General features: G+C 63.0%; 44 protein-coding genes. 30 read left to right on the forward strand and 14 right to left on the reverse strand.

The annotated features are described in order from the left end of the window. Positions 1–305: aldo/keto reductase (locus tag VML93_RS00325; protein WP_325606462.1), on the reverse strand; the 305-nt coding region annotated here is incomplete at its 3' end. 203 nt (positions 306–508) lie between these two features. Here VML93_RS00325 and VML93_RS00330 point away from each other — a divergent pair. The 8 genes from VML93_RS00330 to VML93_RS00365 all read left to right on the forward strand — a co-directional run bounded on the left by VML93_RS00330 (position 509) and on the right by VML93_RS00365 (position 8,221). Further along, positions 509–1,555 carry a 4Fe-4S dicluster domain-containing protein gene (locus tag VML93_RS00330; RefSeq protein WP_325606538.1) on the forward strand — a complete coding sequence of 349 codons (1,047 nt, stop codon included), beginning with the start codon at positions 509–511 and terminating at the stop codon, positions 1,553–1,555. Then, the gene (locus VML93_RS00335) at positions 1,548–2,405 is read left to right on the forward strand and encodes an FAD/NAD(P)-binding protein (RefSeq protein ID WP_325606464.1); all 858 of its coding nucleotides are present in this window, start codon (positions 1,548–1,550) and stop codon (positions 2,403–2,405) included. The genes VML93_RS00330 and VML93_RS00335 overlap by 8 nt, the downstream gene beginning before the upstream one ends. Then, positions 2,406–3,176: an oxidoreductase gene (locus tag VML93_RS00340; protein WP_325606466.1), complete on the forward strand. Its 771-nt coding sequence runs from the start codon at positions 2,406–2,408 to the stop codon at positions 3,174–3,176. Beyond that, a complete protein-coding gene (locus VML93_RS00345) occupies positions 3,173–4,465 on the forward strand; it encodes a Ni/Fe hydrogenase subunit alpha (protein ID WP_325606469.1) in 1,293 nt (430 codons plus the stop codon). Before VML93_RS00340 ends, VML93_RS00345 begins: the two co-directional genes overlap by 4 nt. Beyond that, positions 4,462–4,956: a hydrogenase maturation protease gene (locus tag VML93_RS00350; RefSeq protein WP_325606471.1), complete on the forward strand. Its 495-nt coding sequence runs from the start codon at positions 4,462–4,464 to the stop codon at positions 4,954–4,956. The genes VML93_RS00345 and VML93_RS00350 overlap by 4 nt, the downstream gene beginning before the upstream one ends. Positions 4,957–5,230: 274 nt before the next feature. Then, on the forward strand, positions 5,231–5,665 hold the full coding sequence (locus VML93_RS00355) for an Hsp20/alpha crystallin family protein (protein ID WP_325606540.1): 435 nt from the start codon (positions 5,231–5,233) through the stop codon (positions 5,663–5,665). Positions 5,666–5,753: 88 nt separating this feature from the next. Next, positions 5,754–6,551 (forward strand): universal stress protein, encoded by a 798-nt coding sequence (locus tag VML93_RS00360; protein WP_325606474.1) that lies wholly within the window; start codon positions 5,754–5,756, stop codon positions 6,549–6,551. A gap of 11 nt (positions 6,552–6,562) precedes the next feature. After that, the gene (locus tag VML93_RS00365) at positions 6,563–8,221 is read left to right on the forward strand and encodes an HAD hydrolase family protein (protein ID WP_325606476.1); all 1,659 of its coding nucleotides are present in this window, start codon (positions 6,563–6,565) and stop codon (positions 8,219–8,221) included. A 94-nt stretch (positions 8,222–8,315) separates the two neighbouring features. Here the strand turns inward: VML93_RS00365 and VML93_RS00370 are convergent, their stop codons facing one another. Then, complete coding sequence (locus VML93_RS00370; RefSeq protein WP_325606478.1) at positions 8,316–9,761, reverse strand: wax ester/triacylglycerol synthase family O-acyltransferase; 1,446 nt, start codon at positions 9,759–9,761, stop codon at positions 8,316–8,318. 86 nt (positions 9,762–9,847) lie between these two features. Continuing rightward, entirely contained in the window at positions 9,848–10,111 is a 264-nt protein-coding gene (locus VML93_RS00375; RefSeq protein WP_325606542.1) for a hypothetical protein, read from the reverse strand. Positions 10,112–10,380: 269 nt separating this feature from the next. On the opposite strand from VML93_RS00375, the gene VML93_RS00380 reads away from it, so the two are divergent. The 3 genes from VML93_RS00380 (at position 10,381) to VML93_RS00390 (ending at position 13,119) form a co-directional block, all read left to right on the forward strand. Beyond that, positions 10,381–11,037 (forward strand): SRPBCC family protein, encoded by a 657-nt coding sequence (locus VML93_RS00380; RefSeq protein WP_325606480.1) that lies wholly within the window; start codon positions 10,381–10,383, stop codon positions 11,035–11,037. Positions 11,038–11,107: 70 nt separating this feature from the next. Beyond that, positions 11,108–12,319, forward strand: coding sequence for a site-2 protease family protein (locus tag VML93_RS00385; protein WP_325606482.1), 1,212 nt, complete (start codon positions 11,108–11,110; stop codon positions 12,317–12,319). Further along, complete coding sequence (locus VML93_RS00390) at positions 12,316–13,119, forward strand: universal stress protein (protein ID WP_325606545.1); 804 nt, start codon at positions 12,316–12,318, stop codon at positions 13,117–13,119. The genes VML93_RS00385 and VML93_RS00390 overlap by 4 nt, the downstream gene beginning before the upstream one ends. On the opposite strand, the gene VML93_RS00395 is transcribed toward VML93_RS00390, so the two are convergent. Continuing rightward, positions 13,116–14,003 carry a universal stress protein gene (locus VML93_RS00395; RefSeq protein ID WP_325606483.1) on the reverse strand — a complete coding sequence of 296 codons (888 nt, stop codon included), beginning with the start codon at positions 14,001–14,003 and terminating at the stop codon, positions 13,116–13,118. The genes VML93_RS00390 and VML93_RS00395 overlap by 4 nt on opposite strands. 373 nt (positions 14,004–14,376) lie before the next feature. Then, entirely contained in the window at positions 14,377–14,841 is a 465-nt protein-coding gene (locus tag VML93_RS00400) for a hypothetical protein (RefSeq protein WP_325606485.1), read from the reverse strand. A 244-nt stretch (positions 14,842–15,085) separates the two neighbouring features. On the opposite strand from VML93_RS00400, the gene VML93_RS00405 reads away from it, so the two are divergent. Together VML93_RS00405 and VML93_RS00410 are read left to right on the forward strand one after the other, a co-directional pair. After that, positions 15,086–15,715, forward strand: coding sequence for a cation-transporting P-type ATPase (locus tag VML93_RS00405; RefSeq protein WP_325606487.1), 630 nt, complete (start codon positions 15,086–15,088; stop codon positions 15,713–15,715). 71 nt (positions 15,716–15,786) lie between these two features. Continuing rightward, positions 15,787–17,175: a bifunctional lysylphosphatidylglycerol flippase/synthetase MprF gene (locus VML93_RS00410; RefSeq protein WP_325606546.1), complete on the forward strand. Its 1,389-nt coding sequence runs from the start codon at positions 15,787–15,789 to the stop codon at positions 17,173–17,175. On the opposite strand, the gene VML93_RS00415 is transcribed toward VML93_RS00410, so the two are convergent. The 6 genes from VML93_RS00415 to acsA form a co-directional block, all read right to left on the reverse strand. Further along, a complete protein-coding gene (locus tag VML93_RS00415) occupies positions 17,172–17,606 on the reverse strand; it encodes a pyridoxamine 5'-phosphate oxidase family protein (protein WP_325606490.1) in 435 nt (144 codons plus the stop codon). The genes VML93_RS00410 and VML93_RS00415 overlap by 4 nt on opposite strands. Positions 17,607–17,714: 108 nt before the next feature. After that, positions 17,715–17,972 (reverse strand): acyl carrier protein, encoded by a 258-nt coding sequence (locus VML93_RS00420; protein ID WP_325606491.1) that lies wholly within the window; start codon positions 17,970–17,972, stop codon positions 17,715–17,717. Between the two features lie 6 nt (positions 17,973–17,978). After that, the gene (locus VML93_RS00425; protein ID WP_325606493.1) at positions 17,979–19,184 is read right to left on the reverse strand and encodes a dihydrolipoamide acetyltransferase family protein; all 1,206 of its coding nucleotides are present in this window, start codon (positions 19,182–19,184) and stop codon (positions 17,979–17,981) included. Next, complete coding sequence (locus tag VML93_RS00430) at positions 19,181–20,158, reverse strand: alpha-ketoacid dehydrogenase subunit beta (RefSeq protein ID WP_325606495.1); 978 nt, start codon at positions 20,156–20,158, stop codon at positions 19,181–19,183. The genes VML93_RS00425 and VML93_RS00430 overlap by 4 nt, the downstream gene beginning before the upstream one ends. Next, on the reverse strand, positions 20,155–21,159 hold the full coding sequence (gene pdhA, locus VML93_RS00435) for a pyruvate dehydrogenase (acetyl-transferring) E1 component subunit alpha (protein WP_325606497.1): 1,005 nt from the start codon (positions 21,157–21,159) through the stop codon (positions 20,155–20,157). The genes VML93_RS00430 and pdhA overlap by 4 nt, the downstream gene beginning before the upstream one ends. Continuing rightward, positions 21,159–22,958: an acetate--CoA ligase gene (acsA, locus tag VML93_RS00440; protein ID WP_325606499.1), complete on the reverse strand. Its 1,800-nt coding sequence runs from the start codon at positions 22,956–22,958 to the stop codon at positions 21,159–21,161. The genes pdhA and acsA overlap by 1 nt, the downstream gene beginning before the upstream one ends. Positions 22,959–23,296: 338 nt before the next feature. On the opposite strand from acsA, the gene VML93_RS38440 reads away from it, so the two are divergent. From VML93_RS38440 to VML93_RS00490, 9 genes are all read left to right on the forward strand, one after another. After that, the gene (locus tag VML93_RS38440) at positions 23,297–23,653 is read left to right on the forward strand and encodes a hypothetical protein (RefSeq protein ID WP_414686249.1); all 357 of its coding nucleotides are present in this window, start codon (positions 23,297–23,299) and stop codon (positions 23,651–23,653) included. Between the two features lie 9 nt (positions 23,654–23,662). After that, a complete protein-coding gene (locus tag VML93_RS00450) occupies positions 23,663–24,091 on the forward strand; it encodes an HSP20 family small heat-shock protein (RefSeq protein ID WP_325606501.1) in 429 nt (142 codons plus the stop codon). Positions 24,092–24,108: 17 nt separating this feature from the next. After that, entirely contained in the window at positions 24,109–26,151 is a 2,043-nt protein-coding gene (locus tag VML93_RS00455; protein ID WP_325606504.1) for an erythromycin esterase family protein, read from the forward strand. A gap of 25 nt (positions 26,152–26,176) precedes the next feature. After that, the gene (locus VML93_RS00460; RefSeq protein ID WP_325606506.1) at positions 26,177–27,154 is read left to right on the forward strand and encodes a 1-phosphofructokinase family hexose kinase; all 978 of its coding nucleotides are present in this window, start codon (positions 26,177–26,179) and stop codon (positions 27,152–27,154) included. Positions 27,155–27,166: 12 nt separating this feature from the next. Further along, the gene (locus tag VML93_RS00465) at positions 27,167–27,934 is read left to right on the forward strand and encodes a universal stress protein (RefSeq protein ID WP_325606508.1); all 768 of its coding nucleotides are present in this window, start codon (positions 27,167–27,169) and stop codon (positions 27,932–27,934) included. A 529-nt stretch (positions 27,935–28,463) separates the two neighbouring features. Beyond that, entirely contained in the window at positions 28,464–28,622 is a 159-nt protein-coding gene (locus tag VML93_RS00470; protein ID WP_325606510.1) for a hypothetical protein, read from the forward strand. 53 nt (positions 28,623–28,675) lie between these two features. Next, complete coding sequence (locus tag VML93_RS00475; RefSeq protein WP_325606548.1) at positions 28,676–30,322, forward strand: GAF domain-containing sensor histidine kinase; 1,647 nt, start codon at positions 28,676–28,678, stop codon at positions 30,320–30,322. A 711-nt stretch (positions 30,323–31,033) separates the two neighbouring features. Next, the gene (locus VML93_RS00485; RefSeq protein ID WP_325606514.1) at positions 31,034–32,029 is read left to right on the forward strand and encodes an Acg family FMN-binding oxidoreductase; all 996 of its coding nucleotides are present in this window, start codon (positions 31,034–31,036) and stop codon (positions 32,027–32,029) included. A 195-nt stretch (positions 32,030–32,224) separates the two neighbouring features. Next, positions 32,225–32,800, forward strand: a complete 576-nt coding sequence (locus VML93_RS00490) for a hypothetical protein (protein ID WP_325606515.1) — start codon at positions 32,225–32,227, stop codon at positions 32,798–32,800. A 126-nt stretch (positions 32,801–32,926) separates the two neighbouring features. Here VML93_RS00490 and VML93_RS00495 read toward each other — a convergent pair whose 3' ends face one another. Further along, entirely contained in the window at positions 32,927–34,051 is a 1,125-nt protein-coding gene (locus VML93_RS00495; protein ID WP_325606518.1) for a hypothetical protein, read from the reverse strand. Positions 34,052–34,207: 156 nt separating this feature from the next. Further along, positions 34,208–36,085 carry a long-chain fatty acid--CoA ligase gene (locus tag VML93_RS00500; RefSeq protein ID WP_325606520.1) on the reverse strand — a complete coding sequence of 626 codons (1,878 nt, stop codon included), beginning with the start codon at positions 36,083–36,085 and terminating at the stop codon, positions 34,208–34,210. 202 nt (positions 36,086–36,287) lie between these two features. Between VML93_RS00500 and VML93_RS00505 the strand changes: the two genes are divergently transcribed. After that, positions 36,288–36,896, forward strand: a complete 609-nt coding sequence (locus tag VML93_RS00505; protein ID WP_325606523.1) for a flavodoxin family protein — start codon at positions 36,288–36,290, stop codon at positions 36,894–36,896. A gap of 85 nt (positions 36,897–36,981) precedes the next feature. Beyond that, positions 36,982–37,437 (forward strand): STAS/SEC14 domain-containing protein, encoded by a 456-nt coding sequence (locus VML93_RS00510; RefSeq protein WP_325606525.1) that lies wholly within the window; start codon positions 36,982–36,984, stop codon positions 37,435–37,437. A 441-nt stretch (positions 37,438–37,878) separates the two neighbouring features. Here the strand turns inward: VML93_RS00510 and VML93_RS00515 are convergent, their stop codons facing one another. Beyond that, positions 37,879–38,139 carry a hypothetical protein gene (locus VML93_RS00515; protein ID WP_325606528.1) on the reverse strand — a complete coding sequence of 87 codons (261 nt, stop codon included), beginning with the start codon at positions 38,137–38,139 and terminating at the stop codon, positions 37,879–37,881. A 323-nt stretch (positions 38,140–38,462) separates the two neighbouring features. On the opposite strand from VML93_RS00515, the gene VML93_RS00520 reads away from it, so the two are divergent. From VML93_RS00520 to VML93_RS38445, 6 genes are all read left to right on the forward strand, one after another. Continuing rightward, positions 38,463–39,617 carry a hypothetical protein gene (locus VML93_RS00520; protein ID WP_325606550.1) on the forward strand — a complete coding sequence of 385 codons (1,155 nt, stop codon included), beginning with the start codon at positions 38,463–38,465 and terminating at the stop codon, positions 39,615–39,617. 12 nt (positions 39,618–39,629) lie between these two features. Beyond that, positions 39,630–41,036, forward strand: a complete 1,407-nt coding sequence (locus VML93_RS00525; RefSeq protein WP_325606531.1) for a wax ester/triacylglycerol synthase family O-acyltransferase — start codon at positions 39,630–39,632, stop codon at positions 41,034–41,036. Between the two features lie 179 nt (positions 41,037–41,215). After that, positions 41,216–42,058, forward strand: a complete 843-nt coding sequence (locus tag VML93_RS00530) for a slipin family protein (protein WP_325606552.1) — start codon at positions 41,216–41,218, stop codon at positions 42,056–42,058. A gap of 62 nt (positions 42,059–42,120) precedes the next feature. Next, on the forward strand, positions 42,121–42,666 hold the full coding sequence (locus tag VML93_RS00535) for a hypothetical protein (RefSeq protein ID WP_325606533.1): 546 nt from the start codon (positions 42,121–42,123) through the stop codon (positions 42,664–42,666). 181 nt (positions 42,667–42,847) lie between these two features. Further along, positions 42,848–43,651 (forward strand): sigma 54 modulation/S30EA ribosomal C-terminal domain-containing protein, encoded by an 804-nt coding sequence (locus tag VML93_RS00540; RefSeq protein WP_325606536.1) that lies wholly within the window; start codon positions 42,848–42,850, stop codon positions 43,649–43,651. A 152-nt stretch (positions 43,652–43,803) separates the two neighbouring features. After that, on the forward strand, positions 43,804–43,902 hold a 99-nt coding region (locus VML93_RS38445; protein ID WP_414686250.1), incomplete at its 3' end, for a hypothetical protein.

The raw sequence follows: 43,902 nt of genomic DNA on the forward strand, positions 1-43,902 counted from the left end.
CTGGCGCGCTCGCGCTGTTTGATGACGGGAGGAAAGGGCGCGACCGGCATGATTTTGCTGGCCACCGCGACCTTGGTTCGCTCGTCGCCCAGCGCTTCGCCGAGGATCCGCTCGCTCTTACCCAGGCCGTATACCTCGGCGGTGTCGAATAGCGTGACCCCGAGATCAAGGGCGCGCCGAACGATGTCGCCCGCCGCCCCGGAGGCGTAGCTGTCCCCGTAGCCCCACTCCCGCGAGCCGAACTGCCAAGTGCCCAGCCCGATCCGGCTCACTTTTCCGACCCCGTCGACATCTAGATATTTCATGCTGCCCACCGTACTGAGCGGACCGAGCAGCTACCACGTCAGAGCCCGATCGAACCGCGTTGTATGGAACTCGGATTCAGGCCTAACGTCCCTATACATCTCTCGCGAAGTAGTTGGATGATGTGGCGGTGAACGCACACGGCGAAGACTCCGATCCCGCGTTGATCGACACGGCCGGACTGCACCGCCTGGTGGACGTACTCATGGAGCGGGGCTATCGCGTGGTCGGTCCAACGTTGCGCGACAACGCGATTGTGCTCGCCGAACTCGAGTCGGCGGACGATCTTCCGCGCGGCTGGGGTGTCGACGTGGGTCCGGGCCACTACCGGGTGCGGCATCGTGATGACGACGCGGTGTTCGGGCATTCGGCCGGGCCGCAGTCGTGGAAACAGTTCCTGCACCCGCCCCGGCAGCGGCTGTGGGCCGGTACTCGCGACGGGGCCGGCGAGTCCGAATCAGACGAGGTTCCGCGGTACGCGTTCCTCGGAGTGCGCGGCTGCGACCTGTCCGCGATCGCGACGCTGGACCGGGTGCTGGGCCGTTCTGAATATCCGGATCAGTCGTTCGTCGGCCGTCGGCGGCGGCTGTTCGTGGTCGCGGTGAACTGCACCGAACCCGGCGGGCTGTGCTTCTGCGCGTCGATGGGCACCGGGCCCGCGGTCGGGCCCAACTACGACCTGGCGCTCACGGAACGCCCTGGCGCAGAAGGCGTGAGCTACCTGGTGGACATCGGCAGCCCTGATGGAGCCGACGTGCTCGCCGCGGTGCCGCACCGGTCGGCCGGCACGGCGGATGTCAGTGCTGCGCGCGCCGACGTCGAGGCCGCGGCGGATCGGATGGGCCGCCGGATGCCCGACGTCGACCTGCGGGACCTGCTGGCGAATTCGCGCGAGTCGCCGCAGTGGGACGAGGTGGCCGGTCGCTGCCTGACGTGCGGCAATTGCACGATGGTGTGCCCCACCTGCTTTTGCACCAGCACCGAAGACGTCAGCGACCTCACCGGCGAGCACGCCGAACGGTGGCGGCATTGGGCGTCGTGTTTCGAGTTCGATTTCACCTACGTCCACGGTGGTGGCAGCGTCCGCCAGTCCGGTGCCTCGCGGTACCGGCATTGGCTGACCCACAAATTGGGTACCTGGCACGACCAGTTCGGTATGTCGGGCTGCGTCGGTTGCGGGCGATGCATCGCCTGGTGCCCCACCGGGATCGACATCACCGCGGAAATGAACAAAATGGCCGGCAATGACTGAACGGGCGACCGGGTCCGCGCCGACGGCTTCGGCTATGGCCCCGGTTCCGTATCGCGTGCGCACCCGCGTCGTGGAGAGCCCGGATTCGGCAACGCTGTGCCTGACGCCGGTCGGTACGGTGTTGCGGCCGCCGGAGCCGGGCGAGTTCATGATGCTCTACGCGTTCGGCGTGGGTGAGGCCGCGATCTCGATCAGCGGTGATCCGACAGTTACGGACGGCTCGATCACCCACACCGTCCGCGCGGTCGGAGCGGTCAGCCGCGCCCTGCACGACGCCCAGCCGGGTACGGTCATCGGTGTCCGGGGACCGTTCGGCACCACCTGGGGACTGGAACAGGCCGTCGGCCGGGATCTGGTCATGGTCGCCGGTGGCGTGGGCCTGTGCCCCTTGCGGCCGGCGATCCTCGGCGCGTTGGCTCAGCGGTCGCGCTACGACAGGATGATGCTCGTCGTCGGGGCCCGCTCGCGGTCGGACTTCCTATTCGCCGCCCAACTCGAGAAGTGGAACGCGGACCCGCGGATAGAGGTGCAGCAGATCGTCGACGCCCCGACCGAAGGCTGGACCGGAGAGGTCGGCCTGGTCACCGAGCCGCTGCGGCGGCTGTCGCTGCAGCCCGAGCGCACCACGGCATTTCTGTGCGGGCCGGAGCCGATGCTGCGGTTGGGCGCGGAGGTGCTGATGGACAAAGGTGTAGCCGCGCAAGATATTCGGGTCTCGCTGGAACGCAACATGCAATGCGGTGTCGGCTGGTGCGGTCATTGCCAGTTGGGTCCGTTGCTGCTGTGCCGTGACGGGCCCGTCGTCGGTTACGACGTCGCGGGTCCGCTGATGCGGGTAAAGGAGCTGTAGATGAGCCCAACCACGTTGGCCGTGTGGAAGTTCGCCTCCTGCGACGGCTGTCAGCTCACCCTGCTCGACTGCGAGGACGAGCTGCTCACGCTTGCCGACCAAGTTGAGATCGCCAACTTCGCCGAGGCCTCCAGCGCGATGGTCGGTGGTCCTTACGATGTGTCGCTGGTCGAGGGTTCGATCACCACCCGCCACGACGAGCGGCGCATCCGCGAGATCCGTGACCAGTCAAAACTGTTGGTCACCATCGGCGCATGCGCGACGGCCGGGGGAGTGCAGGCGCTGCGCAACTTCGCCGACGTCGCCGAGTTCGTCTCGGTGGTCTATGCCAAACCGGAGTACATCGACACGCTCGCCACTTCCACACCGGCGTCGGCGCATGTGAAGGTCGACTACCAGCTGCCGGGCTGCCCGATCGACCGCGGACAGCTGCTCGATACCCTCGCCGCGTTGCTGATCGGACGCAAACCCCGGCTGCCGGCCAAGACGGTATGCACCGAGTGCAAACAACGCGGCGTGACATGCGTCATCGTCGCCGACGGCACGCCGTGTCTCGGCCCCGTCACCCACGCCGGGTGTGGAGCGTTGTGCCCCGCGCATCATCGAGGCTGCTACGGCTGCTTCGGCCCGTCCGCGGCGCCCAGAACCGCAACGCTGATCCCGTTGCTGCGCCGCGACGGCATGTCCGACGGCGACGTCGATCGGGTGTTCTCGACGTTCAACGTGGCCAGTTTCAGGGCCAGTTTCGCCGCCGAGCGGAGCAAACAGTGACCGAGTCTGATCGCACGCTCAGCGTCGGGACGCTGACGCGGGTGGAAGGCGAAGGGGCGCTGCATGTCACGCTGAAAGACGGGGCGCTCGAGCGCGTCGAACTCAACATCTATGAGCCGCCCAGGTTTTTCGAAGCGTTCCTGCGGGGGCGCGCCTACACCGAGCCACCGGACCTGACGGCGCGGGTCTGCGGAATCTGCCCGGTCGCCTATCAGGTCAGTGCCTGCAACGCGATCGAAGACGCGTGTGGCGTCGAAGTGGACGCGGACCTTGTCGCGCTGCGGCGGTTGCTGTACTGCGGCGAATGGATTCACAGCCATGTGCTGCACATCTACCTGTTGCACGCACCGGACTTCCTCGGCTATACCGACGCGATCGCCCTGGCTCGCGACGAGCGCGAGATCGTCGAGCGCGGACTGGCGCTGAAGAAGGCCGGCAACCGGTTGATGGAGTTCGTCGGAGGGCGGGCCATCCATCCCGTCAATGTGCGGCTCGGCGGATTCTACTCTGTGCCAAAACGATTAGAGTTCAGGCCGATCGCCGAACAATTGCGCAGAGCGCTGGACGACGCGCTGGCCACCGTCGAGTGGGCCGCCGAATTCGAGTTCCCCGACCTCGAACTCGACCACGAGTTCCTTGCGCTTACCGCGTCCGGCCAGTATCCGATCGAGAACGGCACGATCGCGCGCAGTGGCGGCCCGTCGTTTCCAGTCGCCGACTTCAGCGACCACGTCCGCGAATCGCAGGTGCCGCACTCGACGGCCCTGCACGCGACACTCGACGGCGGCTGTCATCTGACCGGACCGTTGGCCCGGTTTTCGCTGAACTCCTCGGCGCTGTCGCCGATAGCGGCGCAGGCCGCCGCGCGGGCCGGGCTGTCGGCGGAATGCCGAAACCCGTTCCGCAGCATCGTTGTCCGTGCCGTCGAGGTGGTCTATGCGATAGAAGAGGCGTTGCGGATCATCGATGACTATCAGCGTCCCTCGCGGCCATTCGTCGACGTCCCGGCGCGGGCCGGCGTGGGGCATGGTGTCAGCGAGGCGCCTCGCGGCTTGCTGTATCACCGGTACCGGATCGACGACGACGGGCTTGTTGCCGCGGCGACGATCATCCCACCCACCTCCCAGAACCAGGCGGCCATCGAAGCCGACCTGGCACGCTTGGTGTCCGACCATCTTGCTCTGGACAATGCCGCGTTGACGACTCTGTGCGAGAGGCTGATTCGCAGCTACGACCCGTGCATCTCATGTTCCGCGCACTTCCTGACGCTGACTGTCGGGCGGACATGACCGGGGGAATCGTCGTCATAGGGCTGGGCAACCGCTACCGGCGCGACGACGGCGTCGGCGTTGCCGTCGCCGACGCGCTGAACGAGCTGGCATTGCCCGATATTCGGGTGGTGACCGGCATCGCTGACCCCATGAGCCTGCTCGAGGCGTGGAGGGGGGCCGGCCTCGCCGTGGTGATCGATGCCGCGGTCGCGGTGCCCTCAACACCGGGCCGAATCTGTCGTTGCACATCAGATGACTTGGCCAACGCAACCGACGGATTGAGTTCTCACGACGTCGATCTCGCCCCGACATACGCGTTGGGCCAGGCGCTGGGCCGACTACCCGACGAGCTTGCGGTGTTCGCCGTCGAAGTAGCTGACACCACCCACGGTGTCGGCTTGACGCCGCAGGTTGCCGCTGCCGTCCCGGAAGTGTTCAGCATGATAGTGGCCGAACTAGGCCCCACCCGACGGGCGGCGGGACGATCGTCACGCGCAGCTTCCCAATGACCGCGACGACGGTCGGGCACCACTGAGTGGGCAAGGCGATCGCCGAACGCCAAAATGCGCTGATTTCCTTGGTTGTCGGCCTCAGGCGGTGATGTTTTCGGCGAAAAGCTCATGGCTGCCGCGACGGTGCATCGAACGGTAGCCGTGCCCGTGAACCCTTCTCGACTACATGCGAACGAATTGCCTCAGCGGGGACTTTTGACCCTAACCATAACCAGTCGTGAAGTGCTGAGATCAGTCGTATATCTGAACCAAGACTCTTCTAGCGAGGAACATCATGAGCAAACTTCCAGTGAAGCGTCATCGGCGCTCGGCGCTTCCCGGCATCTCGGAGCTCTTCACCGGTTTCCCGGGCTGGGCGAATCTTGGGCCGTTGCTGGACGGTCACCTGATCCGCCTCGAGGACGAAGTCAAGGACGGCCAATACGTGGTTCGTGCCGAGCTGCCCGGAATCGACCCAGCCAACGACATCGACGTCACGGTGAATGACGGCCGGCTGACTATCAAGGCCGAGCGCACCGAAGAAAAAGAATCCAAAGGCCGCTCGGAGTTCGCCTACGGTTCCTTCATGCGGTCCGTGGCTCTACCCGCCGGAGCCGATGAGGACGACATCACGGCCAGCTATGACAAGGGAATCCTGACAGTTTCGGTGGCGCTGCCAGAGTCGGTGCAATCCGAGAAACACATTGCGGTACAGGCCGGAAGTTAACTGGCGGGGCGGCCCCGCAGGGACGATTGTTCCTGCGGGGTCACCAACTCCCGTACGATTCGTTCATTGACAGCCACGGGAGAAAGACATGACCCAACCAGACGGGCTGTCACCGATCGTTGTCGGTATCGATGGCTCAAACGCGGCTGTCGCCGCAGCTCTGTGGGCCGCTGACGAAGCGGTCGCCCGGGAAGTGCCGCTCCGACTGGTCCACGCTGCCGACGTTGCAGATATTCACCCGAACATTGACTTCAGGGTGCAAATCACTGAGGCTGAGCGACTGTTTCGCACCGTCGAGGCGGCCGTGGCCGCGACCGGCAAGGCGGTTAAGGTCGAAACAGCTGTCGTTGGGGCGGGACCGCGGCAGGGCCTGCTGATCGAATCACGCAACGCAGAAATGATGTGCGTGGGGTCGATCGGAGTAGGGCGCAGTGGCGACACGCTGGGATCGACAGCCGCTGCCGTGGCCAACGCGGCGTTTTGTCCGGTGGCCATCATCCGTTCCGATGTGGCAAGGCTGGCCACCACCGGAGGGTGGATCGCTGTCAGCGTCGATAATTCGCCCGAAAGCGATCACATCATCGGCAACGGCTTCGCCGAGGCCAGGCTGCGTGATGCCCCGCTGTTGGCGCTCTGGACGGGGGTTGCCGGCAGTGGTGACTGTCCCCTCGACCACCGCCTCGCGGCTTGGCGCGAAGGCTATCCCGAGGTGCAGGTACGCACGCGGCCAGCGCCCAATGGTGTCGCCGAATACTTCTCGCGCAGTACAGTTCCCGTCCAATTGGCGGTAATTGGCTGCGGGCAGGTCGCGCCGCTGATGCGGTTCTTGCCGACTGCCGCGATATCGATCGTCGAATTGTGCTCGCTACTGGTAGTGCGTCACTGAACCGAGCTGTGATGTTTTTCAAGGTGGTCGCGGTCGATTTCGACGGCACCCTCACCTCGGGTGCCGGCATTGCGCCGCATACCGTGGAGGCGATCGAACAGGCTCGGCGTAATGGTTTGGCGATCGTTCTGGTCACCGGCCGTATCGGAGCCGAATTGAATGCCGAGTTCCCAAACGTAGCCGAGTGCATGGACGCGATGGTGCTTGAAAACGGCGCGGTAATCGTGGTCGATGGACACGTCCACGCGTTGTCATCTCCGGTCGATGGCAGTCTTACTCGAGCCCTCGACGATCACGGAGTTCCGTACCGACGCGGTGAGGTCTTGATCGCCGTTGATGGCGAGCACGTGGCGACAGTCGTCGAACTGATCGGTGAGCTCGGGCTCGACTGTCAGATCACGCGAAACCGGGCTTCCCTCATGGTTCTGCCGGCCGGCATCACTAAGGGCACGGGACTGTTGAGACTGCTGGCCCAGATGAGCTTTTCCCCGCATAACGCAGTGGCGGTGGGCGACGCCGAAAACGATTTGTCGATGTTCTCTATCGCCGAAATCGGCGCAGCTGTGGCCAATGCCGTTCCGTCGGCCCGTCGAAACGCCGATGTCGTGCTTGACGAGCCAAACGGGGCCGGCGTCGCCGGCCTGTTGGCCGGCCCGTATCTCACTGGGGCACAACGCTGGTGTCCGTTACGCAGGTGGGTCGACATCGGTGTCTTCGATGACGCCACCCCGGCCCGGATACCCGGAAGTCAAGGGCGGATCGCGGTTACCGGACCCGCGGCCTCGGGCAAAAGCTACCTCGTCGGGTTGCTGGCAGAGCGGTGGATCCAGGCGAACTACAGCGTCCTTGTCCTCGACCCCGAAGGCGACCACTTGCAGTTGCGTCAGCTCAGCGAGGTGCAGGTCGTCGACGGCGACCACCATCTTCCCGAGCCGGCCGAACTGGTCAACGCGTTGCGTCCGTATTCGAGCATGGTGGTAGATCTTTCGGAATTGGCCGAGCCGGACAAGATCGATTACATGCATCGCCTGCGGTCGACCGCTGAGGCGCATCGGGAGCAGCACGGATTTCCGCACTGGGTGATCTACGACGAGGCCCATCTTCTCGGCGCCGAAAAACAAGCCCACTGGGCACGCCGAGGCGGCTATGTGTTGTCCTCATTCGCACCGGCATTACTGCCCGCCCATGAGGTCGACGAAAGCGATGTCGTGATAACGCTTATCAATGGCGACAGCCGGGCGGACGCCGTTTCTCGACGGCGGGCGACCATCCGTTACGGGTCGGGGCCGGTCCGTGGGTTCACGATCGCAGACCGTGAGACGACCCACGTACGCCACTCCCACAAATATGCCGACGTTGACCTGCCCAACGAGCGGCGGTTCTACTTTCACAGCACCGACGGTCACCCCGTCGCTCCGGCCGCGACGATGCGCGACTTCACCACTGCGGTAATGCATCTTGATCAAAAGTCACTCGAATATCATCTTGAACGCGGCGACTTTTCGCGCTGGCTTGATGGCACCATTGCCGACAAGGACCTGGCGATACAGGTAGCAGCTTGGGAGGACGAGCTGCAGGCGCATCGCGCATCCGAACTAGAACAGATACGCCTCCAACTTGCCCGCGCGGTAGAGCAACGGTATCTGCCCCGAGACCAGGAAAGCCAATGAGTTCGGAGTGTTCTACCAGCTTCTGACCGCTGCCGTGAGCAGCGGATACTGTTTGCCGGAATGGTGAAACCCGCAATCTGACGAGTTCTGCAAATCAGTTGGCCGACGCGGAATCTGGACCGGATTGTTTCCCGCGCGTCTGCTTCCGTGCCAGGGCGCGGGCGAGCAGGCGTGCAATCCCGAGCTCGATACCGGTGGCGAGTTCGCCGACGTCGATTGCCGCGTTGCAATCCCCGGTGATGCCGAACACCAACGTGTCGACGTAGCTGAGCATGGTGATCACCGTGGGTAGTTGTGGGGCGATCGGTGGTATCGGCAGCAGCTCTTCCACTGGACGACCCAGCATCTGCAGCCGCTGACGAGTACCTGGCACACCGGTCGCCAGCGCGACAACACTGCGCTGCGGCAACCGCGTCAGCAGCCGAACCGTCCATGCGCTCACGATGAACGGGACGTAACTGCTCAGCGTCACAAATGAACTCGCAGCTTGCCGATGGCTGTTCTTCTTGGCTTTGTCCAGCCTTGTGTGAACCAGCCGTAACCGCTGCACTGGGTCATCCTCTTCGACCGGCAAGCACGGAAGTATGGCTGCCGGACCACGAATATCGCTGCGGTTCAAAGCATCCGACGTCTGGGCCGATATTGGTACCAGCGCACGCACCGAGGTGCGTCGGGGCTTCTCACCGCGACGCAGCAGGTCGCCACGAAAACTGTCGGTGATTGCCGCAAGTGCCACGTCTTCTGGCGTCACATCGAAGATTTCACACACTTCGTCGATGCCCCTCCGGGCCACCCGTACCGCGCTGTAGCGACGCGTGTCGGTGACCACGCCATTTGGTCGGGAGTCTGCGGCCCCCGCAACCAGCCCGGTGGCCAACTCGGCTGCACCAAGGGCGGAGTGCGCAGCCGCGTTGGCGGTGGCTACCGATGTGCGCCACACTTCGCCGACCCAGGTCAGTGGGTTAAGTCCGAGTCCGGCCTGGCGACTGATCGCCGAACGCTGCTCCTCGGCGGCGTGGATCTCGTCGATGACCGCGCGATATGTCCTCGGATCCGAGATCGAAGCCAGTATCTGCAGAGTTGCGGTTGCGTCGGCGATGCATTGATGGATTTTTATCAGAGCGGCCCACCGCCCGTCCGGAAGCCCGTCGATCACCCAGCACTCCCACAACGGATGATTACGGGCCAGCCTCGGCTCCATTAGCTCAGCGATTGTTTGGAACAGGGCCGCGTCATCCCCTGGACGCGGCAAGGCTGCACTACGCACATGGCGGGTGATGTCGAAGTCGTTGTCGCCAACCCACTCCGGCGGCGTCAGTTCGAAAGGATGCTTGCGCACCAGCTGCGCCAACCGAGGAACAGCGTGCAAACCTTTCGACAGCGCCGCGGTCAGCTTTGCTCGCGCGGGGATAGGCCCGTCGATGATGGCTAGTGTGCCGATCGCCAGACTCAAGTCCGGGTCGGCATCTTCTGCCTCCAGAAAACTGGCCTCGGTGGCCGTCAGACGGTCCACCGTCGTCGACTCCGATCCGCGCGCCATAGGCTTGACTATTCGCATCCGGCGCTTCGGCCGATAGTGCCGTTAGTCCCGAAGGCGTCGTGCCAGTCTGCCCAGTTCTTGGGCGGCTAGCGGGCTGATGTGAACTGCGCGAAGCGGGCCGGCGATCTATTCGCCTTCTGCTGCACGTCGCGCGCCACCCGGCCGACGTACGCCATGATGCGATCCAGCACCGCGTCGGACAGGTCGCCGTCGTCGGCCACACGTGGCAGGTTACAGCGCCGCAAGAAAGTATCGACACGTCGATCAGGCGGCCAATCGATGTAGATTGTGCTGGCGTATGGTGACCGCAAGAAATCCCTTGCAAGGCTGTCGATGTCAGAATCGGTCAACAGCGGTGGGGTTCCGTCCATAACCTTCGTACTCCCTCGCTCAGTCACCACCCCGCAACGCTGGACGAAGTCAGTGTTTCGTCGTGGTTCCTTTGCGGATAGGGTACAAAGTCATCGATAGTGCCGGCGCCCGAGTGCGGGGGGCGTGCGCCAATAGCCGGCGCGTTGCGTGGTCTTAAGGTGGGACCTCGAACCGCAGGGCATATCGGCGTCGTCATGAGGACTATTGACCCTGATGGCGCAGCGTGCCATAGACGCATACTGGCGCCATGGTCAAGGTGGCTAAGCGGATCATTGAGACCGCGACACTGTTATCGGTGCTGTACGCGGCGCGCCGATACTACCGCAATTGGGGTGCGACAAAGGCCGAGTGTCAGATGCGCCTGCCGGGCGATGCGTTGGTGGGCGATCCGGTCGTCCAGACAACCGAGGCGGTGTACATCGACGCGCCGCCGGCTGCGGTCTGGTCCTGGCTGTTGCGGAAGGGTCACGAACGGTCTGGGGGAGTGCAGGATGCTGCTGGCGCCGGGTATCAGGGCACCGATCGAGTTCACCCAGAACGACAACTGGCCGTGGGGGATCAGGTGCGACTGGCGCCTCCCGGCTGGATGGGCCTCGCGGGCGGGGTGACGCTGCGCGTCGTGGAGATCGCGCCCGAAAAGCACGTCCTGCTCGCTAGCACGCATCCCGACCTGCGCCGGAATGCGGTGTGGTCATTTCATCTTCAGCCACACTGGGAGAATCGTGTCCGGCTCCTCACCCGCGCCAGAATAGGCTTGCGTTACCCTGGCGAATTCCTTGCATTGGAGTTGGCGCGACCGGTTATCGCCTTAGGCGCCCGGGGGTTGCTGCTCGGAATCAAGCGCGGAGTCGAGCGGCTGCCAATGACCGAGCCGGAACAACCGCACCCAGCCGAAACTGCCTGAAGTTCTTCGCTTTTGAAATCGCAGAGGACATCGAAGGCCGTGGCCGGCATCTAGTTTGAGAGGTTTCGAGATGGATGAGGCGATTCCGCTGGGGCGGATTGCGGGGTTCCCGGTGAAGATCCATTGGAGCGTGGTGGTGATCCTTTGGCTGTTTACCTGGAGCTTGGCAACGTCGTTGCCCCACAATGTCAAAGGGCATTCACACCTGGTCTATTGGCTGGCCGGAGCTTGTGGCGCAGTCGTGTTGCTGATGTCGTTGGTGGCCCACGAGCTGGCGCACGCCGTCGTCGCCCGTCGCTCGGGGTTGACCGTAGACGGCGTGACGCTGTGGCTGTTCGGCGGCGTCACCCGGATCGGTGGTGACGCGAAGACACCTAAGGCGGCCTTCCGGATCGCAATCGCCGGACCGGCCACCAGTCTTGTTCTGGCTGCGGGATTCGCCACACTCGCCGTCATGCTCGCTGCCGTGAAGGCCGCTGACGTCGTGGTCAGCGTTGCCTGGTGGCTGGCAACCATCAACCTGCTGCTGGGACTGTTCAATCTGTTGCCGGGTGCTCCGTTGGACGGCGGGCGGGTGCTGCGGGCCTACCTGTGGCGCCGTCACGGCGACAGCGTGCGCGCGGCCGTCGGCGCGGCGCATGCCGGACGAGTGGTCGCCTACATCTTGATCGGGTTGGGATTGCTCGAATTCGTAGGTGGCGGCCTGATCGGCGGAGTCTGGTTGGCGTTCATCGGCTGGTTTATCTTCGCAGCCAGTCGCGAAGAGGAAGCACAGGTGACCACCCGGCAGGCCCTTTCCGGGCTACGGGTCGCCGACGCAATGACCCCTCAACCGCACACTGCTCCCGGCTGGCTCAGCGTGGAAGAGTTCATCGAGCGCTACCTGCTCGGCGATCGGCACTCGGCATTCCCGGTTGCCGAGCGCGATGGATCGATCGTCGGCTTGGTCACGCTCACCCAGCTGCGCAATGTCGTGCCCGACCAACGCGCTACCACCAGCGTGCGCGACATTTCGCTGCCGATGAGCAGTGTGCCGACGGCGGCACCACACGAGCCGCTCAGCGCCCTGATCGACCGGCTGGCGGCGTCGCGTCACTGCAGCCGTGCACTCGTCATCGACGAGAGCAGTGTGGTTGGCATCGTCACGCCGAGCGATCTCGCGCGGCTGATCGACGTTTACCGCCTAGCCCACCCGGCAACCGCGACGATTGCCCACCGCCCAGATGCGGACCGCGTTGCCAACGCCGGCCGATCGGGCATCCGAGAGGAGTACGGACACTGAAATCGATCATCGTGGGCATCGATGGTTCTCAGGCGGCGATCGCTGCCGCACCATGGGCTGTTGATGAGGCGATCGGCCGCGGCAAGCCACTGCGCCTCATCTCGGTCATCAAACAGACGCATCCATCGTCGGACGACTACGCTCGCTACCTCGGGCACGCCGAGATATCGCTTGAGGAAGCGCAACTGGCGGTTAAGGCCAGCGGAAAGCCGGTCAATGTCGAAACTGACATTGCACGTGGTCCGGCCGGGCCGGTGCTGGTCGAGTTATCGCGCGACGCCGAGCTGGTTTGCCTTGGCTCGGTCGGGATCGGGCGCTACGCCCGCTCGCTGCTGGGTTCGACGGCAACAGAGCTCGCCGAAAAGTCGCGCTGTCCGGTCGCGGTAATACGTACGGCCTCCGACCAGCCCCCGCCTGAGATCAATTGGATCGTAGTCCGGATGACGGACGCGCCCGAGAACGACGCCGTAGTCAAGGCAGCTGCCTGGGAGGCGAAGTTGCGCAGGGCACCGATGCTTGTCCTCGGCGGGCGACCAGAAGACCTCACTGAACACGCGGACGGCGATTTCGAACGGCGAGTACAGGATTGGCGGCAACGTCATCCCGAAGTGCGGGTCTACCCGATCACCACCAAGTACGGGATCGCGAGCTTCCTGAAGTCCACCGACGAGCGAGTTCAGCTTGCTGTCATAAGTGGCGCCGAGGCCGATCAGCTGGCCCGGCTCATCGGGCCTCATGGACATCCGCTATTCCGCCATCCCGAATGCTCAGTGCTCGTCGTCCGCGGGGCAAGCGCTTAGGCCGACTCGCGTGCCACGATTACCGGAACATGCGCCATCTGGGCAACGGTTTCACCCACTGATCCCACCAGCATTCCGGCGAATCCGCCGCGTCCGCGGCTGCCCACCACGATCAGCTGGGCGGCTTCGGATTTTCCGACGAGCTGTCGCGCCGGCTTATCGCACACCACCACACGGGTCACGTTCACATCGGGATACCGTTCCTGCCATCCCGCCAACCGCTCGGCCAATACCTCTTCTGTCATTGGTTCGGTTGCCGGCCAATCGATTCCGGGGCATTCTGACACATCCGTGTCGCTCCATGCATGCACCGCGATCAAGTCCACGCTTCGGCGCGACGCCTCGTCGAACGCGATCGCGGTCGCCAACTCAGATGCCGACGAACCGTCAATTCCGACCACAACGGGCGCCTGACTGGCGCGCGACGGCGCCGGGTCGTCGTCGTGGACGATGGCGACCGGACAGTGGGCGTACCGCAGCAGTCCAGAACTTACCGAGCCCAGGTTCCGGCCCGGCCAGTGCCCGCTTCCGTGACATCCGGTGACCACCATCTCCGCATCCTTGGAGAGGTCGACCAACGCGGGAACGGCTGCTGACGGCAGGATTTGGCTGTGGACTTCGGCCGGACCGCCGCGCTGCGAAGCCTGGGCGATGACCTTGCGGGCGTCGTTGACCAATCGGAGGCCGTGGTCTTCCTGCCAGCGCTTCAGGCCTGGCGACAACCGCTTCGACCACCCTGCGACCTCAGGTGAGATCGCGTGGACAAGCGTCAGCGGGATGTTTCGCAATTCAGCCTCGCGTGTCGCCCACTGTACCGCCAGCCTGGCGGATGCCGAGTCGTCGATGCCGACGACGATTCCTAACGGTGACTGGTGCGATGACATGGCTTGTCCCCTTTTCGTTGGCGGATTACGGGCTCCGCCGAAATAGCGGCTCGCTAATGTCTGACCGTAGCTTCGTTGGGTGTGTTGGGACAGAGGCGTTGGTCACCTGCCGGGTGAGCATAAGTCCTGTGGGGTACACGCGAGAGGTATGGCTCTGCTGAGCCGCTCGATCTCACCGGCCGCGTCGATAAGCACTGCTGGTTGCCGCCAAGCTGCCAGGCGAACGTACGCACCGCGCCGGCAGGTGGTGGGGCAAAGAAAAGGCAGCTTCGACGTTGCGGTCGAAGCTATTTCGGCGATTGACGTCCTTCCCCCAGGATTCTCCGTGGGAAAGAACGTCAATCGCGTTGGTTTCGAGGTTATTTTGCGTGTTTCACGCGACCCGCGGAAGTTCCGAAGAGGATGGTTTCGCCTGTGCCACTGGTTGAGATGGTCCGGGACCCCAGCCGACGTAGGTCAGGTACAGCCCGGCCACCGCGATCAGAGCGCTGACGGCTATCCACAAGGGACCCATGCCAATCGTGGCGTTGGCGGCTGACATGAAGGCCCTGGGAAATGCCAGCAGAAACAGTCCGCGTAGCGTGATCATCCAGCCCACCACAGACACGACAATCGCCGCTGCGCCTCGCCAGTATTGGTGTAGCGCGACGACGACAAGGCCGATCAACAGTACGAAGGCGCCCGTCACCCAGGCCCACACGACGTTCGACTCGAATTCCGAAAGCAGTGCTCGCATTTCTGATGCACGGGCTACCACCGTGATGCCGAGGATGGCCAAAAACGGGCCGAGAACTCGTGCGAAAACTCGCGTCCTCGGCTGCAGTTGAGTTGAGCTCATTTGTCGCACCTCCAATGGAGTCTTGCCATCTGCCGATGACAGGGAAACTCTATCCCGGAAAGACATCTCAGCATGCGCCGATGTGAGGCGGGAGGGACGATAGTCCCATATCGAAGGGACATTTGTCGTGAAAATGCCGCTTTACCAGTTCGTCAAATCAGTAGGTGCTTTAGGACTATGACAAGGGGACAAACGGCCCTCGCCAAGTCGCGACAGCGCTCGTTACCGTCAGGACGATCGATTTGTGATCGTCCCGCAGCGCCATCCTGAAATGGGTTCACCCGTGCCTGACCAGATATCAATGGCCCCCGGGCAACCCGCGGTGGCGCCGAAGGGTCAGATCACGATCCGCCTAAGCCACTCGAGCATCGTTGACATCACTGGTGATTCGCCCGCCGCACTCGACCCGGAGCAGGCATCCAAGCGGGTGCTGAGGGATCTGCGCAGCTCCGCTCAAGGTCTATCGACACGCGAGGCTGAGCGGCGCTTGCTCCAGTACGGGCCCAATACCCTGCAAAGCCGGCATGGGCGGCAGTGGCCCGCGGAGTTGGCGCGTCAGTTCACCCACCCGCTCGCGCTGCTCTTATGGCTCGCGGCTGGGTTGCTGCTGATCGTCGGCTCGCACGTTGTTGCCGCCGCGGTTGTCTCGATAATCGGGCTCAACGCAGCATTCTCGTTCGTGCAAGAGCTGCAGGCGGAGCGGGCGGTGGAAGAACTAGCCAAGTATCTGCCGCAGCGTGCGCGGGTCGAACGAGACGGCGCGATGACCGAAGTCGAGGCGACGCGGTTGGTGCCCGGCGATATCGTGAAGATCCAAGACCTCGGCTCTACTTCTACTGCTGGCATATCCCGTGATCGTCTGGGGCGCAGATGAATTCATGCGGTAAATAGTCAGGAAGCGAGCACACCGTGAAGACTAGTCATAGCCGTGTTTCGGCGAACTCGATGCGCAGCGGCGAGCGGGTGTTGATCAGCGTGGATACCCCGGCAGTCCGGTTCGCCGCCGTGCTGATTCTGATATGCATAGGCGGAATCGTCATGCTGCTGATCCGCGAACGGCCTGGTGAGGATTGGTATGCCACAGGCCGTTTCGGATGCTCGGCGGCGGTGCTTGCGGCGCTCGCGTTGATCTCCCGCGGGGTTCTGATGGGGCGCCCGGTGGCCGCACGACACGCGCTGGCAGCAGGCGCCGCGGTGTGCGCAGGTGTGTGTGCGTACTTTCTGTCGCTTGGCTTGCTCGGCAACATGCTGATCGCGATCAGCGGCTTCGTGCTGATGTGGCCCACCACGGCTAGACCACAGCCAGAGTTGTTGGCGCAGGTGTGGACGCTGGTCAACGCCACGCGCGGTGATCCGCTGGCACCCTTCGCCATGCATTCGGGCAAGAGCTATCACTTCAACACCGAAATGACGGCTGCGATCGCGTACCGCACTCGGTTGGGGTTCGCGGTCGTCAGCGGCGACCCGATCGGCGATCCCGCCGAATTTGGTTCTTTGGCAGCGGATTTCGCCCGCATGTGCCGCAGCCACGGCTGGCGGATCATTGTCCTTGCCGGCGCCGAGCGGTACCTCGCGCTGTGGGGCAAGGAGGAGGTCGGGCAGGCGATGCTAGCAGTGCCCATCGGCCGCGACGTCGTGGTGGACGTAGGCACGTTCACGCTAGTGGGGCGCCGCTACCGTAACCTGCGCCAAGCCGTACAACGGACCCGCAACTGCGGAGTCACCACCGAGATCATTGACGAACAGGACCTTGACCGGACAGTGGCCGCCGAACTCACCGAGGTCTTGTTCGCCGCGCACCGCACCGCACGCACCGAACGCGGATTCTGCATGAATCTCGACGGGGCATTGGAAGGCCGCTTCCCAGGTGTCAAGTTGGCTATAGCGCGCGACCGATGTGGACGGGTGGCGGCCTTTCACCGATATGCAACCGCTGGGGAAGGATCAGAGGTCACCCTCGATGCGCCATACCGTCATCCGGGCGCTCCCAACGGCGTTGACGAGCGGCTTTGTGTTGACATGATCGCTGAAGCGAAAAGCCATCATGCAGAGCGCCTTTCGCTCGCATTTGCGGCGTTCCCCGAGATTTTTGCGGCTGCCCGCCGGAATCCATTACAGCGCATAGCTTATCGGTTGATCCATCTGCTGGACCCGCTGATCCGGCTTGAGTCGCTCTATCGTTACCTGCGCAAATTCCACTCGCTGGCCGAGCGCCGCTATGTGGTGCTGTGCACGCACCACATCCCGGCCGCGCTACTGGTACTGCTGTCTTTGGAGTTCATGCCCCGCCGGCGGCACCTGAGCTCTCCGCAGCACCAGGCGCGGATTGGCTAAGTGCGAGCCGACTCGTCCTGGCGGGGCACGTCGAACCGGAATCGCCGGCCGGTGACCCGTTCCGGAAGGATCCGTATGTAATGCGTTTTCGCCGACGCCGTCCACGGGAGCAACTGGGCATGTTCGGCCTCTTTGAGTTCTTCATCGGTTCGCAGCGAACGCGTTCTGCCTTCGATGATCACGCTCCAGCCCTCGGCGACGTCGTGATCATCGACCTCGAACACCACGTGGTTGTTTATCGCCACGCTGATCAGCTTGGTGCCCTCGGCGGTACGAAACAGCACCGTGCGGTTCTGCACAACGAAGTTGACTGGAAAGATCTGGGGCCGGCCGTCAGCGGCGGTGACCAGGCGTCCCAGCGCCATGCTTTTCAGAAGATCCCAGCATTCGTGCTCAGGCAGGATGGTGACCCCATCGCCGGTTGTTGACATCAGCCAACCCCTCTCAAACGTCTTCTGATACGTCCCAACGATGAGACTATTGATGCCGGCCGCGCAAGGCGTTGGCCCAAAGTCCCCCCTGGCAAGGACCAAGGTCGCTTAGTCACGGCTATCGGCATGCGTTTCGACGTAACCGACCACGTCGGCCAGAGTGCGAAGAGACGCGTAGTCGGATTCCGGGATGTCGACATTCAGCCGCCTGTGGATACCACGTAGAAAATTCAGCCAGTCCATCGAGTCAAGATCGACCTGGTCTCGGAGCAAGACCTCGTCGCGAATGTCATCGGCCTCGATTTCGGGTGCGATCGTCGTCAGGACGGACAGGACCACACCGCGAACGTCTTCTTGTGTCGTCATCGTGCATCACTTCTCTAGGAGATCGGGCTGTTGGAGCAGTTCATTGATCGCGCTGAGGAATAGGGCGCCCCGGTGACCGTCGCTTGCCCTGTGATCGGCGGCCAGCGTGCCTTGAACCGTGGTTACGACCCGGATTCCGCCGTCGATGACGCACACCCGCTGCGTCGGCTTTCCGAAGCCGACCAGCGCCACCTGCGGTGGGTAGATCACGCCGAAGACCGTGTCGACTCCCTGGTCGCCCAGGTTGGTCACCGTGATGGTCGGGTCTGCCATCTCCGAGCTCCGCAGCGAGCCGGCGCGTGCCCGTGCCACCAGATCGGTGAGGTTTTCCATCAGTTCGTCGAGCTTCTTTTCGGCGACGTCATGAATGGCCGGTGCGACCAGGCCACCTGCGCGCAGCGAGATGGCGACACCGACATGTACCCCGGTCGCGGGTTGGAGGGCATCGTCTCGCCAAAACCCGTTGAATTCGCCGAACCGTTGCGCGGCAAGCGCGACGGCCTTCAGCTGCAGGACGGCCGGCAGTACGCGTTCGGTGATGGATCGCTCCGCATTTCGCGCGGTCAGCCAGTTCAACGAGCTTTCCATCATGATCTCGTCGGCAAGGTAGTAATGCGGAATCTCCCGCTTGGACCGGCTCATCGCAGCCGCGATCGACTTCCGCATCTGGGCACCGCGGTCCGCCGCTGTTGTCTTGGCCGCCGGCTTCTTGGCCGGTTCCTTGACCGCTAGTTCCGAGGCGGCGCGCTCGACATCGGTGATGGTGACCGCCCCCTGCGGACCGGTACCGGTCACAGTGTCGACGTCGACGTTCAGCGATTGAGCAACACGGCGCGCGGCCGGTGAAACCCAGGTGCGTCGGTGCGGTGTCGTCGGTGACATCGGGGTCGCGCCTCGCGTCCTCGACGGTGCGGGTGCGGGAGTTGCGGCCTTCGCCGTCGCGCGCCGCTTGCGCGGCTGCTTCTGGGCGCGCTCACCTGCCGCCCGCAGTGTGGCCAAAACCGTTCCCACCTCGACGGTTTCGCCGACCGGCACGACAAGCTCGTTGATCGTGCCCTCCTGCCAGCACTCGATCTCCACTGCGGCCTTGGTGGTCTCGATGATCGCCACGACCTGTCCGCGGCTCACCTTGTCTCCCGGCTTGACCAGCCATTCGTTCAGGGTGCCTTCGTCCATGTCAGAACCCAAAGCGGGCATCTTGAACTCGATCATGATTGATCACCGAAGAGACTTTGGACGGCGGCGACGATCTTGGCGGGTTGCGGCAGCGCCGCCTGCTCCAGGTGCTTCGCGTAGGGCATGGGCACTTCCGCGCTGCACACCCGGGCAACCGCTGCGTCCAGGTCGTAGAACGCGCCCTCCATGATCTGTGCCGAGATTTCGGCGGCCAAACTGCCGGTGCGCCAAGCCTCGTCGACCACAACGGCGCGATGTGTTTTGCGGACCGACGCCAGGATGGTGTCGGTGTCGAGCGGACGCAGAATCCGCAGATCGATTACTTCACAGTCGATTCCGGTCAGTGATAGCTGGTCGGCAGCGTCCAGCGCCTTGGGCACGCAACCGCCGTAGGCGATCAATGTGACGTCAGTGCCGCTGCGGCGCGCCGCCGCCCGGCAGATATCGGTCGGCTTCAGCTCGTCGATATCGGTCGAGGTGTTGTAGAGCTGAACATGCTCGAAGATGATCACCGGATCCGGGTCGGCCAGGGCCGGAGCGAGCATTCCGTACGCATCCTCGACCGTAGCGGGAGCAACCACCTTGATCCCCGGGATATGGGCATACCACGGCTCGAGGCTGTGGGAGTGCTGAGCGGCCAACTGACGTCCGGCGCCGGTGGCCATCCGGATGACCAACGGTACCGAGAACTGTCCTCCCGACATATGCCGCAGCGCTGCAGCGGTATTGACGATCTGATCGAGTGCCAACAGGCTGAAGTTCACCGTCATAACCTCGACGATGGGTCGCAATCCGTTGAGGGCTGAGCCGATCCCGACACCGACGAAGCCCAACTCGGATATCGGAGTGTCGCGTACCCGGTCCGGGCCGAATTCGCCCAGCAGGCCCTTGGATGCGGCGTAAGTACCGCCATAACGGCCGACATCCTCGCCCATCAGCACGACGCGGCGGTCACCGCGCAAGGCGTCGCGAATCCCGTCATGCACAGCGGTTCGATAGGTTGTCTTCATCGTGCCTTCTCCCGGCTGGGCTCTTCGAGACCATCGCATCTGCCGGCCGGCGTAAGCACGTCACGCTCGAGATCTTCTGCGTCCTCCCATGTTCCGGCTTCAGCGAATGCCACAGCGGCCTCGATCTCGGCGACGGTCGAATTGTCGATATCGTGCACGTCATCTTCGGTCAGTGTGCCGTCGCGCAGACACCGCTGGGTGAACAGCCGGATCGGGTCGCGCTCACGCCACCGCTCGACTTCCGTCTTTTCCCGGTACAGTTCGGGATCGAACATCGAGTGCGCCCGGAACCGGTAGGTTCGGAACTCGATGAAGTACGGGCCGCCGGTGCTGCGGACATGCTCGACACCCAGTTGGGCGGCGCTGTAACACGCCTCGACGTCCATTCCGTCGACGGCCGCCGTCGGAACACGGTATGACGCCGCTTTAACGGTGAGATCCGTCTGCGACTGTGCACGTTGCAATGCCGTGCCCATCGCGTAAAGGTTGTTCTCGCATAGGAACAACACCGGCAGGTTCCACAGCACGGCCAAGTTCATCGACTCGTGAAATGCGCCCTCGGCAACCGCACCATCGCCGAAATAGCAGGCAGTCAACCGCTTTTGCTGCAGCATCGCGTCAGCCAGCGCGATGCCCACCGCCAACGGCAGGCCGCCGGCGACGATTGCATTGCCGCCGTAGAAGCGTCTGGACGCGTCGAACAGGTGCATCGATCCGCCGCGACCGCGGGAGCAGCCCTCCTGCTTGCCGAACATCTCGGCCATGATCGAGGTCATCGGGATGCCGCGTAATAGGGCGTGGGCATGCTCGCGATAGGTCGCCACAACCGCGTCATCATCGCTCAGGGCGCGCAATGATCCCGCGGCGACCGCCTCCTCCCCGACATAGAGATGCAGGAAGCCGCGAATCTTGGCCGCGCTGTAGAGTTCCGCGCACTTCTCCTCCATGCGCCGCACGCGGACCATATCCGATAAGAATTCACGCGCCGGCTTGGTTTCCATCACGGCGACACTCCCTCAGTTTCGGGCTCGGGCGATCCCTCGACAGTGGAGGTATCGCCCTCAGGCAGGCCGAGTTCGCGAGCCTTCAGCAGTCGCCGCATGATCTTGCCGCTGCTGGTATGCGGCAACGACTCGACAAATTGGATCTCCTTGGGCGCCACGGCGGCTCCGAGCCGCTTGCGGGCGTGGCCCAGCAATTCCAGCCGCAGATCGTCGTCGGCGACAAACCCGTCTTTGACGACAACGAAGGCCTTGATGATCGCGCCGACTGTCGGATCAGGCTTGCCGATGACGGCCGCCTCGGCCACCGCCGGATGATCTGTCAGCGCGCTCTCCACTTCGAACGGGCCGATCAGGTGGCCGGCTGATTTGATCACGTCGTCTTTGCGCCCGACGAACCAAAAATAGCCGTCGGCATCCTTTTTGGCCAGATCTCCGGTCAGGTAGAGCCCGTCGCTGAAGCATGCCCGATATCGGTCGTCGGCGTGTAGATAACCGCGGAACATCGATGGCCAGCCTGGCTTGAGGGCGAGCTCGCCCTCGACATCGTTCTCCTCGATGACCGAGGTTGTGCCGTCGTCGTTGTGGCGCACGATGCATGCGTCCACGCCGGGCAGTGGCCGGCCCATCGATCCAGGCTTGATGTCGAAGGCCGGGGTGTTGGCGATCATGATGCCGCCCGTTTCGGTCTGCCACCAATTGTCATGAATCGGTAAGCCCAGCACTCGCTTTCCCCACCAGACCGCTTCGGGATTGAGCGGCTCGCCGACACTTGCGACCAACCGCAGGTGGGGAAAGAGATATCGCTCACACAGCTCTGGGCCCGCCTTGATCAACATCCTTATTCCGGTCGGCGCCGTATACCAAACCGAAACCTCTTGCGTTTGCAGAATCCGGTACCATCGCTCGGCGTCGAACTCGGCTTGGTCGACGATCGAAGTGACTCCGTGCAGCAACGGGCTGATGATTCCGTAGGAGGTCCCGGTGACCCAGCCGGGATCTGCTGTGCACCAATAGATGTCGTCAGGGTGAAGATCAAGCGCATACAGGCCGGTGACATAGTGCATCGCGACGGCGCCGTGTACGTGGATGGCGCCCTTCGGTGTACCGGTGGTGCCGCTGGTGAAGTGCAAAAGTGCCGGGTCGTCTGCAGTGGTGGGTTCGACCGGTACGCTCTCGTCGGCAGCGGCCATCCAATGCCAGAAATTCAGCGTCCCAGGCACTTGGTTGCCGGCGTCGTCGTTGTCGACGATGAAAATGTGCCGCACTGAGGTTAATCGGTTGCGGATCTTGGCGATCTTGCGTTCGTAGATCGCCCTGGTGGTCACCAGCACATCCGCTTGCCCGATGGCGACTCGGGTGGCGATCGGTTCCGGCCCGAATGCCGAAAACAACGGTGATACGATGCTGCCGTTGCGAAGCGCGCCCAGGATGGTGATGTACAGCTCGGGCGTGCGACCCATGATCGTGAACACGCGGTCGCCTTTGTTATAGCCAAGCGAGCGCAGCACTCCGGTGAATCGTTTGGCAAGGCGGCCCAGCTCGGCGTAGCTGAGATCGCGGGTGGAAATCGCGCCGTCCCAGCCCTTGTCGGTGATGAACCGTAATGCGGTGCGTGTCGCGGCTGGGCCGGCGGCGTGCCGGTCGACGGCGGCGTAACCGATGTTGCACCCGCCGTCTGCCATGCCTTCGCACAACGCCGGCACATCGGACCAGCGGAACCGGGCTCGCGTTTTCTCGTAGTCCGTGAAATTGGGCGGGACGCGATAGTCGTCGGGTGTCTTGCGAATGATGTCCATCAGTAGGCCTAGCGCTATCGCGTCCGCAACGTCGCGCGGAGCTTTCCCGCGGGGTGCTTGAGGCGGCTGTTTGCTGGCATGACCACGACCCTTTTTCGGTTGCTCGGGCTCTTCATCTTTTGCCGAACACGCCCGGTGCAATAGAGACAAAAGTCATCAATCGACCGGTCGGTGGTCCCTCGGTCGGGCGTCAGACGCCGCAGCAGAGCGGTTTCGCCGCCAGGGACCAATGCCACGACGCTGGGGGCTAAGGACCCTGGCGTCGGATATTTCGGGTGGCCGAATGTCTAGGCCACACAGATGGTGGCAGAGGCTGTCTGCATACATGAGGAAGTGAAATGGTCTACAAGGAAAACGGTCTACTGCAACTGACCGACACCGAAGTCGATGCGCTGGCCCGCCGGTTCCTGAGCTCGCCCTATGCCGGCCGGAACAAGTACTCGGATTGGCCGCTGGACCGGCGCCTCGACGGCTTTCTGCATCGCCGGGGGCTTGGCTTGCTCGCTGAAGACGGCGATGCGCACGATCTCATCCTGGAACGTGTCATGGCGCTAATCGGCGCAGCCGAGCAGCCCAGGGTGCCCACCGATGATGGAGCCGACCAACGGCCCGTCGGCAGGGGACTTCCGTCCCTATCATCGACCGGTGCTGACTGGTCGGATAGGCATTGTCAATCTGTCGATTTCGAGATCTAGGAGACAGTCATGGGCACCCTTTCCGTTCAGCGTCAGGCGAGGTCGCTCTTCCCGGAGTTCGCGGAGTTGTTCGCGGCCTTCCCATCGTTTGCCGGCATGCGCCCCGCGTTGGATCCCCGCGTCATGCGGTTGGAGGACGAGATGGAGGACGGCCGCTACGTGGTGCGCGCCGAAATCCCCGGTGTCGACCCGGCGGCGGACATCGACATCACGGTCCGCGACGGACAACTGATCGTCAGGGCCGAGCGCAGCGAGAAGAAGGAATTCAACGGGCGGTCGGAGTTCTCGTACGGTTCCTTCGTTCGCGCGGTGTCGCTGCCGGCCGGAGCCAATGACGACGACATCCAGGCCACTTACGACAAGGGCATCCTCACTGTTTCGGTGGGTCTGTCGGAGCCGAAGCCAGCAGAACGCCGCATCCAGGTTCAGTCAAGCTGAAGTGATCGGGGCACCTGATGACAAGCGCGGCTGAGGCCACCCGGCGCTCGCCGAGGCGAGTTTTCCGCGACCGCAGCGAGGCCGGCCGGGTGCTGGCGAATCTGTTGAGTGCCTACCGCGACCGGCCGGACGTGATCGTCTTGGGCTTAGCACGCGGTGGAATACCTGTGGCGTGGGAGGTAGCGGCCGCGCTGCATGTCCCATTGGATGCCTTCGTCGTGCGCAAACTCGGTGCCCCCGGCCACGAAGAGTTCGCGGTCGGGGCGTTGGCAAGTGATGGTCGTGTCGTCATTAACGACGACATGGTGCGAGGGTTGCGGATCACACCGCAGCAACTGCGCGACATCGCCGAGCGCGAAGGCCGCGAGTTGGTCCGGCGTGAGGCCGCTTATCGTGGGGGACGTCCACCGCTGGAAGTCGCCGGCAAGACAGTCATTCTTGTCGACGACGGTTTGGCCACTGGCGCAAGCATGTTCGCCGCGGTGCAGGCGTTGCGCGAAGCCGAGCCGGCACAGGTCGTGGTCGCGGTGCCGGCCGCCCCGGAGTCCACCTGCCGGGAGTTCGCCGGTCTGGTCGACGACGTCGTCTGCGCGTCCATGCCGACGCCGTTTCTTGCGGTGGGCGAGTCATTCTGGGATTTCCGCCAGGTCACTGACGAGGAGGTTCGGCAGCTGCTGGCCACCCCGACGACAACCGTTTCGGCCACCAGAGCGCTGGAGGCCTCCCCGGCCGAGCTGGTCGTTCGCGTTGCCGTCGACGCACCCGCGGGCGTTCCCCCGCGCGAAATATTGGAGCAGCTTGTCGGTGACGCGCGGATTGTCCTGATCGGTGAGAGCTCACACGGTACGCACGAGTTCTACCAGGCTCGGGCCGAAATCACGAAATGGTTGATCGAGGAGAAGGGATTTTGCGCCGTCGCCGCGGAAGCTGACTGGCCCGACGCCTACCGAGTGAATCGATATGTTCGCGGTCTGGGCGAGGACAACACCGCGGATGAGGCGTTGAGCGGATTCGAGCGCTTTCCGGCCTGGATGTGGCGTAACACCGTCGTTCGGGACTTTGTCGACTGGCTACGTACGCGCAACCTAAGTCAGGAGTCAATTGGCCGGCGCCAGGCCGGCTTCTACGGCCTGGATCTGTACAGCCTGCACCGGTCGATGCACGAGGTGATCACCTATCTCGACAAGATCGACCCGAGGGCTGCCGCGCGAGCACGGGCCCGTTACGGCTGCTTTGATCACGCATCGGCCGACGATGGTCAGGCATATGGATTTGCTGCGGCCTTCGGCGCAGGACCGTCGTGTGAGAGGGAAGCCATCGAGCAATTGGTCGAGTTGCAACGTGATGCCCTCGACTACGCGCGCAGGGATGGACTGCTCGCTGAGGACGAGCTGTTCTACGCCCAGCAGAATGCGCAAACGGTGCGTAACGCAGAGGTCTACTACCGCGCGATGTTCAGCGGCCGTGTCAGCTCCTGGAATTTGCGCGACCAGCACATGGCACAGACCCTCGAGGCGTTGCTGAAACATCTGGACCGCCACGGTGATGTGGTACCCGCCCGAATAGTGGTGTGGGCCCACAATTCTCACGTCGGCGACGCCAGGGCAACCGAAGTGTGGGCAGACGGTCAACTTACGCTCGGTCAACTTGTCCGTCAGCAGTACGGCGATGAGTCCCGTCTCATCGGGTTCAGCACTTACTCCGGTACCGTCACCGCTGCCAGCGATTGGGGTGGTATCGCCGAACGAAAAGCGATTCGTCCGGCACTCAACGGGAGCATCGAAGAAATGTTCCATGAGACCGGCAGGGCAGCCTTTTTCGTCTCAGCGCTGATCAATCCGGAGGCCGAAGATCCACTGAGCGTCGTCCGATTGGGGCGCGCCATCGGCGTGATCTACCGGCCCGAGACGGAGCGGCAGAGCCACTACTTCCACGTTCGACCCGCCGATCAATTCGACGCGATGATTCATATCGATCAGACCCGCGCGCTCGAGCCCTTGGAACCTACGAGTCTCTGGATAGCGGGCGAGACACCGGAGACCTACCCCAGTGGTCTTTAGTCCAATGATCGAGCGGAGCTAAACGATGCAGGCGCAAGCCGGTCCGCCCCCGGGTCTGCCACGAATTGTCACGCTGACCATGAATCCTGCGCTCGACATCACGACAAGCGTGGGCGTCGTGCGGCCGACAAACAAATTGCGCTGCAACGCGACTCGTTACGACCCGGGCGGCGGCGGTATCAATGTCGCTCGGGTGGCACTGGTCCTCGGCGGCTCGGTGTTTGCGGTGTTCCCCGCAGGCGGGTCGCATGGTGGTCTGCTCACCAGGCTGCTCAATGACGAAGGGGTCCCGTTCGGAGAAATTCCGATTGCGGGGTGTACCCGAGAGAGCTTCACCGTCAACGAGACCAGCACCGGCCAGCAGTACCGGTTCGTCCTGCCGGGGCCTCGGTTGACAGCGCGAGAACAAGAGAGATGTCTGCAGGAACTACGAATGGCGGCCCGCTCGGCCGAATTCGTCGTGGCCAGCGGCAGCCTGCCGCCGGGTGTTCCCGACGACTTCTACAACCGGGTCGCCGACGTCTGCCGGCAAGTCGGCGCCCGGCTGATTTTGGACGCTTCCGGTGTCGGCTTGCAAAACATCTCCTCTGGAGTATTTCTCCTCAAACCAAGTGTGCGCGAACTGCGGGAATGCTTTGGACGCGAATTAGCCACTGAGGCTGAGCAATTGGCGGCCGCACATGAGCTCATTGACATTGGGCGCGCAGAAGTTGTAGTAATCTCCCTGGGAGATCAAGGAGCGCTGCTCGTGACACGCCATGCGAATCAGCGTATTTCAGCCATCCCGATGCAGGGGGGCAGTGGCGTCGGGGCCGGCGACGCCATGGTTGCCGCGATCACGGTGGGCCTGAGCCGCGGATGGACGTTGGGCAAGTCCGTCCGTCTGGGGATTGCGGCGGGCGCCGCGATGTTGATGACTCCCGGTACGGAGGTCTGCGAGCGCGCGGATGTGGAGAAGTTGTTCGAACTCGTCGCCGAGCCCCTCGACGTTCGGTCGAACTAGTCAGGAGCCGACATGAATCAACTGGACGCGAAGTCGGTGGTGGTAGGCGTCAATGGTTCTCAAGCCGCGGTGAACGCCGTCAAGTGGGCGATCGACGAGGCGATCAGCCGGCAGCTGCCGCTCCGCCTTGTGTATGTCATCCCGGGCCGGCGAATCGCATCGGCGGACAACGCCTCGGAGTGGGAGCTTGAACGCAGTGAAATGGTGCTGTCCCAGGCGATTTGCGCAGTGCAGGACGAACACAAACCGGTCGAGGTCGAAACAGCGGTGCTCTCGGGGGATCCCGCGCAGGCGTTGATTGCTGAATCGCTGCACGCAGCCATGGTCTGTGTGGGCACCTCTAGAAGGGGATGGGCTGCCGACGGCTTGTTGGGCCCAACCGCCGCCGCGTTGGTGACGGGCGCACATTGCCCGGTTGCGATCATCCGGACCAATCCAGACGGATCGCCGACGGAACTCGGTGTGATCGCCGTGGTACTCAACGACGAACCCGACAACGACGAGGTGGTGCATCAGGCCATGGAGGAAGGGCGGCGTCGCCACGCTACGGTGCGGCAGATCGACCGCCGGCTGGACAGCTGGGTCCGCAGGTATCCGGATGTTCCCGTCCAGATCGTCGCCGCGGGAACCGGCGCTCACGCGGCTGAGAACCACAGCAGTGCAATCGACCTGGCCGTGGTGGGCGAGGCCGAGGCCGATCAGTTACCGGAGTTGGCTATCCCGAACTGTCATCCAATTCTCGGCTATCCCGACTGCTCAGTGCTTTTGGTCCGGCACTAGCTCCGGAGTTCTTGGGAATTGACCTTCGGCTGGTGCCCTGTCTTTCGGGGTGAGCTGATTGGTGCGGTCGAAAAACTCGCTGCCGGTTTGGATCGTCCGACGAGCCCGCCGCCGGTCCAGGCTGTCCCTGGCAGCGGCCAGCGTTGCGTCCGCCTTGCGCTTGATCGCGGCGGCTTGTTGTTCTACCGTCCTCGCGCGTTTGACCGTCTCTTTTGCGCGCTGGCGCGTTGCAGCAGCCTGGCCTCTCGCGGCGGTGCGGTGTGCTTCGTGTGCGCACGCCCGGTAGGCCTTCTGTCTGCACGCCCCGCAGCAGAAGCGTGCGTCGGCGCGACCGTAGAACGCAGAACTGCAGACACAGCACCGAAGGCGATGAGCGACCATTGCATTACGTTACGGCTATCCGTAACGATCGCACGGGTAGATTGCGTACGAGAGTTGCGGAGGGATTTCATTTGACCGCTGGTCGGTACGGCTTTATGGTCAAGCGGTGGCTTTAGAAGGTAGGCCACCACTGAGCAACTATGGCGCCATGACCACCCGAGAGGCCGGTAAGGCCGTCTTAGTCGAATGGGTGGCCGAGGGCGACTTCGTACGACACCAGTACGTGATGCATGCCGGCAATAGCGCCCGTCAGAGCATGGTGATCGGTTTCCCCATCGTCCCGGTGCGCGGGTGTCGCGTCGGATGACCGACAGCGGATCGGTTTTTGCTCGGCTCGGTCAGCCCGGACTTGTGAGCAGGATGCACGAACAACTCGACGAGTTGCTGGCGGCGCGCGACCAAATGGAGCAACTGCTGCGAGTGATCGTCGAGATCGGCTCAGATCTCGATCTCGATGCGACGCTGCGTCGGATCATCCTCGCGGCAAGGGAGCTGACCTCGGCCCCGTACGGTGCACTGGCTGTCCGTGACCCGGAAGGCGCGCTCGTCTCATTTGTCCATGCAGGAATGGATGACGACACGGTTGGCCGGATCGGGCATCTGCCCGTTGGCAAGGGGGTTTTAGGTGTTCCGCTGAACGACACCCCGGCGCTGCGTCTAGAAGATCTGACCATGCACCCGGCTGCGTGCGGTTTTCCCGAGTACCACCCACAAATGTGCGCTTTTCTGGGTGTGCCGATCACAATACGGGGGACGGTATTCGGCAGCCTATACCTGACCCACGTCGACACAGGGCGTGTCTTTTCGGCATCCGACGAGTTCGCTGCTCGCGCGCTGGCCTTTGCAGCCGCGGTTGCCATCGATAATGCGCAGCTGTTCGAGCGCGAGCGGACATCGGTGAAGTGGATGGAGGCGAGCCGCGAGATCACTACCGCACTCCTGTCCACCAGCGAGCCGCACCGGAGCCCGTTGCAGTTGATCGCTGAGCGCACCTGCGCACTGACCGATGCCGAGCAGGCGATCGTGCTCGTGCCGATCGACGCTGACCTACCCAACGACGAAGTCGACACATTGGTTGTTTCTGCCGCGGTCGGCCTGCGTACGTCCGAAGTGATCGGTCAACAAATTCCGGTGGACGCCTCGACGTCTGGCGCTGTTTTTCGTTCCGGCGAACCACAAATCACCGAGGCGTTGAGCTATCCAATCCAGTCGTTCACTGACGTCGGGCAGCGCTCAGCGATTGTGATGCCGCTTCGTGCCAACGACGGAGTCGCCGGGGTGATCGCGGTTGCCCGTAGCGCAAACCAGCAGCCCTTCGGTCCCGGCGATCTCGATTTGGTCAATGATTTCGCCACTCACGCCGCGATCGCGCTCGTGCTTGCCTCGGGCCGCGAGCAAGCCCGGCAGCTGACCATTCTGGCCGAGCGCGAGCGCATCGCGCACGACCTGCATGACCATGTAATCCAAAGGCTGTTCGCCACAGGAATGGATCTGCAGGGCACGCTCGCGCGGGCACGTTCACCCGAGGTTATCGATCGACTGAGCCGCACACTCGATGCTCTGCAGACCATCATCGAGGAGATCCGCACCACTATCTTCCAGTTGACTTCCCCGCGGGCGAACGGCGACTTTCGGCAGCAGATTCAGCGGGTGGTTGCCGATCTGACCGAGGACCGTGACATTGTCACCACCGTGCGCATCAATGGACCGACGAGCGTTGTTGGCCGCGAACTCGCCGAGCATGCCGAGGCAGTCGCCGCCGAAGCCATCAGCAATGCCGTTCGCCACTCCGGCGCGTCGCGGCTGACAATCGAGGTCGATGTGGCCGACATGTTCACCCTCGATATCAGCGACAATGGCTCCGGCGTGCCGGCCGACAACCAACGGCGCAGCGGTTTGGCTAACATGATGCACCGCGCTGAACAGCTTGGCGGCATTTGCGAGATCACAAGCCCCCCCGAGGGCGGTACCCGGGTTCACTGGTGTGCCCCGCTCACCGACGCCTGACTGCCGCTTCCGGTCGCCGCTGGACGCGTACCCGCGTTGCTTGATCGCCGCTGCTGAAATCCCGGTGCTGCCAACCTACTTCGCTCTCGACCCTCTCAAACCGTATAAGCGAGCTTTGCCGCAAATTTGCAGGCGGGCCCAGTGAGGGCCATTGGGCCTTCGAGTCCGGGTGACGAAAGGCCCTTAAGTGTCGGGACTTCGGCGTGTCGGAAAGCGTGACCGAAGCACTACCGGCCGGTTTCGTTGGGCTCTACTGCCGGGATTCGGGGTGCGGTGGGATTGAGTTCAAGGCTGGTCGAGGAGGCTTAAATGAGGTTCCCATCACGACTCCATCATCGGTGGACGTCAACCACGACCTTGTACTACGTTACCGACCGCTTGCACAGTGGGCGGACGGTCCGGGTTCCCGGCTCTGAGATCGCACCCACAGTGTCATCGTGGCTGGCGGAGCTGGGTGCACACAGCCCGCTGGTTGAGGATCTTGCCCGAGCGGCGTGCGGCGGCGACTGGGCCACAGCCTGCGCGGTCGGCGAGCAATTATCCGTTGATGTGACTGTTGCGGTCGCGGCCTAGCTCTCCAGCAATCATCGTGTCGTGCTCGGACCAGAAATGGCACAAAGTCCTTTTGGAGCGGGGACGTCGTCCTCTCGTGTGGCCCGCGTGATTGAACGATCGTTGACAGACCACATCAGTCGGAAGGAGTCGATAGCCATGGAGGCGCACTTCCCCGACACCGGCACGATCCGGACCGTACTGGCCCTGGCATCTCGAGCTCCTTCCGTCCATAACACACAGCCGTGGCGCTGGCTGGTGGGTATGGAGAGCCTGCATCTGTACTCCGACGCCGACCGGCAACTTCCCAACACCGATCCGGATGGTCGAGAGCTGTTCCTGAGTTGTGGTGCGGCGTTGCATCACTGCATCGTCGCGCTGGCGGCTGTCGGGTGGCGGGCCAAGGTGGCCCGGCTGCCTAATCCGTATGACCCGAATCACTTGGCCGCGATCGAATTGTCGCAATCTACCGTTGACCCCCCCGACATAGCGCTGGCAGCGGCGATACCGCGTCGGCGAACCGACCGCCGTCACTACAGTTCTTGGCCGGTTCCGATCGGCGGTATTGCTTTGATGGCCGCGCGGTCGGCCCGCAACGGGGTGTCGCTGCGCCAAGTCGAAGACATGGATAAGTTGAAACATATTGTGGCGGAATCTGTCTGGAGCCACATGACGCATGATTATCTTGTCGAGCTTGCCGAGTGGAGCGGGCGTTACGCGACGAAAGCTGGTGTACCGGCTCGTAATGCCCCAAAATCAGACCTGACAGCGCCGATACCGAGTCGGCTCTTTGCCGGTCCGTCGCTGGCAATGCCGGCGGGTTCGTCAGCCGCTGAGGACACAGCCGTAGTGCTTGCGCTCGGGACTCGGGCCGACGACCGGTTAGCGCAGCTGCGTGCGGGGGAGGCCACCAGCGTCGTGCTTCTCACGGCGACGGCGATGGGCTTGGCCAGTTGCCCCGTCACCGAACCGCTGGAGGTGGCCGAAACGCGGGAAACGGTGCGTTCCGAAATCTTCGGTGATAGCGGTTATCCGCAAATGCTGCTGCGGGTGGGTTGGGCTCCCATCAATGCGGACGCGTTGCCTGCGACACCGCGACGCGAACTCGCCGATTTCGTCGAGTGGATGGCTGACCGCGAGCTAGACGCTGATTAGCTTTTCTGCGCGTGTTGAAAGGCCTTAAGCTGCGGAAGCGGCCCGGACTTGTCGCCGCTGGTGCAACAAACCGGCTGGTTCATTTGGTGACGACTCGCCATGGCGTTGAGGCCAAAGGGCCCTGGCCGCTGGGCCTCGGGACAACGATGATTGTGGAACAAAGCATGGAATTCGTTGGGGCTCAGGGGAGTTGTGATGGATACTTTCACCTTCGACCCGCGTTGCTGGTGCATCGGGCGCATCCTTGGCCGCAACCCTTTGCTTCGCCGCAGTGATCGGGTAGAGGCGCTGGTCGCGGTCGTCGCGTTCGTCGTCTCACTGGTCGCGATACCTGTCGCCGGTGTGGTCGGGGCCATAGCCTACGGCGCTCGCGAAGGCCGGTATGCGCAGCAAGCGCGTGAGCGACACATAGTCATGGCGACAGTCACCGGTATCCGGGTTGACGGTTCGGACGTGAGTGTAGTGGCGAAGTGGCCGGTCGCGGCTGGCGAGCGTGTCGGCTCGGTTCATCCCCGCACCGAGGCCAAAGTGGGTGAACGCATTGGAGTCTGGATCGACAAGAGCGGCAACACGGTAGTTCCGCCAACGCCGACTTGGCATGCCGTGGGGGATGCGATCGGCACGGTTATGGTCACAATGCTGATTGTGTCGCTTGGGATGACGTCACTCGTAGCGGGCGTGCGTTCCCGTCTTGATCGAACACGCGACGCTCAGTGGGAGCGTGCTCTTCGATGCCTCCACGAAGATGAAGGTCGCAGAAACCAACGCTGACGACCGCGGCGCCTTACTGCGGCCGTTACCGATGAATCCATTGCGCGCGACGCAACGCCAAGGCCGCGTTCTTCAGGCGGCCGTCGGATGCAACCGATCGACGAAGTTCCCGAAAAGCTTCCCGCATCAGGATTGTCGGCTGGCGAGCCTGTCGGTCGCGACATATCGCAGCAACGCACCAACCCCATCCTTTGGTGCGATCCGGTCGTCGGCCCGAACCAGTGCGGCGCCAATGGTGATCGCGGTGAATGGCAGCGCCTCATCGGCCCTTGCGACTCGTGCTACCGGTTCGCCGAATTCGGACAGCGCGTCGGCATCGGGCGCTACCGTCGTCAGCGCGTCGCCGGTGACGACGGTGGCGTCGCGCATGTCACCCACGATCAGTGTGTCGACGTCGCCGTCACGCAACGCCGCACAAACCGCGCCGAGCCCTTCGGCCGCCATCCCCGAGGCACGTGCGGTTTCGGCTTGAAACCGATCAGCGACGTCGGTCATCTCCATGCGATGGCGTCGAGTGAACTCCGTGGCGGTCAACCGGAAGATCTGGTCGTAATCGATACCGCTCTTTCGAGCTTCGGCATGCAGTTGAGACACCCGCTGGGCTGCTCGCTTCGGTAATTCCGCCAGGACACCCGTACGTGAACGGACCTCGCCGCACACGAATACCACCTCGGGATCGGCTTCGTCTACCAGTCGCGTCAGGTGGTCGGCGACCGCGCGGCAGTTCACGCGGATGGCTTCGTCGGTGGTGTGTTGGAGGTCGCCGTACCCGTTCCAGCCGGCAGTGACCGGCTTGTGCACCGGGTAGCCGGCGCCCTCGATGCTGGTTGAATTGACGGTTTCCCCTTGGTACAGCGTGACGTCGGCGCCGATGTGGTCAACTGCGGCAAACACGTAAGTCGGTCGCTGCATCTCCAGGTCGATCAAGGGCACGATATATGGGTAGTCCGATAGGCGGATCACCGTGGCCGGCAGCGGGCTGATCAGCTGCTCGTTGACCAGCACCTGATCGCTTGTCGCGATCACCGCGCGGCCGCGCCGACCTACAGCAGGTCGATGGTTCAGCACGGCTTCGCCGAGCGTGATGATGATGTCGGCGGCCGCGCCCCGGTCCTCCAGATGCGTGCGGATATCATGCCATTTCGTTTCGAGTTGCTCGGCCGCGTCCGCGGTGTCGTGCGAGTCGTCGAAGTACACCGAGACAAAAGGGCCTTCTGCTTTTGCCAACCACCTGAGGCGTTCTGACCGCATGTCTTCCCTCTCCACTACTTGTGCCGTTCTTGTGCCTGTCCGCCAACCCTATGAACGGCGAAAGTGAGTGCGCCAGAGTCGTTAGCCCTCCGATATGGGCCTTTAGTCCCGTCACCTAGAGCTGGCTGGTCGCACTGGGGGCCGTTGACAGGGCAATCACAAGCCTTCTGGCGATGCCGTCGCCGCCACTGATGCTTGCTCGTACAGAGCCGAGAGGCGGTCGGCGAACTTGTCGATCACCGCCTTGCGGCGAAGTTTCATACTCGGCGTCAGGTCGCCGGCTTCGATCGAAAGCTCGCGGTCGAGGATCGCGAATTTCTTGATCTGCTCCCAGCGGTTCAGCTCTGAGTTCAGCGAGTCGATGTAACCGGCGATCAATTCGTGTGTCGTCTGGTCGCGGGCTATGTCAGCGAAAGAACTGCCCGACAAATCGTGCTTACCGGCCCAGTCGGTAATCGCCTCACCGTCGAGGCTGACCAGCGCCACACAGTAGGGCTTGGCCTCTCCGATGACGATGAGCTCGGCTGCGTACGGGCAGAGACCTTTGAATCTCACTTCAATCGCCGATGGTGCGACGTACTTGCCTTGCGAGGTCTTGAACATGTCTTTCTTGCGATCGGTAATGCGCAGGAAGCCGTCGGCATCAAGCTCACCGATGTCGCCCGTGCGGAACCAACCATCGCGGTCGAGCGCCTCGGCGGTGGCGTCGGGCAGATCATGGTAGGAGGTCATCACACCAGGACCGCGGAGCAGGATCTCGCCGTCATCGGCGATCTTCACTTCCGTGGCGGGGAATGGCCAACCAACCGTTCCGAACCGATAAGCGCTGGGGCGGTTGATAAATGACGCGGCCGCCGTCTCGGTCAACCCATAGCCCTCCAGCACGGTGATACCGACAGCGTCGAACCACTGCGCCACGTTTCGGTCCAGGGCGGCGGCTGCGGAGACGAAGAATCGCACCCGCCCACCGAAGCGCTCTCGGATGGTGGAGAACACCAGCCGATCTGCGACCCGGTATGCCAGCGACGACGCGAGCGAAGGCTTCTTTCCCGCTTGCCGATCTTTGGAAACCCTGGTGCCGACTCCGATTGCCCAGTCGAATATCTTCTTCCTGAGCCTGCCCTGCTCGGCGACCATCCCCTCGATCCGAGCGTGCGCCTTCTCGAAGATCCGCGGTGCTGCCCCCATGATGGTTGGGTGTAAGACCGCCAGATTCTCGACTATCCGGTCGACCCGACCGTCGATCGCGGTGGTAAAGCCGACCTGCAGCGGCAGCGCCAGCATCACCTTGCCGAACGAGTGCGCGAGCGGCAGCCACAGGAAGTTAAGGTCTTCAGGGCCAAGGACGTTCAGCGCGTCAATCGCCGTCGCGGTGTACGTCCATGCCCCATGGGTCAGCCGCACACCCTTCGGCCGTCCGGTGGTGCCGGACGTGTAGATGAGGCTGGCGAGTCGGCCTGGACCGACGGCTGCGACACGCTCCTCGACGGCATCGGGGGAGTCGGCGAGCACTTGCTTGCCCAATTGCTCAAGTTCAGAAAGGGTGATCACCCAGTCGCCGTCGCCCGTGCCGTCGATGATCACGACCTTGCTCACATCCGGCAGCGCAGAGCGGTGTTCGAGCAGTTTGTCCACCTGGGTCTGATTCTCGGCGACCACGACCCGGCTTCCCGAGTTGGCGACGATGTATGCGACATCGGTTGCGTTCGTCGTCGGGTACACCGTGGTGGTGGCTGCACCCGCGCACATCACGGCGAAATCGACGAGCACCCACTCGTAACGGGTCGACGACGCGAGCGCAACCCGTTCCTCTGGCGCGATTCCCAACGAGATCAACCCCGCGGCGATGTTGTGCACGCGTTCGCCGACTTGCCGCCAGGTCACGCTCTCCCAGCTGTCGTCCTGCGGGTACCGAAAAGCCTCTGCATGCGGTGTTGCGGCGACGCGGTTCAGGAACATGTGTGCCACCGACGGCGCGCGGTTCTCGATCTTGCTGAAGTCGGGCCTCTCCAATGAGGCGAGTGATGTTTTCATGACACGAATCCGTTGCTAGAAGGCCGACACCGATGCAGTGGTAAGAGGCGAACAGCTTTGATCCTGCTGCGTCCGCGCCGTCCGGAATAGAGACCAAAGTCATCCGGATGTCCATAAATCGTCACCTCCGATACATGTGGAGCCGCCTGGTCAGAGGTGAACGCCGCTTTTCGACCGATCCGGCATGGCGTGCCAGTGACTTATGCCCCAAGCCTTCGGTGTCTTTGCGCCCTTCCTGACGGATGCCGACTCACGCAACATGGACCCGTCGCCGGAGCTATGTCGTGGAATCGGCCATGTCGTGGAAAGGAATCGCGCAATGAAGTCCCTCATCGTCTGCGCCTCTAAATCGCACGGCAACACGCGGCGGGTAGCCGATCGGATGGCTGAGGTGCTCGGCGCCGAGGTCGTGACCCCCGAGTCGGTCGACCCCGCAAGTTTGCGACAGTACGATCTCGTCGGCTTCGGTTCCGGCATTTACTACATGACAGTGGATCCGAGACTGCGGGACTTGTTGCGCCGCCTGTCTACGGCTGACCACACCCGCGCGTTTACCTTCTTCACCAGTGGCGCTCGCGAGATTCCGCTGCGGGGCTACCACAAACCGGTTCGGAAATGGCTTGAATCCAAGGGCTTTGAGGTGATTGGTTCGTTTTCTTGCCGCGGGTGGGACACGATTGGGCCATTCGGGTTCATCGGCGGGATCAACAGGGGACGACCCGATGACCACGACCTGCAGCGAGCCGCCGCATTCGCCTCACGGATTCGCAAACAGGTCGGGGGCCAGTCGAACGCCGTGGCCGGGCGTTAGCCAGTGACTTTGGCCTCTTTGAAGGCCGTATTCCGGCAGGAACAATGAAAAGACAGAAGATCAGATCTCGTTCGAGGAGGACTCGATGATCGAGCTGCTCAAAGGCTTTCCCGATGACGTCGCCGCCCTGGCGTTCCACGGGCGGGTGACCAGAAGTGATTATGACCAGGTGCTGATACCTGATTTCCAGGACCGCCTGCATCGACACCAAAAGCTGCGGATCTACTTTGAGATCGCCAGTGACTTGGAGGGCTTCGACGCGGGGGCAGTCTGGGAAGACCAGAAGTTCGGGTGGCGCCATTTCCTCGACTGGGAACGCTGCGCGGTGGTCACCGACGTTCCCTGGGCGAAACACCTTGCGACGCTTAGCGCATTCTTCGGCTTCCTTTGGCCGGGCCAGTACCGGGCCTTCGGACAAGCCGACGCTCGCGAGGCGCGGGACTGGATCACCGCCGACGATCAGGCAGAACGTCCGGATCCGGTAGCGGCGCGGCTCGAAAATCCCGACACCGCACGGATGGCCGACACCATCACCGAGTAAATGGTTGGAGGCTGCCCAATATCTGCCGACGACGATCTTGCTCATCGAGACTTTCGGCCGGTGGTTTGGGGCGGCGAGGTTGCGCGCTACGAGCAGGCGGCGGCCCAAGTATTCCCAGAGGTCTCGCATTTAGGTTGTTCACCCACTTAGGTTGTTCACCCACTCCGGCGATCAGGGCAGTCTTTTGCGCAGTTGGGCCGCGGTCTGACCCGGGCCGGCCGGGCCCGGTCAGGTCTTCCGCACAATGCACACCTTGATCGCTCGCGATGCCCGTACATCTATTGCGATACATGGTGAATTCGGCACGCTACCAAACCATAGCGTCGTGGGATGGACACCGCGCTCAGCGGCCAGACAGGCCAGCCGCCGCGGCTTTTGGGCACGCGTCGCAATGAGAAGGCTTTGGGAGGTAGGTCCGATGTTGCGAGCGTTTAGGAGCGCCTATCCGTCGATTGCCTTACCGGCGCTCCGTACGACGCTACGGAAGAACTCGATGCGCGCGGTGACCAACTCCTCAGCCAAGTCCAGTGCAGCGTCGACGACGGTCTGGCGTCGCGGCTGCTCAGGGACCACATGACCGATCCGATCCACGAATTTGCGCACGGCCTCAATGGTCTGCGTACGGCCGGCCTCGACTGATTCGAGCACGTCCTCGGACATCTCGGCCCAGCGCGGCCCGGATTTTTGCACTGTTTCTGACATGGTTCTACTCCTACTCGACATGTCGCCGCGGCACAGCGAACTGTGTGGATTTGGACGTCCGACGTTACGGCTGGCCGAGGACCGATACGAGTGACTAAAGTCCTTTCTTAATTGGTCGTTTGTCTCAACTGTCACCCAGTGCTCTGCATTGTCAGTCAAGCACTTTCGTGACTTCGTCGGGCCTTAGGTCCCTACGCGCTGCACTGACAAGGTGTTAGCGTGCGGTCATGACGACGCCCACCGGCCACGACCCGCAACGAACGGGTGCCTTTGATTGGTGTGCACCTGCCATCGGCGGTTTGGCTGGAGCTGTCACACCGTTCATGCACACCGGTCGGTACTTCGCCCAATCATGGCTCGATCTCCTTGGCCAAGCGCCGGAAGAAGTTCCGATCGCCCGACCAACCATTGCTCTGGCAGCACAGGCTTTTCGCGACGAGGTGGTCCTGATGGGCCTCAAGGCGCGCCGTCCAGTCAGTCGGCCTGATGTGTTCGAGCGCATCACGCACGAGGTGGTCGCCGGACTCGAGTTCTACGGGGAAAGGGGATGGTTGGAGAAACCCGAAGGATTTTTTGTTGATCCTCCGGCGCTATCAGATGTGACCGTCCGGAAGGTGAAGGGGCACAAACGGTCTTTCTATCGCATATTTTTCGACAGCGGGTATACGCCTCATCCTGGCGAGCCCGGAGCGCAGCGGTGGCAGAGATACACCGCGAACGACCGCGAGTACGCGCTCTTGCTGCGCCACCCACAACCGCGGCCCTGGTTGGTGTGTGTCCATGGAACCGAGATGGGCCGCGCTGCACTTGATCTCGCACTGTTTCGTGCCTGGAAACTACACGACGAGCTGGGTCTGAACGTCGTCATGCCAGTTCTTCCAATGCACGGACCGCGTGCGCGCGGACTCCCGAAGGGCGCGGTATTTCCGGGCGAGTATGTGCTCGATGATGTGCACGCGACAGCTCAGGCGGTGTGGGACATCCGGCGGCTGTTGTCCTGGATCCGTTTGCAGGAGCCCGAGTCGCTGATCGGGTTGAACAGTCTTTCGCTCGGCGGATACATCGCATCGCTGGTCGCTAGCCTTGAGGAAGGTCTCACCTGCGCGATTCTCGGTGTTCCAGTGGCCGACCTCGTCGAAGTGCTAGGGCGCCATTCCGGTCTCAGCCATGACGACCCCCGCCGCGACACGATGAAGTTGGCGGAACCCATCGGGCGCATGGTGTCGCCTTTGTCGCTCACTCCGCTCGTGCCCATGCCGGGCCGTTTCATCTACGCCGGCATCGCTGACCGCCTCGTCCATCCACGCGAGCAGGTGACCCGCCTCTGGGAGCATTGGGGTAAACCGGAAATCGTTTGGTACCCAGGTGGCCACACTGGATTCTTCCGCTCCCAGCCGGTGCAGCGGTTCGTGTGGGATGCGCTGCGGCAGTCCGGCCTCCTGGATGGACCTGCGACAGCATGTGCTCGTTCTGCCTAGATGCGAGGCGAGATGAAAACGCTCGATCCGTTGGACGCCGCGATGATGACCGCGGAATTGATATCCAACCCAATGCACGTCGGCGCCGTGCTGATACTGTCGCCGCCCGCGGATGCCGGCGCGGACTATGCCGAAAAACTACATTCCGCGGCTCTCGCGGGGAACGGACCGATTGATCCGCGGCTTCGCCGGTATCCACATTGGGGAGCGGATACCGGGGGCATCTGGGTCTGGCGCGATACAGATGCCATCGACTTGAGCCGACATTGCCAGCGACGGACGCTGTCGGGCGCTGACGCGTTCTGGCGACTGATCGGCGAGCTGCACGCCGCACCTCTCGACCGGTTCCATCCGATGTGGGTCTCATATCTGATTGATGGCTTTGAAGACGGTCGTTTTGCCTTCTTTATCAAGGTGCATCACACCGTCGTCGATGGCGTGGCTGGTTTCCGGATGATCGCTGATGCCTTAAGCCCTGACCCGCAGCACCGTTCGATGCCGCCCTTCTATGCCGACCGCCGTGACCAGTCGACGGCACCGGCGCCGTCGAGTGGTTTGGTGGCTCATCTGGTGGCACCGCTGCGGTCGGTGGTTGGCAAGGCGGCATCAACAGCCGGGCTGATCGGGCGCATCGTCACGGGGGAGTTCGTGACTGTGGTCGACAGCCTGGTCGGCCACACGACCGTATTGCCCTTCGAAGCGCCCTACGTACGGTTCAACGGTCGGCTCGGGCCTGAGCGTGCAGTCTGCGCCGGCAGCTGGGCCAAGGGTCGCATCCAGGCTGTGCAGCACGCGGCCGGGGTCACCGCCAACGACGTGATCACCGCGATAGTGGCCGGCGCCTTGCGCCAGTGGCTGCATGACCGCAGGGAATTGCCTGAGCAGTCGCTGGTGGCGATCTGCCCGATCACAGTGCGTGGTCGGCAGTGCGATCCGTCGAATGATCAGCATGGCAACATGTTCGGCCTCTGGCTGTGCCCGCTGGGCACTAATCTCGACGACCCGGTCGCGCGGCTGGATTTGATCCACCGGTCGATGTCGGAGGGAAAGCGCTGGGTAGCCAGGCGCGGATCGGCACCATCGCTGCTGACAAATGCAGGCAGCATCGCTGCGACCGTGATTTCCCCGATGCTGCCCTTCAGTCAGAAGATCCGTACCGGATACAACCTGCCGATTTCGCATGTTGCCGGCCCGCGCGACGAAATGTATTGGAACGGAGCCCATGTCGAGGAGATCTATCCGGTGTCGACGGTCTACGACGGTCAGGTACTCAACGTGACCACATGCTCGTACGCCGATCGGGTCGGATTCGGCTACGTCGCCGGCGCTGAGCTGATGCCTGATATCGATACGCTGATACCGCTGACCGAGGCGTGTCTCGCTGAACTCGAATCTGCCGTCGGGGCGTCTGCTACCTGACGTCGTTAATCAAGGCCCGCGATGGGCGTGGAAGTCGCGGTGTGGCAAACGGAGGGGGCCTTCGGTCCTGTAGGCGAGTGACCTTTGGCCGCTTACTCCACGACTATCACGGCGTTAGCGTCGGTAGCACGCGTGTTCTCACTTCAGCGCTGCCGGCGAATCGGATTGAGGTGGTCGTCATGAGTAACAGTGGCACAGTTTTTGCGGCTTTCGGGTTTGGCGTGTTGCTGCTGTTGGCGGCCGCGTCGATAAGGGTAGTGCAGCAGTATCAGCGCGGTGTGCATTTTCGGCTGGGCCGGGTTATCGGGGTTCGTGAACCCGGGCTGCGGTTCATCATTCCGATCATCGACCGCCTGTGGCGGGTTTCGATGCGAATCGTGACCATGCCCATTCAGTCGCAAGGCATCATCACCCGCGACAACGTCAGTGTCGACATCGCCGCGGTCGCCTATTTCCGTGTCATCGATGCCCAAAAGGCCGTCGTCGTCATCGAAAACGTCAACGCAGCCATCGATCAGATCGCGCAGACGACCTTGCGCAATGTCGTCGGGCAACATTCCCTCGACGAAGTGCTAGCCCAGACTGAGAAGATCAACGGCAGCATCCGCCAGATCCTCGACACCACCACCGTGGAATGGGGCGTGGAGGTTACCTTGGTCGAACTCAAGGATATTCAGCTTCCCGAAGGTATGAAACGCGCGATGGCGCGCGAAGCCGAAGCAGAGCGGGAAAAGCGGGCAAAAATCATTGCCGCAGAGGGGGAAGCACGGGCGGCCTCGGCCCTCGGCGAGGCATCCGACACCATGATGCAGCACCCGCTGGCTCTGCAGTTGCGAAATCTGCAGACCTTGATCGAACTCGGGGTGGAGAAGAACACCACTATCGTTTTCCCCGCCCCACTGATGACTGCGATCGGAGAACTCACCGCTTTCTTGACCCGTGAGTCGGACGCCGCCAAGTCCATTCAGCAACCCGATGGGCTACCGCACGAGAAGCTTCTCCACGCCGCGACGCTGCATTGAAGGCTGCGGCGGGCCGGCGCTGCCAGGCAAGTCGACGAACAACCAGTAAAAGGGCGCCGACGGTGACAAAAGACATTCTCTCTGATGCCCAGATCACCGCGCTTACGGCTGCGGAGCGCCGAGAGCTGATTCAGCGCCTTGAGCGACCCCTTGCAGACCTGAAACCCCGAAGCGTCACAGCGAAATTGAAGCAGGCACATCTTAGCCTGATGACTGGCGGCGCGCTGTTCATGATCCCATGGACTGTTTATCTGAGCCTTACGTTGCCGCAGAAATATACAGTCAGCAACTGGCCGCTGACATGGTTGGGCTTTGACAGCGTGTTGGTCGTGTTCATGGCCGCCACGGCAATCCTGACCTGGCTGCATCGTCAGGTTCTCGTGTTTCCCGCCTTCACGACCGGGATTCTGCTGCTCTGCGACGCGTGGTTCGATGTCACCACAGCCAGTCCCGGTGAGTTTCGAGCGTCGCTGATAACCGCGGCGCTTGGCGGGGTGCTGGCGTTCGTTCTCATCGCCGGAGCCTGGAGTTTGGTGCGCTTCAATGCGAGCCGGCTATGGTTACTCGATCCCGGCCAGTCTCTGTGGCGGCTGCCACTGTCTACCTGACAGCCCGGCACACCGCCGCCAAAGTCCGCTGTGACAGCACCTGTTCGACTTCCCATATCGCTCTCGCGGTTGACTTTTCGAAGGACCGGACAGGCGCATTCTACGTCGCACCGCGTGGTGCCCGGGTTCGGTGACCTTCGACCCTGGCACGCAACCACTTCCATGACGTAGCACGGTAAGTATGCGCCACAGAACAGAATTGCCACAGACGATCGACGTCGACGTGACAACCCACGGCGAGCTTCCGGGGGCGGCCGATTACGCGCGCAGCAAGATCGGTGCGCTCGGGCGGTACACCAGCCGGCCGGTGCTGCACGCGCGCGTCAAACTGACCCGTCATCGCGATCCGGCGTTACAGCGTCCCGTCATCGCTCAAGGCAATCTCGATGTGGATGGCCAGCCAGTACGTGCACAGGTCCAGGCAGTGACCGCGCAGGAAGCGGTCGATCTTCTCGCGGCGCGGCTGCGACGACGCCTGGAGCGCGTCGCTGACCACTGGGGGCCGCACCGCGGCGCGCAATCCGCGGCCCGCGCGCACGAATGGCACTACGATTCCGAGCCGACCCGCCGCTTCGACTGTTACCCACGTTCGCCGGATGAGCGCCGCGTCATCCGGCGCAAGTCATTCACGCCGGCGCCGTGCACCATCGACGAGGCCGCTCGTGAAATGCAGATGCTCGATTACGACTTTCACCTGTTCACCGAAAAGGGCACGCGCACCAGCGCTGTCCTGCACCGTGCCGGCGCGACGGACTATCGCCTTGGCCTGGTGGCGCCGGCCCTAGCCGATCAACTGAGCCCATTCACGCTGTCCGTGACCATCAGCCGACATCCGGTGCCGTGTCTGACCGAGGAGGAGGCCGCCAAGCGGCTCGGACTGCTCGGAGCGCCGTTCCTGTTCTTCATTGATGCCGACCACGGCCGCGCTGGCCTCGTGTATCACCGCCACGACGGGCATTACGGCTTGATCACGCCGGCGGGTTAGGCGTCGTGGGCGTCGGCGCACGCAGTGAGCACTGGCAGGCAAAACCGGTGGCGCTTACGAGCCGAACCGCCTGAAGTCGGGGACCAAGGACTCTGGCGGTGCACGCACATATGCATGAATGTCATAGGCACACGAAAGACAGGTGAAAAACGATGACGCCTGACACCAGGGTGATTACAACGGCTGTCGAGTTGGCGTGTCATGCTCCGTCGTTGCACAACAGCCAGCCCTGGAAATGGGTGGTTACCAGT

The sequence above is a fragment of the Mycobacterium sp. genome, assembly GCF_035499775.1.
GTDB lineage: Bacteria > Actinomycetota > Actinomycetes > Mycobacteriales > Mycobacteriaceae > Mycobacterium.

Coding starts and splice junctions, on each gene's coding strand:
- VML93_RS00400 (WP_325606485.1), bottom strand. CDS start 14,841: ATGAGCTCAACTCAACTGCAGCCGAGGACGCGAGTTTTCGCACGAGTT.
- VML93_RS00450 (WP_325606501.1), top strand. CDS start 23,663: ATGGGCACCCTTTCCGTTCAGCGTCAGGCGAGGTCGCTCTTCCCGGAG.
- VML93_RS00500 (WP_325606520.1), bottom strand. CDS start 36,085: ATGAAAACATCACTCGCCTCATTGGAGAGGCCCGACTTCAGCAAGATC.
- VML93_RS00515 (WP_325606528.1), bottom strand. CDS start 38,139: ATGTCAGAAACAGTGCAAAAATCCGGGCCGCGCTGGGCCGAGATGTCC.
- VML93_RS00460 (WP_325606506.1), top strand. CDS start 26,177: ATGCAGGCGCAAGCCGGTCCGCCCCCGGGTCTGCCACGAATTGTCACG.
- pdhA (WP_325606497.1), bottom strand. CDS start 21,159: ATGGAAACCAAGCCGGCGCGTGAATTCTTATCGGATATGGTCCGCGTG.
- VML93_RS00360 (WP_325606474.1), top strand. CDS start 5,754: ATGACCCAACCAGACGGGCTGTCACCGATCGTTGTCGGTATCGATGGC.
- VML93_RS00540 (WP_325606536.1), top strand. CDS start 42,848: ATGCGCCACAGAACAGAATTGCCACAGACGATCGACGTCGACGTGACA.
- VML93_RS00525 (WP_325606531.1), top strand. CDS start 39,630: ATGAAAACGCTCGATCCGTTGGACGCCGCGATGATGACCGCGGAATTG.
- VML93_RS00510 (WP_325606525.1), top strand. CDS start 36,982: ATGATCGAGCTGCTCAAAGGCTTTCCCGATGACGTCGCCGCCCTGGCG.
- VML93_RS00425 (WP_325606493.1), bottom strand. CDS start 19,184: ATGATCGAGTTCAAGATGCCCGCTTTGGGTTCTGACATGGACGAAGGC.
- VML93_RS00495 (WP_325606518.1), bottom strand. CDS start 34,051: ATGCGGTCAGAACGCCTCAGGTGGTTGGCAAAAGCAGAAGGCCCTTTT.
- acsA (WP_325606499.1), bottom strand. CDS start 22,958: ATGGACATCATTCGCAAGACACCCGACGACTATCGCGTCCCGCCCAAT.
- VML93_RS00530 (WP_325606552.1), top strand. CDS start 41,216: ATGAGTAACAGTGGCACAGTTTTTGCGGCTTTCGGGTTTGGCGTGTTG.
- VML93_RS00485 (WP_325606514.1), top strand. CDS start 31,034: ATGGAGGCGCACTTCCCCGACACCGGCACGATCCGGACCGTACTGGCC.
- VML93_RS00465 (WP_325606508.1), top strand. CDS start 27,167: ATGAATCAACTGGACGCGAAGTCGGTGGTGGTAGGCGTCAATGGTTCT.
- VML93_RS00520 (WP_325606550.1), top strand. CDS start 38,463: ATGCACACCGGTCGGTACTTCGCCCAATCATGGCTCGATCTCCTTGGC.
- VML93_RS00420 (WP_325606491.1), bottom strand. CDS start 17,972: ATGACGACACAAGAAGACGTTCGCGGTGTGGTCCTGTCCGTCCTGACG.
- VML93_RS00475 (WP_325606548.1), top strand. CDS start 28,676: ATGCACGAACAACTCGACGAGTTGCTGGCGGCGCGCGACCAAATGGAG.
- VML93_RS00335 (WP_325606464.1), top strand. CDS start 1,548: ATGACTGAACGGGCGACCGGGTCCGCGCCGACGGCTTCGGCTATGGCC.
- VML93_RS00370 (WP_325606478.1), bottom strand. CDS start 9,761: ATGGCGCGCGGATCGGAGTCGACGACGGTGGACCGTCTGACGGCCACC.
- VML93_RS00410 (WP_325606546.1), top strand. CDS start 15,787: ATGCGCAGCGGCGAGCGGGTGTTGATCAGCGTGGATACCCCGGCAGTC.
- VML93_RS00505 (WP_325606523.1), top strand. CDS start 36,288: ATGCCCCAAGCCTTCGGTGTCTTTGCGCCCTTCCTGACGGATGCCGAC.
- VML93_RS00430 (WP_325606495.1), bottom strand. CDS start 20,158: ATGAAGACAACCTATCGAACCGCTGTGCATGACGGGATTCGCGACGCC.
- VML93_RS00350 (WP_325606471.1), top strand. CDS start 4,462: ATGACCGGGGGAATCGTCGTCATAGGGCTGGGCAACCGCTACCGGCGC.
- VML93_RS00455 (WP_325606504.1), top strand. CDS start 24,109: ATGACAAGCGCGGCTGAGGCCACCCGGCGCTCGCCGAGGCGAGTTTTC.
- VML93_RS00385 (WP_325606482.1), top strand. CDS start 11,108: ATGGATGAGGCGATTCCGCTGGGGCGGATTGCGGGGTTCCCGGTGAAG.
- VML93_RS00330 (WP_325606538.1), top strand. CDS start 509: ATGGAGCGGGGCTATCGCGTGGTCGGTCCAACGTTGCGCGACAACGCG.
- VML93_RS00395 (WP_325606483.1), bottom strand. CDS start 14,003: ATGTCATCGCACCAGTCACCGTTAGGAATCGTCGTCGGCATCGACGAC.
- VML93_RS00470 (WP_325606510.1), top strand. CDS start 28,464: ATGACCACCCGAGAGGCCGGTAAGGCCGTCTTAGTCGAATGGGTGGCC.
- VML93_RS38440 (WP_414686249.1), top strand. CDS start 23,297: ATGGTCTACAAGGAAAACGGTCTACTGCAACTGACCGACACCGAAGTC.
- VML93_RS00415 (WP_325606490.1), bottom strand. CDS start 17,606: ATGTCAACAACCGGCGATGGGGTCACCATCCTGCCTGAGCACGAATGC.
- VML93_RS00365 (WP_325606476.1), top strand. CDS start 6,563: ATGTTTTTCAAGGTGGTCGCGGTCGATTTCGACGGCACCCTCACCTCG.
- VML93_RS00490 (WP_325606515.1), top strand. CDS start 32,225: ATGGATACTTTCACCTTCGACCCGCGTTGCTGGTGCATCGGGCGCATC.
- VML93_RS00380 (WP_325606480.1), top strand. CDS start 10,381: ATGGTCAAGGTGGCTAAGCGGATCATTGAGACCGCGACACTGTTATCG.
- VML93_RS00340 (WP_325606466.1), top strand. CDS start 2,406: ATGAGCCCAACCACGTTGGCCGTGTGGAAGTTCGCCTCCTGCGACGGC.